Raw genomic sequence first — 57671 nt, 5'->3', positions numbered from 1 at the left:
GGTGACGACGGAAATTGAACGCGCCTGGGCGCAGGATGGCCAGTTTGCCATGATGTTCCTGGACCTGGATCATTTCAAAGACGTGAATGACAGCCTGGGCCATCGCTATGGCGATAACCTGCTGATCGAGCTGACCCGGAGGTTTAAGGCGCTGCAGCGTGAAGGCGATACGATTTGCCGTTTGGGCGGGGATGAATTCGTTTTTCTGCTGGCTGGTGCCGGGCACGATGTGGCCGAGGCCATGGTCAAGCGCTTGCTCAAGGCGATTGAGCAGCCACTGGTGATTGACCAGTATCAACTGACCGTCACGGCTTCAGTCGGAATTGCCATTTATCCGGATGATGGCCTGGATATGGAAAACCTGCAGCGCAATGCCGATGTGGCCATGTACCGGACCAAAAAGGAAAGCCGCAACGGTTACCGTTTTTTCAGTAACCAGATGCAACTTCAGTCCACCCGGCATTTGCAGTTGATGAATGCGATGCGGCAGGCGATTACCCTCGGGCAAATGGCCGTGTATTACCAGCCGCAAATGGACCTGACAACACAAAAAATCGTGGGAGTAGAGGCGCTCTTGCGCTGGAAGCACCCGCAACTCGGGTATATTTCTCCGGCAGAGTTTATCCCGCTGGCGGAATCCAGCGGCCTGATTATTACCATCGGCAGCTGGGTACTGGAGCAGGCGGTGCAACAGATCCAGCAATGGCAGGCAGCCGGTATCCAGGATATCCGTGTCTCGGTGAACCTGTCCAGTATACAGTTCCGTGACCCCGGCCTGCCTGCACTGGTGCAGGAAATCCTGCAGCGCTATGCAGTGTTGCCGCAATCGCTGGAGCTTGAGTTGACGGAAGGCGTGGCGCTGGAAAACCCGCAAGGGGCGGTAGCCATGATGGATGCACTGGCACAGTTGGGCGTGCGCCTATCCATTGATGATTTTGGTACCGGCTACTCTTCTTTAAGCTATCTCAAGCGGTTTAAAGTGTACAAACTCAAGGTGGACCAATCTTTTGTGCGTGATATTTCTACCGACGATGAAGATAAGGCGATTGTGATTGCAATTATCCACTTGGCACGTAGCCTGGGCCTGAAAACCATCGCCGAAGGCGTGGAAACGCCTGAGCAACAGGCTTTCCTGCTATCGCAGGGGTGCGATGAAATGCAGGGTTATTTATTGAGCAGGCCAATCAATAGCGAGCAGACGACTGCCTTTCTGCTGGCTCACCGGCCCGGCTCCCACTTGTAACTCCTTTATTCCCACCAGGAATTTTCCTCTTTTTTCCTGGTCATCATGTATGCATCAGCATTGACTGGTAATCCGCGTCGTCTTCTCGAGTATCGCACCTTCCAAATATTACTTGACTTTATAAATGATAATCATTATCATTTAATTAACGTGTAACCCCAAGGAGGTGAGTGATGAGGCGTCAAACTGTCGTAGGCAAAACCATGCTGGCAGGCAACACAGCTTGCAAAGTGCTCTATCATAAATCTTCAGACATGGTGGAAGTCGAAGTGGGCGGCACCACGCTCAAATTCGAGGCGGACAGCTTTATCGTGATGAATGAAATGTTGCGCAAGGCTGCCGCCAGAATCGTGATGCAGACCGAGATTGAAATGAGTATTTGAAAGGTAAGCCATGCATGCAATGAATCTCAATACCACGTACTACGATCCGTCGTTACCGGATGCGGAGTCCGTGATGGCTTCCTTGCTGTACATCGCAACGTTGTATATCAAGAAGCCGACTTATGACCTGGCCAAGCAGGCCTTGCGCCTGGCAGAAATATTAACGGCACCAGAGTATGCGGATTCGGAACTGATTTGCCGTGTTTCCCGCCGCATGTGCGTGCAGTGGACTTTGCTGGTGAATGAGCACGAACAAGGAAAGTGCCAGTCAACGATGTCAATCAGTGGATCAACCAATCATGAGTGAGCATGCCATGTGTAAAAAAATTTTGTTATCAGGCCAGGCCGGTTTCCGCGTGCATTATTGCGAAACGCATGGCACGGTGGAGTTGGAAATGGGTGCCATGAGTTTGCGCCTGGACGAAGATGCGCTGGAGATTATGAGCGATTCCTTGTCCGAGTCGGTCAGCAAACTGCATGCCTTGCAGGCCAGCAGGGGATCGTTTGATGCATTTATGCGCCAGTTGAAAAATGTCTGATTGAAGAATGGCTGAGACGTAATCACAAGCCTGTGCATGCCATCGCACAGGCTTTTTCTTTTGGGTGGTGAATTACTGAGCACGCAGGATTTGCGCAGAAAGTGCGATAGAATAAAGCACGTCCTGATTTACCGCAGTGAAACCACTCCTGACCTATGCTGCCTTCCGTCACTTTTCTTGATCTTGAAACCACCGGTACCTCCCCGTTAAAAGACCGCATTACCGAGATCGCACTGGTGCGTTTTGACCATGGCGTGGAAACGGCGCGCTGGCAAACACTGGTCAATCCAGGCATGCCTATTCCGGCGTTTATCCAATCGCTGACCGGCATTGATGATGCCATGGTGCAGCATGCGCCGTCGTTTGCCGACGTGGCAGGGCAGTTGCTGGCTTTCCTGGATGGTACGGTACTGGCCGCGCATAATGTCCGGTTTGACCATGGTTTCCTGAAAGCGGAACTCAAGCGCATGGGTATTACCTTGCAGCAAAAAGTATTGTGCACGGTCAAACTGTCGCGTTTGCTGTATCCGCAGCATTTCAGCCATGGCATTGATGCCATTGTCGCGCGGCATCATATCGAAGGTCTGGCGCGGCATCGCGCCATGGGCGATGTCGAGGCCGTGTTGATCATGCTGGCGGATGCCAGGCGGGAGCTGGGTGAAGCGGCCGTGCAGGCGGCAGCCGAAAAGCTGATGTCCGCGCCAGTCTTGCCTGGCCATGTCGATGCCAGTCTGGTCGGAGAGTTACCGGAAGCACCTGGTGTCTATTGGTTCTGTGGCGAGAATGATCAGCGGCTCTATATCGGTAAAGCCATCAATGTGCGTGCACGGGTGTTCTCTCATTTTGGCCGCGAAGCGTCTGCACAAGAGAAGCGCATGGCGCAGGAAATAAAGCGGTTTGAATGGATACCGGTGGCTGGCGAGTTGAGCGCGGTGCTGCTGGAGTCTCGCCTGTTAAAAACACACCAGCCTGTGTATCAGCGGCAAAAGAGATATGCACAGCCACTGTATAGCTGGCAAATTGACTCACAGGCGCAACCGAATGTGCACCTGCTCGATCTGGATGAAATAGATTCTGCCCGTACCGAGCACCTGTTTGGCATGTTCAAAAGCAAGCGGCAGGCCACTGAGGCGTTGCGTAAAATCGCAGAACTGAATCAATTGTGCCTGAAGGAATTAGGCCTGGAGCCCGGACGCCCAGGTGCTTGCCAGGCTTATCCGCTGAGGCGTTGTAAAGGCGTGTGTTGTGGCCAGGAAAGTACGGTTATGCATACATTGCGCCTGCAACAGGCCATGATGGCGCATAAACTCAGGCCCTGGCCGTATGCGGGCAAGATTGGCATTGAAGAATATAACCTGGATAATGATCTGCGCCAGATTCATGTGTTTGAGTACTGGACTTACCTTGGAACCGCAGACAGTGATGAAAGTATGCAGGTCTTGCTTGCACAGACTGCCACGCACAAGTTTGCGCTGGAAACATATAAGTTATTGCTGAAAATCCTGCCGCAAAAAAAGACCCGTGTACTGAATCTGGCTGAGGTGCGGTTTTAAGCGCTTGCCAGTCCAGCGGGCACGGGTCAAGGGGCAAAAAATCAGGGCGTATAAAATGTACTGTTGGTGGAAACCGTTTCACCTGACGGTTGTGCAGTGACTTCAATCATGATGCGCTGGCTGCCTTTCCTGTCCGGGTAAGGGGCAGACAGACTTAGCGGTAATAAGGCTTCTTCAGTAGCGCCGACCGTGAGTGACCGTTCACTTTCTACCTTGATGCCCGGCAAACCATAAGCCTGGATACTGTAATGTTGGGGTTGTTCGGTGGCATTGATCAGGTGTAACTGGTACAGGTTCTCTATACCTTCGCTGGCTTCCCTATACATGATATTGCGGTCACGCATAATGTCGACTTTAAAATCAGGTTTGTGCAGCATACTGTAGGCCAGCCAGCCGAATATCAGTGCAAACAGGCCGCTGTAAATCAAGACGCGTGGGCGCAATAGATGCTGTACCACACCATGTACACTGCCGCCGCCTGCGGCTGAAAAGCGGATCAGCCCGCGGGGATACTGCATTTTGTCCATCACCTCATCACAGGCATCAATACACAGGCCGCAACTGATGCACTCGTATTGCAGGCCATTGCGGATATCAATGCCCACCGGACATACCTGCACGCAGATACTGCAATCTATGCATGCGCCCAGTCCTTGCGCCTGGTAGTCCTGGTTTTTGCTGCGGCCACCACGTGGTTCGCCGCGTGCACTGTCATACGCCACAATCAGCGTGTGATTATCAAACATCGCACTCTGGAAGCGTGCGTAAGGGCACATATGTTTGCAGACCTGCTCACGCAGGAAGCCGGCATTGCCATACGTGGCCAGGCTGTAAAAGCCGAACCAGAACCACTCCCAGCCGCTGAGTTGAAGTCGCCATGTGGCTGGCATGAGTTCGCGTATGGGCGTGAAGTAGCCAACAAAAGTCAGGCCGGTGATCATGGCAAAACCCAGCCAGGCACTGTGCTTGCTGAGCTTGATAGCCGCCTTCCCCAGGTTCCATGGCTGGGTATCCAGTTTTTGTCTGGCCAGGCGGTCGCCTTCAATACGGCGCTCCATCCATAAGAAGATCTCGGTATACACGGATTGCGGGCAGGAGAATCCGCACCAGAGCCGGCCGGCCACGGCCGTAAATAAAAATAATCCCAGTGCACAAACAATCAGCAGTAGTGCCAGGTAAAACAGGTCCTGCGGGAAAATCACCATGCCGAACAGGTAAAAGCGCTGGGCGTTGATATCCATCAGGAAGGCTTGCCGCTCCCCATATTGCAGCCACGGCAGGCCATAAAAGACAATTTGCGTCAGCCAGATCATCAGCCAGCGCCAGTTTTTGAAATAGCCGCTGACCGAGCGCGGGTAGACTTTGGGTGTTTTCTGGTAGAGCGAAAGGGTCTGTTCCGTGGCAGGCGCAGCCACGATTGGAATCACGGGTTTGTTACGGGAAACTTGCATGCAAACACTCGACAGGATGAATCAGGACGAGCGCAGTGTAAGCTGATTATTTCGAGTGAAACAGATGCAGTTTGTAGTTAAAAAACCATATCAGTTTGATACCTGCTTCATCAGTGTGCCCAGTGCCTGAATTGCCTGCAGACTATGCGTATCCAGTGGATGGCCGTAATTCAGGCGGATAAAATTGGCGTATTGCTGTTGTGACGAGAACATATGGCCAGGTGCCAGGCTGATGTTGTGCGCGATTGCCTGCTGGAACAATTGCAGGCTATCAATATGTTGCGGCAGTTGCATCCAGAAGAAATAACCACCTTGAGGCAGGTTAAATCGCACCTGTTCGGGAAAGTGCTGGTAAATAGCCTGCGAAAACTGCAATTGCTGCAACATCAGCTGGTGCCTGAGCTGGCGCAGGTGTTTGTCATAACCGCCTTTGGCCAGGTAGCTGGCCAGGGCGTGCTGGGCCGGAATGGAGGTTGCCAGCGTGGTGGAGATTTTCAGGCGCGTGATCTGGCTGGTAAACCTGCCGGCGGAGACCCAGCCGACACGGTAACCCGGTGCCAGTGTCTTGGAAAACGAGCTGCAATGCATGACCCAGCCTTCGCTATCCCAGGTTTTTGCCGGTAATGGGCGCTGTTTGCCAAAATACAATTCGCGATAGACATCATCTTCAATCAACGGTAACTGGTAGCGTGTAATCAATGCGACCAATGCCTGTTTTTTGTCTTCCGGCATCAGGCTGCCGGTCGGATTCTGGAAGTTGGTCATCAGCCAGCAGGCCTTGGGCTGGTGCTGGATAATCGCCTGCTCAAGTGCCATCAAATCAATGCCATATTCCGGATGGCTGGGTACTTCAATCGCGCGCAATCCCATGCGCTCAATAGCTTGTAGCGCAGCATAAAAGCTCGGTGATTCGATAATGACGCTGTCGCCGGGCTGGGTCACTGCCGCCAGACTGAGGTTCAGTGCTTCCAGTGCACCGTTGGTCACGACGATGTCTGACGCGTCCGTGTGTGTGCCATCCAGCTGATAACGCAGAGCGATCTGGCGCCTGAGTGCATTGTCTCCCTGGCCGATATCGCTGACCGTATCAGAAGGGTGTATACGGCGTACTGCGCTTGCCATATGGTCCGCCAGTTTTGCCAAGGGAAAGTGCCGGGGGCTGGGGAAGGCCGAGCCGAAAGGGACATGTTGCGGATCTTTGATGCGATCCAGCAGGGTAAACACCAGGTCACTGACCTGTAACATGGTGGGCAGCCCGGCAGGTGGCATGCCGCCTGGCGCTAGTGAGCGTTCTGCGTGCAGATTGCCTGCCACGTAGTAGCCGGAGCGCGGGCGGGCGACCAGTAAGCCGCGTGCTTCCAGTAAATAATAGGCCTGGAAAACGGTGGACGCATTCACCTGTTTCAATGCCTGTACCTGGCGGATGGAGGGGAGTTTGTCACCACGCTTGAGCAGGCCTTGCCGGATAGCGGCGGCCATTTCTTCGGCAATGACTTCGTACTTTTTCACCTTGCTCCATCCATTAGGTTCAATCACTGATATGGTAAATTAAATCCAAACTGGATCTGTTTTGCAAGCGGCAGCTCATTTAGGATAGCGTTTTTCATTCTGAGGTTATTGTCTGTCATGACCCTCCTGGCAATTAGTGACATTGAACAGTTAAACAAAAAACAGTACCGGTTGCGGCTCAATGACGGGCAGGTGATGCAATTGTCCATCAGCGGGATGTTCAGCCTGCATGTCATGCAGGCTGAGCGGGAAATTGCCCAGGTCATTCTCCAGCCATTAAGCTCCCTGAATAATCCTGAAATTCAGCCGATTTACCGTGTGACGAACTACCAGGCGCCGACAGGGGATTTATCTTTGCTGGCGGAAGCGTTGCTGGATGCAATGCTGAGGATTTATGCCTGGTATACCAGGGGTAGTATCAGGCCTTTCCGGCTGCATTCAGCATCCGTCCCAGTAGCGGTTTGACCGTGGTAAAATGCCGACTGCCCACCGCGCAAAAACATGCGCAAATGTATTTGCATTGTTGGATAAATTGCGTATAATTGCGGGTTCTTTAAAAGGTGATGTTTAAGGCATTATTATGTACGCAGTGATTAAAACAGGTGGCAAACAGTACAAAGTAGCCGCTGGTGACAAAGTAAAAGTTGAGAAATTGACTGGCGACGTGGGTTCCACAGTAGTGATCGACAAAGTGTTGTTGATTGCTGACGGTGAATCAACCACGATTGGTGCACCTTTGGTAGCCGGTGCTAAAGTGAATGCCACTGTGGTATCACATGGCCGTGGCGACAAAGTGATGATCTTCAAAATGCGCCGTCGTAAGCACTATCGCAAGACTCAAGGTCATCGTCAGAGCTACACAGAAATTCAAATCGACACTATTTCAGCAAAATAAGCACGTTCTGCTTGAGTAGAGCAGATTGCTAGAATAAGGAATCAAACATGGCACACAAAAAAGCAGGCGGTAGTTCCCGTAACGGTCGCGACTCACAAGCCAAACGTCTGGGTGTAAAAGCCTTCGGCGAAACAGTGGTAAACGCTGGCAGCATCATCGTACGTCAACGTGGCACTAAGATGCACGCGGGTGAGAACGTTGGTATGGGCAAAGACCACACCTTGTATGCACTGGTGGAAGGCAAAGTGAAATTTGCTGTTAAAGGCGCATTGAAACGCCACACTGTGAGCATCGAAGCGATTTAATCGCACTTTTATGAAAAAAGCCCTGTCGCTTGACGGGGCTTTTTACTTTATAGTTCGCAATTACTCATACCTAAAGAAAAATTAGCGTACGAAGTTAGCCTGCTTGTTTTTTGCGCGCAGAGATGCAGACAGTACACATCAGTACGGCAAAGAGTAAGCACAAAAAACATGCAAAATTACGAGTAAAGCAATTTTTATTATGAAGTTTATTGACGAAGCTACTATCAAAGTCTATGCCGGTGACGGTGGTAACGGCGTGGCGACTTTCCGCCGAGAAAAATACGAACCCATGGGTGGCCCCAATGGCGGCGATGGCGGCCGCGGCGGATCTATCTTTGTGGTCGCTGACCGTAATATCAATACCTTGGTCGATTATCGTTATACCCGTATGTTTCGTGCCCAGCGTGGTGAAAACGGCAGTGGTTCCGATTGCTATGGCAAGGGTGGTGATGACATGATCCTGCGCGTACCGGTCGGGACGACGATCAGTGATAAAGCCACGGGGCAAATGATGGTGGATTTGAATGCCGATGGCCAGAAAGTACTGATGGCCAAGGGCGGTAATGGTGGCCTGGGTAATATCCATTTCAAAACCAGCACCAATCGTGCACCACGGCAATGTACCAAGGGTGATCCGGGTGAGGCATTTGAGTTATACCTGGAACTGAAAGTGCTGGCGGATGTCGGTTTGCTTGGCATGCCCAATGCCGGTAAGTCCACGTTTATCCGCTCGGTATCAGCCGCTAAACCCAAGGTAGCGGATTACCCTTTTACCACGCTGCACCCAAATCTGGGCGTGGTGCGCGTCGATAGCAACCGCAGCTTCGTGATTGCCGATGTGCCAGGCCTGATTGAGGGCGCGGCAGAAGGCGCTGGCCTGGGACATCAGTTCCTGCGCCATTTGCAACGTACCTCTTTACTGTTGCATCTGGTCGATATTGCACCGTTCGATGAGGGGGTGGATCCGGTGCAGGAAGCCACAGCAATCGTGAATGAACTGAAAAAATACGATCAGGAACTCTACGACAAACCACGCTGGCTGGTATTGAATAAAATCGATATGCTGGAAAACAGTGCGCAGGCAGTCGCTGAATTCGTTAAGGCTTATGGCTGGAACGGGCCGGTATTTGCGATTTCTGCCATTAGCGGCAACGGCTGTAAAGAACTGAGCTATGCCATCATGGACCATATTGACCAGGCACGTGCACAGCGCGAAGCCGAGGCTGAGCAGGCGCAGCCGACCCAGGCCTAGCCCTCGATAGAATAAACAACAAAATAATCACTTTTCGTTATGGGCGTTTCCCTTATACAAGACAGCAAAATCCTGATTGTGAAGGTCGGTTCCAGCCTGGTGACCAACAATGGGCAGGGCCTGGATAAGGGTGCAATTGCTGCCTGGGCGCAGCAAATCAGTGCGCTGGTGAAGCAGGGCAAGCAGGTAGTGCTGGTTTCCAGCGGTGCGGTGGCTGAAGGTATGCAGCGCCTGGGCTGGAAAAAACGGCCAGTGGAAATTAACGAGTTGCAGGCCGCTGCCGCTGTCGGGCAAATGGGCCTGGTGCAAATGTATGAGCAATGTTTTGCACAGCATGGCTTGCACACCGCGCAATTATTACTGACCCACGAAGACCTGGCTGACCGCAAGCGCTACCTGAATGCACGTACTACCCTGCGAACGCTGCTCGACCTGAATGTCATTCCCATCATTAATGAAAATGATACGGTTGTTACCGAAGAAATCCGCTTCGGTGATAACGATACATTAGGTGCGCTGGTCGCGAACCTGATTGAAGCGGATGCATTGATTATCCTCACCGACCAGCAAGGATTATATTCCGCTGATCCGCGCAAACATCCAGACGCTGTTTTTATCAATTTTGAAACTGCCGGCAATCCTGAACTGGAGACCATGGCGGGCGGTGCCGGTAGTGCGGTTGGTACCGGCGGCATGCTGACCAAGATCCTGGCGGCAAAGCGGGCTGCCAATAGTGGCGCGCATACCGTGATTGCGTCTGGCCGTGAGCCGGACGTGCTGAGCCGGTTAAGCCAGGGCGAGGCGATTGGTACGCATTTGCAGGCCGGGAAAATCAAAATCGTCGCCAAGAAACAATGGCTGGCTGATCACTTGCGCCTGGGCGGTAAACTGGTACTGGATGATGGAGCGGTCAATGTCCTGTGCAAGGAAGGCAAAAGCCTGCTGCCAATCGGTGTCGTTGAGGTCATCGGCCAGTTTGAACGCGGTGATGTGGTGGCCTGTGTAGATGCCCATGGCAAGGAATGGGCGCGGGGTATCGTCAATTACCATGCCAGTGAAGTACGCCGCATCATGCGTAAACCCAGTAGCGAAATTAAAAACATACTGGGTTACGCGGAAGAAAAAGAATTGATTCATAGGGACAATCTTGTGCTGCTTTAAGCGCGCAAGGATGCAATTTAACGAAAAAGGTTATGTGATATGAGTAAACCTCTGGTAGCCATTATTATGGGTTCTGACAGCGACTGGCCGGTCATGAAAAATGCCGCGCAAATGCTGGCGGATTTTGGCGTGGCGTATGAAGCGTCTGTCGTTTCTGCCCACCGTACGCCAGACCTGATGTTCCAGTTTGCCGAGTCTGCTGCCACACAGGGTTTCCAGGTGATTATTGCCGGTGCCGGTGGTGCCGCGCATTTGCCGGGCATGGTCGCTGCAAAAACAACATTGCCGGTGCTGGGTGTGCCTGTGCCATCCAAACACCTGCAAGGGCAGGATTCCTTATTGTCCATCGTGCAGATGCCTAAAGGCATCCCGGTCGCTACCTTTGCCATCGGCGATGCCGGTGCAGCCAATGCAGGGCTGTTTGCCGTGGCCATGCTGGCCAATCAGGATGCCGCGCTGGCAGAAAAACTGGCTGCTTTCCGCAAGCAACAGGCGGAAAAAGTACACGCAATGGAGTTGAGTGAAAAGCCATGAAGCCCTCTGTGATTCAACCTTCAGCGATGCTGGGTATGTTGGGTGGCGGCCAGCTGGGCCGCTTCTTTGTTATTGCGGCACACGAAATGGGCTATAAAGTCACCGTGCTCGATCCTGATAAAAACAGCCCGGCCGGCATGATTGCTGACGTGCATTTGTGTGCAGCGTATGACGATGTTGCCGCATTGAAAGCCATGGCAGAAACCTGCCAGGCGATTTCTACCGAATTTGAAAACGTACCGGCTCAAACGCTGGCAACCCTGGCACAATCAACCATTGTGCATCCAAGTGCAGAGGCGGTTGCAATTGCCCAGCACAGGGTGAAGGAAAAAACCTTCTTCAAGGAAGCAGGGTTGCCGGTGGGGCCATTTGTTGCCATCACCAGCGAGGCTGACTTGCCTGCGGATGGTGATATGTATCCGGCGGTACTGAAGGTGGCGCGCTTTGGTTACGATGGCAAAGGGCAGGCGCGAGTCGCAAACCAGGCTGAAGCAAAAGCGGCATTCCAGAACTTCAGGCAGGAAGTCTGCGTACTGGAAAAAATGTTGCCGCTTGATCTGGAAGTGTCTGTGGTGCTGGCGCGGGATGTGCACGGCAATATCGCCGCTTTCCCGACTGCTGAAAATAGCCATTTGAACGGTATTCTGGATGTTAGTATTGCGCCAGCGCGCTGCACTGAGGTGATTAAAGCCAATGCGCAGGAACTGGCCAAAAAACTGGCAACCAAACTGGATTATGTTGGCGTATTGGGTGTGGAGTTTTTTGTGGTTGGTAATCAGTTGCTGATTAATGAAATTGCGCCGCGCCCGCACAACTCCGGCCATTACACCATTGATGCCTGTGTCACTAACCAGTTTGAACAGCAGGTGCGCGTCATTACTGGCCAGGTTCTGGGTAGTCCGCGCCAACACAGCAAGGCGGTAATGGTCAATATCCTGGGCAATAGCTGGCTATATAGGGGCAAGCAGCAGGAACCGGCGTGGGATAAAGCCTATGCGCATGGCAACCTGAAAATGCATTTATACGGCAAGCATGAGCCACGCGAAGGCCGGAAAATGGGACACTTCACCGTGATTGGTGAGGATGCACAGGCTGTGCTGAATGTGGCCAAAGTCGCCCGCAGCGAATTGCATATCGGCGAGTAATGCGCCTCTGGTAAAAAGCCCGGTAATCGTCCGGGCTTTTTATTTTTCAGCGGATATTTAGCCGTGTTAATGGAAGCGCTGCAATTCTTTGGATAAATAAAAAGCCGGACATCCGTCCGGCTTTTCTGTATGCACCCCTGCTGAAATTATTCAGCGGCTTTTTTGGCGCGAGGTTTAGCGGCAGCTTTTTTAGCTGGCGCAGCTTCTGCTTTAGCCGCAGCTTTTTTCGGAGCTGCTTTAGGCGCAACTGCTTTTTTCACGGAAGCCAGAGTCACTGGCGCGTCGCCGGACAATGCCTTGATCGCAGCAGTCAAACGGCTCTTGTGACGGGCAGCTTTGTTTTTGTGGATGATTTTCTTGTCAGCGATACGGTCGATCACGCTCACGTTTTCCTGGTAGGAAGCCACGGCAGCAGCTTTGTCACCAGACTGGATAGCCTTGATTACTTTTTTAATTGCGGTACGCAAAGTGGAACGCAGTGCAGCGTTGTGCGCATTCACTTTTACGGATTGGCGCGCGCGTTTGCGTGCTTGTGCGGTATTTGCCATGTTCGTTTATCCTGTAACTTTCAAAAGGGGTGTAATACGAAACCGTGCATAATACTGTTTTTACTTTGTTTTTGCAAGGCAGGAAACGTAATTTGTTCATTGCGATGCAGGCCGCGTGGTAAAATCGCACCACCTTAACACGCTTGAATAAAAACGGTGCGCGCAGGGGTGTTGCAGGCGGCTGGCAATAACGACAAGACGCGTATTTTCCACTATTTATGAATTTGCTTAAAGCTTTGGCCACGGTCGGGGGCATGACGTTTATCTCGCGCCTGCTCGGTTTTGCCCGTGATACTTTAATCGCCCGTATTTTTGGTGCCGGCATGGCGACCGATGCCTTTTTTGTCGCGTTTAAAATCCCTAACCTGTTACGCCGTATTTCCGGCGAAGGTGCATTCAGTCAGGCATTTGTGCCCATCCTGTCCGAATACCGCAAACAGCGCACGCCGGAAGCCACCCGCGCCCTGATTAACCATGTTGCGAGCTTGCTGGGCCTGTTCCTGGTGGGGGTCACTATTTTAGGCATGCTGGCGGCACCTGTGATTGTGCGGCTGACATCTCCCGGTTTTGTCAGTGACCCGGCCAAGTTCGCCTTGACGGCCGATCTATTGCGCATCACTTTCCCGTATATCCTGTTTATTTCGCTGGTGTCCATGGCGGGTGGTGTCCTGAATGCATATAGCAAATTCCAGGTGCCGGCCTTTACGCCGGTCTGGCTGAACCTGAGTTTTATCATTGCCGCCCTGTTTGTCGCGCCGCATTTTAACAATTCGGTGTATGTGCTGGCCTGGGCCGTGTTTGCCGGAGGTGTGATACAGCTGTTATACCAGCTTCCTTATTTGCAGAAAATCGGCATGCTGCCGCGCTACGAACTGAACACACGGGACGAAGGCGTGCGCCGTATCCTCAAATTGATGGGGCCGGCCATTTTTGGCGTATCGGTCGCCCAGATTTCGATTGTGCTGAATAATGTATTTGCCTCGTTTATGCCTACCGGTAGTGTGTCGTGGCTGTATTACGCAGATAGATTAATGGAATTTCCCACCGGTGTACTTGGCGTAGCACTGGGGACTATCCTGCTACCAAGCTTATCCAAGGCGCATGTTGACAAATCTGCTGGCGAGTTTTCGCAATTGCTGGACTGGGGCCTGCGGCTGACGTTCATGCTGGCGATTCCGGCAGCGGTGGCGATGGCGGTATTATCCAAACCGCTGGTGGCCAGCCTGTTTTATTACGGCAAGTTTACGCCTATGGATGTGGTGCAAACCGAACGCGCATTGATTGCCTACAGTCTGAGCCTGCTGGGCCTGATTATGGTGAAGGTGCTGGCACCAGGGTTTTATGCGCGCCAGAACGTCAAAACGCCGGTAAAGATTGCTATTTTTACCCTGGTTGTGACCCAAATACTGAATGTACTGTTTCTTTATTTCACACCGTTGCGCCATGCCGGCCTGGCCTTGGCTGTCGGTTTGGGTGCCTGTCTGAATGCGATGTTGTTATGGGTGACCTTGCAGCGAACAGGGGCATTCATGCCTAACAAGGGGTGGCTACTGTTTCTCGGCAAACTGATATTGGCCGTGGGTATGATGGCTGTGGTGTTGCACCTGTTTGCCACCTGGTCAGGGGACTGGCTGGCGATGCCAACCTGGCACAGGCTGGCTCACCTGGCAGGTATCGTCGTATTGGGGATGGTGGTGTATTTTGCGATGTTGGGCCTGCTGGGTTTCCGTCCCAGGGATTTCACGAAACAAGTGGCTAAATAATGCAGATTTTTCGCCATATTCCGCACGTCTCTTCGCCGCAAGCGATTGCGATTGGTAACTTTGATGGCATGCATCTTGGCCATCAGGCCTTACTGCGCCAGTTGATTGCCTATGCACAGACTTACCGCATTGTGCCGGCCGTGATGACATTCGAACCGCATCCACGCGAATTTTTCACGCCACAAAATGCACCGGCACGTTTGGCCTCCATGCGCGAAAAACTGGAATATTTTGCCGAGTGTGGTGTACAGCATGTGTATGTGCAGCGCTTCAGCCATGCATTTGCCGCGCAAAGCCCGGCCGCATTTATGCAGGTGCTGCGCCAGCAACTCAATGCCAATGTGGTCATGGTGGGAGAGGACTTCTGTTTCGGTGCCAAACGTGCCGGGAGTGTGCAAACGCTGATCGAGCATGGATTTAATGTGATTCCGTTGCCGGAAGTGCAACTGAATGGCGAGCGGGTGTCCAGTACCCTGGTGCGCAACGCCCTGGCCGCCGGGGAGCTGGTCAAGGCGCACAGCTTGCTTGGGCGCGCGTATAGCATCAGTGGGAAGGTGGTGCATGGGGCGAAGCTCGGGCGGCAACTTGGCTTTCCTACGGCCAACGTGCATATGCGCCACGAACGGCCTGCACTGACTGGGGTTTATGCGGTAAAATTAAACAATTTGCCAGCTGTGGCCAATTTGGGTATACGACCCACCCTGGAAGGGATTCCCAAACTCAAACTTGAAGTGCATGTGTTTGATTTTAATGGCGATCTTTATGATCAGCATGTGCATGTGCAGTTTTTTCACAAGTTGCGCGACGAACAAAAGTTTGCCGGCCTCGATGCCTTGAAGGCGCAAATTGCGCTGGATGCCCTGCAGGCAAAGCAATATTTTACCGCCGGTGAATGCCGATAGCCTGGCTGATCACGTTGATGCTCTGTAAGAAAAGTTTATCTACGTGCATCGGCGTTTATCGGCAGTTAACCCCATGGATTTTTTAAATGACTGACCAAAGCAAAGATTCTAAATACAAACTGAATTTACCAGAGACCAGCTTCCCCATGCGCGGCGATCTGGCCAAGCGTGAGCCGGCCTGGTTGAAAAGCTGGCAAGAGCGCAAGGTATACGAGCGTATCCGCGCCAGGCGCAAAGGTGCCAAGAAATTCATTTTGCATGATGGCCCGCCGTACGCTAACGGCGATATCCATATCGGTCACGCCGTCAATAAAATCCTCAAGGACATCATCATCAAGTCCAAAACCATGGCCGGTTTTGATGCGCCATACGTGCCGGGCTGGGATTGCCATGGCCTGCCAATTGAGCTGGTGGTAGAAAAAAACCACGGCAAAAATATAGATCCGGCCAAATTCCGTGAACTGTGTCGCGCCTATGCTGCCGAGCAGGTTGAAAAACAGAAAAAAGACTTTATCCGATTGGGTGTGCTGGGCGATTGGGACCATCCTTACCTGACCATGGCCTTTAATACCGAGGCCGATATCATGCGTGCCTTGGGTGATATCTATAAAAACGGCTACCTGTACCAGGGCTCCAAACCTGTACATTGGTGCGTGGATTGTGGTTCTGCCCTGGCGGAAGCTGAGGTTGAGTATGAGGATGTAAACTCGCCAGCGATTGATGTCGGTTTTAAAGTGGTGGATAACGCTGCCTTGAGCCAGGCATTTGGTACGAGTGTAGATGGCGATGTGTATGCAGTGATCTGGACCACCACGCCGTGGACATTGCCGGCCAACCAGGCGGTCAGTGTCAATGCCGGACTGGAGTATGACTTGATCCAGACCAGCAAGGGTTTGCTGATTCTGGTGCGCGAACTGGCAGAAAAAACACTGGCGCGTTACGGTGAGGAAAATACTTCTGTATTGGCTACATGTAAAGGTGAAGCACTGCGGGGTTTGTTATTGCAGCATCCGTTCGATCACCGCCAGGTGCCGGTCATTACTGGTGACCACGTCACCACCGACGCCGGTACCGGCCTGGTGCATACTGCGGCTGCACATGGTAACGATGACTGGCTGGTGATGCGTGCCAATTTCCCTAACGAGAAACCGCGGGTACTGATTGGGGGCGATGGTCATTTTTTTAACAGTGAACTGGTTGAGTTCACCGAAATCCGTGGTTTAAGTCGTCAGGAAGCCAACAAAATCATTCTGGCCAAATTGCAGGAAAACGGCGTGCTGTTTGCCTCAGCCCGGTTGAACCACAGCTTCCCGCATTGCTGGCGCCATAAAACGCCACTCATGCAATTAGCGACGCATCAGTGGTTTATCGGGATGAATTCAGTGGGCACTGATGGCAAAGCCTTGCGTGAGCAGGCGAATAGCGCCGTGGATGCGACACAGTTTTTTCCCAGCTGGGGCCGTGCCCGCCTAGAGGCCATGATCAAGAATCGTCCAGACTGGTGCGTGTCACGTCAGCGTAACTGGGGCGTGCCCATGCCGTTCTTTGTGCACAGGGAAACCGGTGAGCCACATCCGGATACGCTGGAGTTGCTGGAAATTGTCTGTAAACAAGTAGAACAGCAAGGCATAGAAGCCTGGTTCAGCCTGGATGACGTCACTTTCCTTGCCCAGCATGCGCCAGCGAATGCTGCCAGCTATAAAAAAGTGACTGACACGCTGGATGTCTGGTTCGACTCTGGCGCCACCCATTATGCAGTGGTGCGCTCGATACAACACCCATCATTGGCTGCGGAGGCACAAGTGCGTACCGCGGCAGGCCAGCCCGTGGCCGACTTATACCTGGAAGGTTCTGACCAGCACCGTGGTTGGTTCCAGTCCAGCTTGTTGACCGGTTGCGCCATTGATGGGCACGCACCATACAACGCCTTGCTGACACATGGTTTCGTGGTGGATGGCGCGGGCCACAAGATGAGCAAGTCCAAGGGGAATGTGGTTGCGCCGCAAAAAGTCATGGACACTTATGGTGCCGATATTCTGCGCTTGTGGGTGGCTTCCACCGACTATTCCGGCGAGCTGACCATCAGTGACGAAATCCTGAAGCGTGTGGCCGATGGTTACCGCCGTATCCGTAACACCTTGCGCTTCCTGCTTTCCAACCTGGCTGATTTCGATGCGAATAAAGACTTGTTGCCGGTGGAGCAATGGCTGGAAATCGACCGTTATGCCTTGTACCTGACGCAGCAGTTACAAGCGGGCATCCTGGCCGATTACGATAAATACGAATTCCATCTGGCGGTACAGAAGTTTGTCGGTTTCTGCTCCGAAGACCTGGGTGGTTTCTACCTCGATATCCTGAAAGACCGCTTGTACACCAGTGGTGAAACCTCGCATGCACGCCGTGCTGCGCAAAGTGCGCTATACCACATCACGCACGCCATGATGCGGTTGATGGCACCGATCTTGAGTTTCACTGCGGATGAAATCTGGCAGACATTAGGCCTGGATGCTGAGGCTACCGTGTTTGAAGAGGAGTGGTACGGTTTACCTGCGCATGGCTTGAGCGAAACACAATTGCAGCATTGGCAGGTGATTATTGACTTGCGCGGCCAGGCCGCCAAGCAAATTGAAATCCTGCGTGGGGAAGGCAAGGTCGGTTCTTCCCTGCAAGCAGAACTCGAATTCCATGTGGCCGGGGAAGCATTCGATGCGCTGAACAGCCTGCAAGACGACCTGCGTTTTGTCATGATTACTTCCAGTACGACGACTTATAAAGTGGCCGATGCGGCGGCGCAAAAAATCCTGGTAAAACCAAGTGCGTACCAGAAATGCGACCGTTGCTGGCATTACCGCGCCGATGTGGGTAGTGATGCGTCGCACCCCACTATTTGCGGCCGGTGCGTCAGCAACCTGTTTGGTAAAGGTGAAGCACGCCAGTATGCGTAAACTGCGTTCCGCTTTTCCCTGGCTGATTTTAAGCGCGCTAGTCATCGCGCTTGATCTCTATACCAAGCATCTGGTGCAGCAGGCATTTGTGTATGGCGAGCATGTGCCGGTCACAGGTTTTTTTGACCTGGTGCGTTACCACAATACCGGCGCCGCGTTCAGTTTCCTGGCGAATGCCAGTGGCTGGCAACATGGGTTTTTCACGGCAGTGTCCACATTGGCATCCGTCGTGATGGTGTATTTGCTGGTCAAACATCCGCAGAAAAAACTGTTCTGCCTGGGGCTGGCCTTGGTGCTTGGTGGAGCGCTTGGTAATTTGTATGACCGCCTGACGCTGGGCTATGTCGTGGATTTTCTGCTGTTTTATTATCAGCAGTGGGCGTGGCCGGCATTCAATGTCGCCGACAGTGCGATTTGTGTCGGGGTGGGTTTGTTGATGCTGGATAGTTTTAAGCAGCCAAACGCATAGTTCGCGAGCATACCTGAAAGCGAGACCATGATGGATGGATTGCAATATACCTTTAGCGATACCATCAAACAGTGGGTAGGCAGCAAAAGTACCTGGCATTACATCCGTTTGCCAGCGGCCATGTCGGATGAAATCCACACACTGAGCCAATATCACCAGACCAGGCGCCGGGGCTGGGGCGCGGTGAAGGTGGAAGTCAGCGTGGGGAATCAACAGTGGCAAACCTCAATCTTCCCCGCGTTTGAAGGCAAGCGCTATGCGCTATTTTTGAAGGCCGAGGTGCGTAAACAGCTAGGTGTGGCTGTTGGCAGCGAGATAACGGTTACATTAAAAATTCTGTTGTAGGCGCTGACTCGGCGCTTTGTTTTTGTTCTATAGAGAGTAAAGCCCGGATGTCTTCTATCGGCATCGGCCTGCCCAGCAAAAAGCCCTGGATACAGTCGCAGCCGGTGTCACGTAAAAAATCCAGCTGGGCCTGGGTTTCTATGCCTTCGACCACCACCGAAATCCCCAGGATGCCGGCGGTTTTCACAATGGTGCTGACAATCTCGCTGTCGGCGGAGCTATCTGGCACATCGACCATAAACGCGCGGTCAATCTTGAGTTCGTCAATCGGTAAATGCTTGAGTTTAAACAGCGACGAATTACCGACACCAAAATCATCCAGTGACACGCGCACGCCTAATGTTTTAAGTTGCTTGAGGATTTCCAGCGCCTGTTCTTCATGCTCAAACACCGCACTTTCGGTGATTTCCAGCGTAATGCACCGGGGTGGAATCGCGTATTGTTTCAGGTGCTGTGCGATGCGCAGGGGCAGACTGTGGTCACGGAACTGGCGTGGGGAAATGTTGATGGACAGGCCTAGCGTCTGGTCATTCTGGTGCATCAGGGCGGCCAGGTGGCGGAAAGCATCGCTGATGACCCATTCACCAATAGGCAGGATCAGGCCGGACTGTTCGGCATAAGGAATAAATTCGGCTGGGGAAACAATGTCCCCTTTGTGATTACGCCAGCGGATCAGGGCCTCTATCTTGACCACGCGTGGTTGCGCCTGTTTGTCCAGGCTGAAGATCGGCTGGAACTGTAAAAAGAATTCCTGTTTTTTAATGGCCTTGCGCAGTTGCACGTCAAGCCGGAAGCGGCTCTGCGCCAGTTTGGTCTGTTCTTTGCAATAGAATACAAACAGCTGCTGGGTAGTCCGCTTGGCATGGGCAAGGGCAGTATTGGCATTGCGTGCCAGTTGATCGGCATTGCTGGCATCACGTGGGTAAAGGCTGATGCCGATGCAGGCGTCGAGAATCAGCTCATGGTTTTCGACCAGCACTGGTTTGTGCACGATTTTGCACAGGTTGTGTGCCAGTTGCACCAGCTCGGCATCGGTTTTATGCCGGGTGACAATCAGCGCAAACTTGTCGCCATGCACCCGCCCCAGTTCACCGCATTCATGGGTGATGTATTGCAGGCGCTGGGCGACTTCGAGCAGAAACAGGTCGCCGGTGTGGTGGCCAAAACTGTCGTTAATATTCTGGAAGTGCTTTAAGTCGATCATCAGCAGGGCCACCATGCCACTGTCGCTGGCTGCGTTGATAATGGCATGTTCAAGCAGGTTGAGGATGGCCAGCCGGTTGGGCAGGTGCGTGAGCGGATCACTGTGTGACAACTTGTGGTATTCGAGTTCCTTCTCGGCCAGGCGTTTCTCGGCACGTAACAGGCGCTCGCTTTCGCGTAGCAAAATACTTTGCCTGACCGCTGAGAAAATGAGGATGGAGGTCACCGAGGCAATGGCAATATGGTAGGCGTAATGATGGGGGCCGCTTTGCCACCAGATCAGCATCAGGGTGCTGATGCTGAAGACAAATGCAATGACCGGAATCCAGCTGCGCAGGCGCCGGCATTGGCGATGGAAGGCGGTTCTCTTGGTGATACGCACCTGCCAGCCGTATAGGCCACTACCGATGAGCAGGTCGGCAACAGAGAAGCCATAGTTGATCCAGAGGCTGCTTTGCGGGCTGTGGTTGAGCGCATTCAGGTTCCATTGCATCCAGCAGATGCCCAGCAAGGTCAGCCCGGCACTCAGCAATAGCCACGGCATCATCCAGGCTGGCCTTAAATACGGGATCAGCAGCAGGGAGACCAGGGCGGCACTGAGCATGCTGGCGGGGTAAGCCGTGAGCACGGCCAGTTGTAACAGGCTGACATCTGCCGATTTCGGTAAATAGGAAATCAGTACATAGCCTAGCACCGCAATGCTGAAGGACAACGCATCAATGGTAAACGCCCAGGCTTTTGAGCGTGAGAGCTGGCTACGCAAGGCGGTGATGAAGCCAATCATCAGGCAGGGGCCCAGCAGGGGATAGAAAATATCAGATTGCGCAGGGAAAGCGGTTTGGGATGTCAGGAGCTGGAATATCCACAGTACACCGCCGGTGAAATAGGCGAAAGCACCCGCGACAAACCAGCGTTTACAGGTACGATGGGCCGGATTGGCACGAAAATAACCGAGGATGGCCAGGATGAGGCAGGCACTGATGGTCGATATCCAGTGGATGTTATCCAACCATAGTGCTGTTTCAGGCGTCGCCTTGAGGGAGGCCAGCAGGCATATCAGTAAAACGGATACAGCAACAACAATGACTTTACGTGAAAGTGTCATGCGATCCCCCCCTGTTTTTGTCAATTTTAACAAGGGGTTAGAAAAAAAACTAGCCCCTGGGGACAATTAACCTTGCGAGATGCATGAATCCCACACAAATGGCGCCCGCCAGCACGCCAACCGCCGCGTGAATCAGTAGTGACCATTGTGAAAACTGCTCTGTCAGCGCGTGTAACGGATGAATGCCATGCGCGATGATGCCGCCCCCTACCAGGAACATGGCCGCCGTGCCCAGCACGCTCAGCAAACGCATGAGGTATGGCACGGTTTGCACCATGCCCCAACCAAATTTGCGTGTGGCTTGCGAAGGTAAGTGTGTGCCTTGCCGTTGCATCAGCCACAGCCCGATATCATCCATTTTGACAATCAGCGCGACTAATCCATATACGCCTATGGTCATGACCACGGCAATCAGCGACAGCACCAGGATGCGCTGTGTTAATGCTGCTTCGGCCACCACACCAAGGGCAATGACGATGATTTCGGCCGACAGGATAAAGTCGGTGCGCACGGCGCCCTTGATTTTTTCTTTCTCCAGTGCCACCAGGTCAGCCTGCGGTTGTTGCATGGCCGCATGAACCGCTTGTACATGTGCATCTGCCTGCGCGTTGCGGTGCAGCTTGTGCCAGATCTTTTCAAAGCCTTCAAAACACAGGAAAGCACCACCGAGCATCAGCAAGGGTGTAATCAGCCAGGGTAGAAAGGCGCTGATCAATAAAGCGACAGGCACTAAAATTAGCTTGTTGAACAATGAGCCGCGCGCCACGGCCCATACCACGGGCAGCTCCCTTTGCGCCGCAATGCCGGTGACCTGTTGCGCATTGAGGGCGAGGTCATCCCCGAGCACACCGGCGGTTTTCTTGGCGGCTAGCTGGCTCATGACTGACACATCGTCGAGCATGGTGGTGATGTCATCAAGGAGTGCCAGCAGGCTGGATGCGGCCATGGTTTGTCCTGTCTCAATGGAAGTAGTTGTTTATTCTAAAGGATTCCCGTTAGAATAGCGGCATGGTAACGCCCGGATTTCAAAAGTGGATGGCACGCATGGCCCTGATGGCAATCATGCTGGCTGCGCTTGTGCCCACATTGAGCCTGGCTTTTCCCATGCAAAGCGGCAAGGGCTTTGTGCAAGAAGTGTGTTCCTCCCAGGGCAGCAAGCTGCTGGTGCAGGTGATCACCACGCAAGGGAAGCTGTTGCCTACCTTGATTGATTACAAGCCTTCGCAAAAACCGGTGTCTTTAAGTCACCATCTCAATCATTGCCCATTCTGTCATATGGCGCTGGATGAAGTGGCACTGCCTTCGCATAGCCCTGCTTATGTTCTGTTCCAGCAAGCCCAGGCTGATAGCGCGTTAAGTGCCTACCTGGCACCTGTTGTTCCCAGTGTTTACCCTGCTGCGCATCCTTCGCGCGCACCACCCCTGACTTCCATCTCAATCTAGCCGCCGCCCGGTTCGGGTGGCTTTTGAGTAATGCCTGTGCGTCAGGCATGGATGGAGTCTCTCATGATTGTTATCAACCTTCAGGCAATGATCTTTGCCAAGCAGGTGGAGTGGAAGCGCCACATCACCATTAAAGAAATTGCTGATGCAACTGGTATCAGCCGCATGACCTTGCACCGCATGGTCAAAAAACCTTCCTATAACGCCTGCACCGGGCATCTTGACAAGCTTTGTGCTTATTTCAATTGTGGTATCGACGCCTTGATTAGCTGGCAGCCAGATAGTGCTGCCAGGCAATTGGCTGTCGCATAAACATCACTATCAACATTGAAATTACCCGCGGCGTCTTCCATACAAGTGCTGCGGGCAGGGAGCAAAAATGCAATCAAGAATTTATTTAGCGGTGATGTGTGCATGGCCATGCCTGGCGTTTGCAGATCACTTGGATATTGATGCGGTCACCGTTGAAGCACCGCAAACGGAGCACGCTGTGGCGGCTGAACAGAATACCGCACAAGCGGCAGGCGATAGTGCCAGTCTTGTCAGTGATATGTTCGGCCTGCAATTACGCCGGGGCGGCGGGGTGTCCAGCCTGCCGATGATGCAGGGGCTGGCAGATGACCGGATCCGTATCAAGGTGGATGGCATGGATTTGATTTCAAGCTGCGCCAACCATATGAACCCGGCACTTTCCTATATTGATCCTGCCAACATTGCCGATGTGAAAGTCTATCGCGGCTTGGCACCTGTCAGCGTGGGTGGCGACAGTATTGCCGGCAGCATCGTGGTCAATTCGGCCAGGCCTGTATTTGCGGTGGATGATAGCCTGTTGACGCAGGCCTCACTGAATACCTTTTACCGCAGCAATAATGATGCCTTCGGGGTCAATGCCAGTGCATTGGTCGCCAACCAGCAGGTTTATTTACGCTACACCGGCGCGACGGTCGATGCCAATAACGCGCACGCCGGAGGCGCTTTCAAGCCTGCGGGTGCGGCAGCAAGTGACAGGGGCTGGCTGGATGCCGATGAAATCGGCTCGACGGCTTATCGCTCAACCAACCATGCGCTGGCACTTGGTTTCCATCTGGATAACCATTTGCTCGAATTCAAGCTGGGCCTGCAAGACATCGACAAGCAGGGCTTCGTCAACCAGCGCATGGATATGACGGGTAACCAAAGCGAGCAATATCAGTTGCGGCACGAAGCCCGGTTTGACTGGGGCCAGTGGCAAACACGCTTGTACCACGAACATACCCGGCACAGCATGAATTTCGGGGCAGACAAGCAGTTTCTATATGGTGATGCGCCTGGTATGCCCATGAATACACGCGGCTACACCACAGGCTTAAATAGCCAGGTGGATTGGTTACTGAATGCACGGGATACACTACGCCTGGGGCTGGATGTTCAGCGGTATCGCCTGAATGATGACTGGCCAGCTTCCGGCAGTGGCATGATGATGGGGCCGGGGACTTTCCAGAATATCCACAATGGCGAGCGTGACCGCAACGACGTCTATGCCGAATGGGATGCTGCCTGGTCCCAGGCCTGGTGGACACAAATAGGCCTGAGGCTGAGTGAGGTGGAGACCAAAGCTGGTACGGTTCAGGGATATAACCCATCAACCACACCTTCCATGATGATGGGTTACGCAATGGCCTACGGCATTGCCGCGTCTGAATTCAATGCGAAAGACCGTAGCACCCGCGACACCAATGTTGATACGACCTGGCTGGCCAAGTACATCCCGGATGAAATGCAGCAATATGAATTCGGCTATGCGCTGAAGATGCGCTCCCCCAATTTATATGAGCGTTATACCTGGGCGGCAACCAACAGCATGGTCACCAATATGAATAACTGGGTCGGCGATGGCAATGGTTACGTCGGTAACGCCAGTCTTAAGCCTGAAAAAGCGCATACCTTCCAGTTGACTGCTGACTGGCATGACGCAGAACGCCATGACTGGCAGCTTAAATGGACACCGTTTTACCGCTACATCCAGGACTATATCGATGCGGCAAGCTGTGCCAGTGCCGGTTATGTGAATGCCGGCAATGATTGCCCGGCGCGTACCGATGGCTTCTCCAACCTGAGCCTGGGCAACCAGTCTGCCCGCATGTACGGCTTCGACCTGAATGCCAGGAAAACGCTGGTGGCTGACAGTGCATGGGGCAGTTTGGGAGCTCAGCTTGATATTAATTATGTACGCGGCAAAAACACCACCAGCCACGATGATCTTTACGGCGTGATGCCGCTCAATGCCAAACTGGCCCTGTTGCACAACTACGGTGGCTGGAAAAATCGTATCCAGGCGCGCATGGTGGATAACAAATCCCATATACAGGCGATCCGGCATGAGAATGAAACCCCGGGTTACATGCTGCTTGACCTTTATTCCAGCTATGAATGGAAAAAGGCACGGCTGGATGTCGGTCTGGAGAACGTTCTGGATAAATTCTATTTCGATCCCACCGGCGGTGCTTATTTAGGACAGGGCGCCACCATGGGTGCCACTGTGCTGCAAGGCTTGCAGGTGCCGGGATGGGGGCGGTCAGTCAACGTTGCACTGACGCTGTTCTATTAGGCCTATCAGGGTGAGTGTCACCACTAAAAAATAAATACTCAGGGACTTATTTTATGAAAAAGACATATTTATCTGCCTGGGCGGGACTGGTCTGTGCCACAACCATGCCTTTTGCCCATGCAGACCATAACCAGGTCGAGTTGGATGAGATTGAAGTTTCTGGCACGGTCGACAGCCGCATCATTGATTACCCGGCGACCGTGGAAAGTTTTAGTAAAAAGCAAATCCAGGAAAGTGTGAATGCCACGACGGCAGCGCAGGCAATGAAGTTCCTGCCCAGCCTGCAGATTCGTGAGCGGTTTATTGGCGACCGGAACGGCATTATTGCCGGCCGTACTGTCGGCACCTTATCCAGCGCACAAACCATGTTGTATGCAGATGGCATTTTGATCTCGAACTTGCTGGGCAATTCGTATGCTTTCCCGCCGCGCTGGGGCATGGTCAACCCGGACGAAATTGAACAGATCAGCATGATGTACGGGCCATTTTCTGCCATGTATGCCGGCAACTCCTTTGGCGGTGTGGTCAGTGTCAAAACCAGGATGCCAACCAGGCTGGAAGCGCATGCCAATGTACAGTTGTTCCAGCAGCATTTTGATTTATACGGCTCGCACCTGAATTTAAACGGTGAACATCTGTCGGCATTCCTGGGTGACAAGCGCAATGACCTGAGTATCCTGTTAAGCGCGGATTACCTGAAAAACGAAGGCCAGCCGATGGATTTTGTCGTGCGTGACCTCAGTGCGGGCAGTGGTGCTGCCGGCGGGGTAGCCGTGACTGGGGCTGCGGTGGACCGTAACGACAGGAACCTGCCACGCAATGTGTTCGGGGCGGTCAGCATGGAGCAGCCGGAGCAGACCAATGTCAAATTCAAGGCCGCTTATGACCTGACCGATGTTATCAAGGCTACCTATACCCTGGGGTTATGGCACCTGGATAACCGTACCGATGTGGAAAGCTACCTCAGGGATGCGAGTGGCAACAAGGTGTATAACAACCGGGTAAATTTCAATGGCTTGCGGTATGACTTAACCGGCTTTAGCCCAGGGACGGCGGATGCGATGCATATCATGCAGGCACTGGATCTGAAGTCCGACAGCAAGGGTTGGTTCGACTGGCAGTTTACTTTGTCCGATTATGACTACCAGCAGGATAAAAGCAGCCAGTCCAATCTTTCTGCGGCGGCGACGGTGAACGATGGCAATCCTTATCTCAACCGGCTGGGGCGTGTCACGGATATGGCCGGTACCGGCTGGACCGTGTTTGATGCACGTGCGACTTTTCGGCCTGGCGTCGGTGAAGGCGGCAGGCATGTGATGGATGTTGGCTATCATATTGATGAATATGACCTGAAAAGCAAAACCTTTAATACTGCCGACTGGGAGCAGGGAAACAGGGGCAGCCTGAATAACGGCTCGCGCGGAACGACACGTACCCAGGCGATTTATTTCCAGGATAAATGGCAGTTCCTGCCGCACTGGACACTGATATTGGGCGGACGCGGCGAGCACTGGCAGGCCATGGATGGACGTAATCAGGCGGTCAATGGCGGTGTGTTTTCTACTGCGGAATATGCCGGCCAGTCCGAAACCAGGTTTTCCCCCAAATTGTCACTGAGTTTCGAACCGGTGCCTGAATGGGGTTTCCGCGCGTCATTTGGCCAGGCATTCCGCTTCCCTACGGTCAGTGAGTTGTACCAGCAGGTGTCACAAAGCAATATCCTGGTGCAGAATAATCCCAACCTCAAACCGGAAGAAGTGCTGTCCGCCGAGTTTACGGCGGAAAGACGCTTCGCCAGCGGCCTGATCCGCGCCAGCCTGTTCAATGAACACAAATATGATGCGCTGATTTCACAAACAATCGCCAATGGCCGTGCGGTACCGTTTGGCACGGGAATCTGCAATGCCGGCAATGGCTGCAGTTTTATCCAGAACCTGGATCATATCCGCACGCGCGGACTGGAACTGGCGACAGAGTGGCAGGATGTATTTATCCACGGCCTGGATATCCTCGGCAGTGCAACGTTTACCGATGCCGAAATCCTGCGCAATCGCGCCGATCCTGCTACTGAGGGTAACAAGCCGCCGCGTATTCCACGTGAAATGTTCAAGCTGGTCACGACTTACCATCAGGGCAACCAGGTCACTTACAGTGTGAGTGCGCGTTACAGCGGACGGCAGTACAACCTGCTGGATAACAGTGACGTGAGGGACGATACCTATATCGCCGCCAGCAAGTTTCTGTTTATTGACGTAAAGGCGAATTATCGTTTCGACAAGCGCTGGACAGCCAGTATAGGCATCGATAATCTCAATAACGACCAGGCTTACACCAGGCACCCGTATGCACAGCGCACGGGCTATGTGCAACTCAAGTTTGATTACTGATGTGCAGTGGACCAGGATCGGATGACATGATGAAGTTACGCCATTGGCCTGCCCACCAGATTGTCTGGCGCTGGCATTTTTATGCCGGGCTGTTCTGTATCCCGTTTATTTTATTGTTATCTGTGACGGGCGGGGTTTACTTGTTCAAGCCACAGGTAGAGGCGGTACTGGACACGCCATATGAGCGGCTGGTACTGACCGGACCTGCCGCGCCTGCGCATCACCAGGTGCAGGCAGCGTTGCAAGCTGTACCAGGCGCCATATTGCATGCTTATGAATTGCCGGTTCATCCGCAATCGGCGGTGCGGGTATTAGTCAAACAGGGACAAGTGATCTCCCGTGTTTATGTGCATCCGCAGACGTTGCAAGTGCTTAATATTGCACGCGAGGATGCCAAAGTGATGCGCATTATGCACGAGCTGCACGGCAATTTATTACTGGGTGCGCGCGGCTCCTATCTGGTGGAACTGGCCGCTTCCTGGGCAATTGTGATGGTCATCACCGGCTTGTATTTGTGGTGGCCCAAGGCAGGGCAAGGCCTGGCTGGCGTGGTTTTTCCGCGTCTTGGCAGGAGCAGCAGGCTATTCTGGCGTGACCTGCATGCGGTCACTGGTTTCTGGGTAGCGATTTTTACCTTGTTCCTGCTGATTTCCGGGCTGCCATGGACCAAGTCATGGGGTGGCATGTTAAAGGAAATCCGCCAAACCCAGATAACGGGCGCCAAAATGGTAAAAGCACAGCCACAAGACTGGACAATCGGTGGGCTAGCCGCTGAGGAGCATGCTGCCCATACAGGACATATGCCAGCGTGGCACTCACCTGGCCCGGCACAAGACTACCGCCTGCTGGATCAACTGGTCGCGACGGTAGCTCCATTGCAATTGGCACCGCCGGTGCTGATCGCCCCTCCTTCAGAGAAATCTACGGATTGGACGGCACGCTCCGATGCACAAAACAGGCCTTTGCGGGTGAACATCCGCTTTGATGCGGCCGGCCATATTGCCAGCCGAAAGAACTTTGCCGACAGACCATGGCTGGATCGGGTGATTGGTGTCGGGGTTGCGATCCATGAAGGCCAATTGTTCGGGTGGCTGAACCAGGCATTAGGGGCGCTTACCGCCTTAGGCCTGGTATTGCTTTCTGTCAGTTCGGTGGTGCTGTGGTGGCAGCGGCTAAAGAATACTTCTTTATTGCACACATTGGGCGCGCCGCCCAGGCGGCAGCCTGCACCTTATGCATGGGCAATGATAGGCATGGTTCTCGTTTTGGGGCTGCTGTTACCGTTTTTTGGATTATCGTTGCTGCTGGTGCTGGGAATAGAGCGCGGGTTAATGCTCTATTTCCCCCGGCTGGCTGGTTACCTTGGTTTGGACCGTACATATAGAAAGGTGGAATCATGAAGTCTTACTTAAAAATTGGGTTAGTCATCATCAGCATGGCTGGTTTTACAGTGTCAGCGCATGCCGACTTGCAGGTACTTGATGCCTGGGTCAAGCCCACTATGCCAGGACAGCCTGTCGCAGGTGCCTACATGACCCTGGTTGCTGATAAAGAGACTGAAATTGTGGACTTATCCTCGCCTGTCGCTGGCAAGACCGAGGTGCATTCCATGTCCATGCAAGGCAATGTCATGAAAATGAAAAGACTGGCGCGTGTGAAGCTGAAGGCAGGGGAAAAGATGGAGTTAAAACCCGGTGGATTCCATATCATGCTGATGGAATTGAATCACCAGATCAAGGAAGGAGAGGTAGTACCTATCAGTCTGGTCACCCAGGACGGAAGCGGAAAGAAAACAACGGTATCAGTCAAAGCCATTGCAGCTTCACCTGAAAACACTGAAGCGCCTTCAGGGATGCACATGCATCATCATTGATGGCTAAAAGACTGGCCGTCACTTAAGCAAAAGACAACTCAATCATTATCCGGCAGCACCGACGCCCGTACGCACAGCGTACGGGTACGTTCAAGTTTGATGGTTGAGCACAGGCCCCATGCTTAAGCGTTGGCCGTGGCCACTTTATCGAGGAAGTAGCTGGTACGCTGTTTCTGGCGCATCATTCTTTGCAGGATATTCGGTAACTGCTCCGGTTTCAGGCATTGGATGATATTCATATCCAGTGCTTCCCTGAGGTCGATGATGTCGCCGTCCTCCTCTTCAGGCCCGTGTAATATCTGGATAAACGGGCGCAGGGGTTGCTGCGGATTGGTCGACAGCACGGTTGCCAGTTGCTGGTCAGACAAGCGCACCACACTGCCTGGCGGATAAATGCCCAGGCATTTGATAAAGCGGCGTAAAATGGTCTGGTCAAACAGGTGGCGTTGCTGGGCAAACATGATGCTCAACGCTTCATACGGCGTTTTGGCATCCACCGGATTGGGTGGATTGCACAGGTTATCGTACATATTGGCGATAATCAGGATATGCGATAACGGGTCGATCTTGTCGCAATGCAGGCCTTGCGGGTAGCCGCTGCCATCCGAGAACTCATGATGCTGGCCTATCAATGTCAGCATTTTTTTAGGCACCGGTACATCTTTCAGCATATTCATGCCCAGGATGACATGGGTCTGGTAGATGGCTGTTTCACGCGCCGTCAGTGGCTCTTTTTTCAGTAAGATCTTGTCGCTGATCTGGCGTTTGCCGATGTCATGCAAGATCGCCGCCATGCCTAGAATGACGGCATCCTCATCACTGATATTCAGGTTCTTGGCCAGCAACATGGACAGTACCAGGATATTCAGTTCGTGCTGGTAATACTGGTCGCCAATGCGATGGCCATTCATGGCATGAATGGCGATGTCACCTTCAGTCAGTGTGCTGGTGACCAAATCCTGCACCAGGTTGGAGGCCAGTCCAAAGGCCTGGTCCGGATGTTCTACCGAGAGTTTCTGCAGGTTTCTCACCTCGGCACTGGTTTGCAGGAATTTCTGTTCGCTTTCCGTAATGGCATGTTTGAGGGCGAGCTGTTTTTTCTGGGCCGGGCTTAATGCCGGGGTGTCATCAATGATTCCCAGTCTCGATGAAAAATCTTTTTTGAAAGGGAAATCCACCACATTGTAATTGCCACCGCCACGACTGCTTCTTAACGGTGTACTGGAACTACGCCGCGGGTCATAACGCAATTGCTGCAGCCCCAGGGACCTGATGGTCTCGATCTGGGATTCGTCCGTGATTTTAAAGTTGCTGACAGAGAAAGGATGGTCCATCCATCCGAGGTCAAGGTGGATGTACAGACCGATCTGGATCTGTTCAATATCAATGTAATAGGTATCAGAGGCGTGATTAGGCATGGCGTTTTATTTTTCTTTGATTATTTAACACTAGCAGTTGCAGGAAATCATCTGGACAGACCGGGTAGGCATACAGATAGCCCTGGGCGGTTTGGCATCCCAGCCGTTGTAAAAAGGCTTCCTGTTCTTCTGTTTCTACTCCTTCTGCAACGACAGTCAGGCCCAGCTGGATGGCCATCGCATAAATGGCGCTGGTAATGGCGGCATCATCCTTGTCATCTGGCAGGTCCTTGACAAAGCTGCGGTCAATCTTGATCTGGTCCAGTGGCAAGCGCTTCAAGTGCGACAGGGACGAATAACCGATGCCAAAATCATCAATGGCAATGCTAATGCCCAGTTTCTTCAGTTGATTAAAGGTATCGACGACGTGTTGCGTGTGCTGCATCAAGGTACTTTCGGTGATTTCCAGCTCGATGATGGACGGGTCGCAATCACTTTCCATCAGAATGCCGTAGATCGTATCGGCAAATTTGCTTTTCATGATTTGCACACCGGAAACGTTGATGGCAATTTTCTTGAACTCCGGATGCGCCTGGTGCCAGGCATGTGCCTGGTGTACGGCTTCCCGTAATGCCCATTCGCCTATGCTCAGGATCAGACCGGTTTCTTCTGCCAGCGGGATAAATTTGCCGGGTGGAATCAATCCCTGTATCGGGTGTTGCCAGCGAATCAGGGCTTCCGCCCCCACAATCATATTGGTACTCAGGTCCACCTGGGCCTGGTAGAACATTTTCAGCTGTTTTCTCGACAATGCCTGGCGTAGCTCGGTTTCCAGCTGGAAGTGCTCGACCGCATTGCGGCTCAATGCCGCATCGTAGAACGACAGGTGGTTTTTGCCATTGTTCTTGACCTGGTACATGGCGAGGTCGGCTGCCTTGATAAGGCCTTCAACATCGCTGGCATCTTGCGGGTACATGGCAATACCGATGCTGGCGCCAACAAAAATTTCATGATGGTCAATCATGAATTTGCGGCTGAGTGCTTCCAGGATATCCTGCGCCTTGTGTTCTACATCCGTTTTGCTATGCAGGTTTTCCAGCAATACAATAAACTCATCGCCTCCCAGGCGCCCGACGATATCTGACTCACGCAGCGATCCGCGGATGCGCTCGGTCACGCCCAGAAGCAATTGATCGCCGGTATAGTGGCCCAGGCTGTCGTTAATATTCTTGAACCGGTCAAGGTCAATAAACAGTACCGCTGCCTGCTGCTCGTGCCGGTTGGCGCGCTGGATGGCGTGCGTGAACAAGTGATTGATCAGGCGGCGGTTAGGCAACCCCGTGAGCGGGTCATGGTTGACCAGCGAGTTGAGTTGCCGCTGTGAGCGCTTCATCTCGGTGATATCGGCAAACACCCCGACATAATTGGTGATGGCGTTGGCGTGGTTACGTACGGCGGTAATGGTCATCCATTCGGTATAACTTTCGCCGCTCTTGCGCACGTTCTCGATCTCGCCCGACCATTTGCCATGGCGCTTGAGTGCGCCGAACAGGCCACGCGGACGCTGTCGGAAGATTTGCGGTTTGGTACCCAGCACCTCGGATTCATCAAAACCGGTAATCAGCGTGTAGCCTTGGTTGATGCCGACCAGTTCGCCTGCAGGATTCACGATCATGATGCCTTCGGTGGTACTGTCGAAGGCAATCTTGGCCAGTTTCAGATGCCTGCCGGTTTGTTCGCGATGAATGGCGACGCTCAGGGTGCGGCCAATCGCCATCAGGGAACCCAGTTCCTGTGAGCTGGTGCTCTCGGCATCAAAGCAGCGCTCAATGATGATGGAGCCCCACCATTCGCTGTCCATCATCAACGGCACAATCACCAGGTTGACAGTGTCATGGGATTTAAGCAGGAAGCGTTCTTCTTCCGGCAGCGCATGTGCGTCGCACATGACAGGCTGCCCTCTGGACAGCAAGGCATGCCAGCGCTTCAGCTCGGGAGAAAGAAATGAAATCTTTTCCCAGTGCTCACAGGTGGTATGGAAACCATTGATGGCCCAGTGGAACAGCGCCTGGGAGCGTATCTCGGTTTTCTGGCGCGAGGCCATCGTGTGGTGTTGCAATAGCACGGCGCGGCTGAAGCGGAAAGATAGGCAGCACTGTTGCAGTACGCTCTCTGCCACGGACTGCCAGCGTTCGGCCGAGTGCAGCATCCAGTCACAGGAAATAAGCGTATCCAGGACGGCACTGCGGCTCTGTAGCTGGCCTTCAATAAACTTCTGCTCACTGACATCCCGCGCCACCGTGATCAGGTGGCTGGGTTGCTCGCTCTGGTCGTAATAAGCGGTTTTATTCACTTCCAGCGTTTTATAGCCACCTTGTGGCAAGTGGACGAGCTCTTCGTTGTGGTAAGCCTGCCGGGATTGCCAGACACTTTTGTCTGACTTTTCATGATGTTCAAAACTGTTGCGGAACACGGGGTGCAAGGTGTCAGCAATCTGCTGATTGTTCAGGAACTGGTAATCAACGCTATCAATCTGGAAAGTATTAAGTAATCGCTGGTTGGCCATCATCCAGCGATTGTCATGATCCTTGATGCAGATGAGGTCGGGGCTCATCTCGATCAGTGAATGCACAATGGATTGCATGTGCCGTAATTGGTTGACCAGTGATGGCTCCGCTACCTCCAGGATCAGGCCAATGGCTTTCCGGCCACGGGGAGCATAGAGCAGCCGGCACTTAAAGTCATGATTCAATTCATTGAGCCGTGTTTTAAGGGTGAACTCGGTGACGCTTTCGCGTATGGCCTGCACCAGCGCCTGGCGCATATCTTTGGGAAGGCAGTCGGCCTGTTCACCGATCAGCTTGTGCGCCACGGCATTCGCCGCCACGCATTGTGCACGGCGGTTAATTGCCAGCATGGGCGTGGCTGGCATGGCAGCGGCCAAAGGCTGCAACCATGCTGTGCTATGATGATCAAAACTTTCCCGCATATCTCTTCGAGTGGTTACTTGGTGACGAGGTCCAGCCTGCTTTCCTGATTAATAGGGTTAACGGCGCTGATGCAGTGGAACTTTAGCAGTTTTGTGGTTTGTAAATAATTATTTTTTTAAATATATTTAAGTAAGGAAATTGGCAAGTGAAATGGTGGCTTGGTGGGTGGATGGTGCTGTGTTTAAGCTGCTTGGCGCCAGTAAGCGCGCATGAAGCACATACGGAATATGTGGCTTCCGAACTGGCGGTCAGTGTCACCAGCGATACGCAAGGCCGGGTCTGGCTGGCACGTGCCAGGAAAGGCCAGGTCTGGGTGTCATCCAGTGCAGATGCCGGCCAGCATTTTGGCAAGGAGGTCGCGGTAAATGCCACACCCATGAAAGTGGCGGCAGATGCCGAAGCGAGGCCGAAAATTGCGGTTGCTGCTAACGGTTATATCTATCTCAGCTGGACAGAATCCCTCAAGAAACCCTATGCCGGTTATATCTGGTTTGCACGTTCTGTCGATGACGGCAAGAGTTTTGAAACGCCTTATATCGTACATCAGGACCGGGCGGAAATTACCCACCGCTTTGACGCCTTGCAGGTGGCTGCTGATGGCAAGATTACGGTTGCATGGATAGACAAGCGTGACCTGCTTGCGGCCAAGGCGGCTGGAAAAACGTATGAAGGCGCTGCGATTTATTATGCGGTTTCCACCGACCAGGGGAAAAGTTTTGCACCGGAACAGAAACTGGCTGACAGCAGCTGTGAGTGTTGCCGCATCGCCATGACCAGTAAACCGGATGGGACGGTTGCCGTGTTGTGGCGGCATGTATTCGCGGGCAACGAGCGGGATCACGCCATGGCGGAAATCGGCCAGTCAGCCGCGCCAGCCATCGTGCGTGCCAGCTACGGGCACTGGAAAATTGATGGTTGTCCACACCATGGCGCTGCCCTGGCAGTGGGTGAGGGATTCGGCTATCACCTGGCGTATTTTGACGGTGCCGGTGATAAGCCTGGCCTGCGTGTGGCACGCATGGATGGAGAGGCCTGGGTGACGTCACCACCCAGAAAAATCGGGGACCCGAAAAAGAATGCAGGCCATCCTGCCTTGCTGAGCATAGGCGAAAAAGTGTGGCTGGCCTGGCGTGAACACAACACTGAAGGCATGGATATTGTGGCGATGACTTCGCTGGACGGTGGCAAGACCTGGAGTTTGCCCGTGACCTTGGCCCACACGGCGGCCAGGCTGGATTACCCGCAATGGCTGAATCTGCGCGGGCAAGTCGTGCTGGCGGTGAGCAGCGCTGACAAGGGGTTGCTGGTGATCCCCGCACCATTATAGCCATTTCGAATGGCGTGCCATGATGCTGGAAAGTGGCGCAAATTTGATCTGGGTCTATTGAAAACGTAAAAACCCGCCGCATTATAGGGGTATATCGCCGCAGCATGTGGCATGACTTAAATAATGAAGGGTTTGATATGCGTTTTGATAAACTCACTACCAAATTTCAACAGGCATTCGCCGATGCGCAAAGCATGGCCGTGGGTGCCGATCATCCTACGATAGAAGCACCGCATTTGCTGCTGGCGATGTTAAACCAGGAAGACAGCAGCGTGGCTGCGTTGCTTTCACGGGCTGGGGTGCAGGTAAATGCGCTAAAAACGAGCTTGCAACAAGCCGTAGATGCGCTGCCTAAAGTCGCTGAAAACAGTGGCGATGTGGCGGTTTCGCGTGACCTGAACAATCTGTTGAACATCACCGACAAGTTCGCGCAAAAGAATGGCGACAGCTATATCGCTAGCGAAATGTTTTTGCTGGCATTAGCGGACGATAAAGGTGAAACCGGCAAATTGCTGAAACAGCATGGCTTGAACAAAACCGTGCTGGAGCAGGCGATTAAAGCCGTGCGTGGCAATGACGCCGTCAATAGCCAGGAAGCGGAAGGCCAGCGCGAAGCCCTGAAAAAATATACCCTGGACTTGACCGAGCGCGCCCGCGCCGGCAAGCTGGATCCGGTCATCGGCCGGGACGATGAAATCCGCCGCGCTATCCAGGTGTTGCAACGCCGTACCAAGAACAACCCGGTGCTGATCGGTGAACCTGGCGTGGGTAAGACCGCGATTGTGGAAGGGCTGGCGCAGCGTATCGTCAACGGCGAGGTACCAGATTCCCTCAGAAACAAAAAAGTGCTGAGCCTGGATATGGCAGCCTTGCTGGCGGGTGCCAAATACCGTGGTGAATTCGAAGAGCGCCTGAAAGCAGTTTTAAAAGAGCTGGCGCAGGACGAAGGCCAGACCATCGTCTTTATTGATGAGATCCACACCATGGTCGGGGCTGGTAAGTCTGAAGGTGCCATGGATGCCGGCAATATGCTGAAACCGGCTTTGGCCCGGGGTGAATTACACTGTGTCGGTGCGACCACGCTGGATGAATACCGCAAATATATCGAGAAAGATGCGGCGCTGGAACGGCGTTTCCAGAAAGTACTGGTTGATGAACCCAGCGTAGAGGCAACGATTGCGATCCTGCGTGGTTTGCAGGAAAAGTATGAACTGCACCACGGGGTCGAGATTACTGACCCGGCCATTGTGGCGGCAGCAGAATTGTCCAACCGGTATATCACCGACCGCTTTTTGCCGGACAAGGCGATTGACCTGATTGATGAGGCAGCTTCCCGCATCAAGATGGAAATTGACTCCAAGCCAGAAGTCATGGATAAGCTGGATAGACGCCTGATTCAACTCAAGATTGAGCGCGAAGCCGTGCGTCGTGAAAAAGACGAAGCCAGCCAGAAACGCTTCACCCTGATTGAAGAAGAGATCGCCAGGCTGGAAAAAGAATATGCCGACCTGGAAGAAATCTGGAAGGCTGAGAAGGCCGCGGTGCATGGTTCTGCCGGCGTGAAAGAAGCGATTGAAAAGGTCAAACTGGATATGGAAGCGGCCAAGCGCAAAGGTGACTGGCAGCAGGTCTCCGAGTTGCAGTACGGCAAACTGCCGCAACTGGAAGCGCAACTCAGGCAGGTGTCCAGCACGGAAGCGAGCGGGGCAGTGAAACATAAAATGCTGCGTACCGAAGTGGGCGCCGATGAGATCGCCGAAGTGGTCAGCCGTGCGACCGGGATCCCTGTCAGCAAAATGATGACGGGTGAACGCGAGAAACTACTGGGCATGGAAAACAAATTGCACGAGCGCGTGGTCGGGCAGGATGAGGCGGTGCGCCTGGTCTCTGATGCGATCCGCCGTTCGCGTAGTGGCTTGAGTGACCCTAACCGGCCTTATGGCAGCTTCCTGTTCCTGGGGCCTACCGGTGTGGGTAAGACCGAGCTCTGCAAGGCGTTGGCCAGCTTCCTGTTCGACAGTGAAGAACATATGATACGCATCGACATGAGCGAGTTTATGGAGAAGCATTCCGTCTCCCGCCTGATTGGTGCGCCGCCGGGGTATGTCGGCTATGAAGAGGGGGGTACATTGACCGAGGCTGTGCGCCGCAAACCCTATTCAGTCGTGTTGCTGGATGAGGTGGAAAAAGCGCATCCGGACGTGTTCAATGTGTTGCTGCAGGTGCTGGATGATGGCCGTTTAACCGATGGGCAGGGGCGCACTGTAGACTTCAAGAATACGGTGATTATCATGACCTCCAACCTGGGCAGCCAGATGATACAAAGCATGTCCGGCCAGGATTACCAGGTGGTGAAACTGGCGGTGATGGGTGAAGTGAAAACACATTTCCGCCCGGAATTTATCAACCGGATCGACGAAGTGATTGTGTTCCATGCGCTGGGCGAGGCCCATGTCAAATCCATTGCGAATATCCAGCTGCAATTGCTGGCTAAACGGATAGCTGCAATGGAAATGCATCTGGACGTGAGTGATGCCGCCCTGGCAGAAATTGCCAATGCAGGCTTTGATCCGGTCTATGGTGCACGGCCGCTCAAGCGAGCCATCCAGAGTGAGATTGAGAATCCGCTGGCGAAGGAAATCCTGGCCGGGCATTTTGCGGCCAAGGATACGATACGCGTGGATTTTGACGCAGGCAAAATGCTGTTTAATAAAGCCTGATGAGTAATCCCTGAAACGAACCATCATTGTAACCAGGGGTCACACGGTGTGTGACCCCTTACTTTAAGTGGTGTTAGAATGGAACCATGATGAATCACAGCATACTTTTTTCATTGCTCATCGCGGCCAGCCTGGCCGGTTGTGCTTCGCAACCGGCCCAACCGGTACAGATTGACAGGATTTCCCCTGAGCAACTGGCAGCATTGGTTCCGCCTGCACAGGCCAAATTAAGCCTGGATGAAATTGTGGTCATGAGCAAACAGGGAAAATCCGATGCCGAGATTATTGAGGCGATCAAACAGTCAGACTCCCGTTATTCCCTGACGCCGTCCGATATGCTGGCCTGGTACCAGAAAGGGATTGCCAAAGGAGTACTGGACTATATGCAGCAGGCAAATGCACTGGCGGAACAGAATGCGATTGCCGATGAAATCAACAAGCGTGAAAAAGCCCGCGCAGAAGCCGAGCTCAGGCTCAAGCGCGAGCGGGATATTGCACGTATGCGCAGTATGGATCCGTGGTTTTACGGCCCCGGTTTCTATGGCGGCCCGTGGGGCTATCGTCCTTACTGGGGGGGTGGTTGGCGCTATTGGTAGCCTGGGGAGCATCTACAGGTTAATATAGTAGGGCTTCAGCTGTGAAAACCCGGTATGAAACAACTTCACGAAACACTTTCCATCAATGCACAGGGGCGGCGATTGTACGATATCACGCCGCAAGTATTGCAATGGGTGCAGCAATCCGGAATCCAGAGCGGTTTGCTCACGCTGTATATCCAGCATACTTCTGCCAGTCTGCTGATTAATGAAAACTATGACCGCGATGTGCTGGTGGATATGGAAGCGTTCTTTAACCGCCTGGTGCCTGATGGTGATGAGCTGTTCATCCACACGGTAGAAGGCCCGGATGATATGCCGGCACATGTGCGTACGGCATTGACGCAAACCAGCTTGTCCATCCCGGTATTACAGGGACGGGTTGCATTGGGGCAATGGCAGGGCATATTTCTGTTTGAACACCGTCATTTGCCTGCCCGCAGGCGTGTATTAATGCATGTCATGGGTGAGTAAGCTTAAGTTTTTCAATCAGCATTTTGCTATAACAATGTCACTAAGAGGAGAAGCATATGAAGTCAAAAACTTGTTTGATCGCCATCTTGTTAGCATTAGGATTGGCCGCTTGCGATAAGCAAGAGGCAGCTGCACCGGAAACTGCTGCGCCTGCCGCAGAGGCTGAAACACCGGCTGCTCCGGTAGCAGAACCGGCAAAATCCGGTGGTGGAGGCTATGATCCGGCGGATGACGAGCGTGTACCAGGCATCACGGTTTCCAAAGAGGAGATCGAGAAACAGTTGGCAGAGTCGCTGGCTGATACGCCTAAACCAACCGTCCCTGGCGAAGAGCCTAAAGCCGAGTAGTCGCGGTACAGTAAGAAAAAAGCGCAGCTAGCTGCGCTTTTTTTATCATATAACACAGAATCTCTGTGCTATTTCACCGTACTCCATTGCAGCGGATCAAACGGAATGCTGTTGCGTCGCAGTTCATAATACACCCCGTTTTCCGCATTGCCGCCACTGTTGCCTACCGCGGCAATCGTATCGCCGGCCTTGACCGCCTGGCCTGAAGATTTATACAGCGCCTCGTTGTTGCCATACAAACTCATGTAACCATTGCCGTGGTCAATCACGATCAAGTTGCCGAATCCCCGCATCCAGTCGGCAAATACTACCTGGCCACCGGCGACGGACTTGACTTCGCTCCCTTCAGACGCACGGATAAACAAGCCTTTCCAGCTGACGCCTGTTTCAGCCCGAGCACTGCCGAAACGGTTAATCACTTCACCGCGCACGGGTAGCCGCAAGCGGCCGCGTAACTGGGCAAAGTTTTCCTTGTTGGCATTATATTCAGGCAGCGTTTCATTTTTAGCGACTACGGTGCTGCCCTGTGAGCTGGTGTCATCCTCCTCCACTTTGGTTTGTGGCGCATGCTCGAACGTGCGGCCTGCGGATTTTTTCTTGCGGGCAAGCTCTGCTGCCTTCTTGGCTGCGGCTGCTTTTTCACGCTTGGCTTTGGCTATTGCCTCCTGTTCGCGTTTTTTTGCTTCCGCCACCAGGCGCTGGAACAGTTTGGACAAGGCTTCTTCATCTTTTTTCAGCCGCGCCAGTTGCTGCTCCTGTGTTTCAATCTGCCTGGAAAGCTGGGTCAGCGCTTCAGTCCGCTTGGATTTCTCATTTTCCAGTTGGTGGGTGGTGTCGCTGTACTGATTCGCCAGGCGATCGGTTTCATGCAGTTGTTCGGTGGTGGCGGTACGCACGCGCTCAATCGCATCGCGGTTGTCCTGCAGGGACTGGATTTGTTGCTGATGGGCGGCAGTCAGGTAACCCAGGTATTTCAGGTTTCGCGATGTGCTGGCCGGGTCTTGCTGTTGTAACAGCATTTGCAACGGGCTGTGGTTGCCATGGCGATACTGCTGGTTCAGTTGCTGGCTCAGGGACTGTTGCTGCTGGTTGACCTGCCTCTGCAACAAGGACATCTGTTTCTGCAAGTCTTGCAGTTTGCCGCGGTTATCCTGTTGGGCTGCCTGGATTTCGCGCAGCTTCTTGCGTGAGGCGCTGATGGCGGTTTCCGAGGCTTTCAGTGCTTCATTCGCATCCTGCTTGGCCAGTTGTGACGCCTTGAGCGCATTGGCCAGTTGCTGGATTTTCTCCTTGACCTGCGCCAGGTCGCTCTTGGCTGCTTCAGTGGTGCTATTGGCCGCAGCCGTGACCGGTGAAGGTAAGACTACCGCAAGCGTGACCAGTGCGCAGCTCAGGAAAACGGAGCACCATCGGTATGGCCTGGAGCGGAACAACAGGATCTCAGACATGCACCCACATCATCTGCTTAGTTGACTGCATCTAGCGTGACCAGGCTGTGACCGGTCATTTCCACCGGTTTGGGCAAGCCCATCAATGATAACAGGGTAGGCGCAATGTCAGACAAGGCGCCACCTGCCGTGATTTTTCCCGCGCGACCAATGTAAATAAATGGCACCAGGTTGGTCGTGTGCTGGGTATGTACCTGTGCACTGCCGTGATCAAACATGCTTTCAGCATTGCCGTGGTCAGCGGTAATAATAATTTCGGCACCGGTCTTTTGTGCGGCAGCCACTACCCTGCCTATGCAGGTATCCAGCGTTTCTACAGCTTTGATGGCGGCCTGGAGGTTGCCGGAATGGCCAACCATATCGCCGTTGGCGTAGTTACAGATAATGGCCTGATACTGGCCGGATTCAATGGCTGCCACCAGTTTGTCAGTGACTTCAGGCGCGCTCATTTCCGGCTGTAAATCATACGTCGCCACTTTTGGGGAAGGCACCAGGATACGGTCTTCGCCTTCAAAGACAGTTTCTTCGCCACCATTAAAGAAGAACGTGACGTGCGGGTATTTTTCGGTTTCAGCGATGCGCAATTGCCTGAGGCCGAGCCCGGCAATATATTCGCCGAAGGTATTGGGTACGGTGTAAGGAGCAAAGACCGGTTCGGCCAGGCCCTGATTTTTGTCGTACTGGGTCAAGGTCAGGTAATGCTTGAAGCGTGGCATACGACTGCGCTCAAAGCCGCTGAATTGCGGATTCAGTAGTGCATCGGTGAGCTGGCGCGCACGGTCACTGCGGAAGTTCATGAACACCAGCACATCATCATCTTCCATCCGCACCGGTGCAGCATCGGCACTACGGATGGCCGTGCATTGCACAAACTCATCACTTTCACCACGGGCGTAGGCTTGTTGCAGTGCGGTCAGGCTATCCGGGGCCACATGGTCAGCAATGCCATCGACCAGCAATTCATAAGCCACTGAAACGCGTTCCCAGCGTTTGTCCCGGTCCATGCCGTAGAAACGTCCGCCTATCGAAGCCACTTTACCTACGCCCAGTGTTTGCAGGTGGTTTTCCAGCGCTTCCAGGTAAGGCTGTGCGCTTTTGGGTGGCGTATCACGGCCATCCAGGAATGCATGCACATAGACTTTGCTCAGGCCTTGCTGTTTGGCCATGGTGAGGATGGCATGGATATGTGGCTGGTAACTATGCACGCCCCCATCAGATAGCAGGCCGAGAATATGCAGGGCTTTATCGCTGGCCTTCAATGCCTGCATGGCGTTAACCAGGGGTGGCAGCCGGAAAAACTCGCCACTGCTGATGCTGTTGTTGATGCGTTCAAAGTCTTGAAAAATAATGCGTCCCGCCCCAATATTCAGGTGGCCGACTTCTGAGTTGCCCATCTGGCCATCCGGCAGGCCAACATAATGTTCTGACGCGTTGATCAGGCTGTGCGGGTAGCGCGACTTGAGGCTATCCAGATTAGGTGTACTGGCTTGCAGTACGGCATTGTGTTCAGTGGTCTCGCTGTGACCGAATCCATCCAGAATCAGTAAAATGACAGGTTTGATTGACATGGCTAACAAAACTTTAAATGGGCGACGGAACGTCGGATTGATGAATACCGCTATTATAATCGCAACCGCAGGTGACGCCTACTCAAAGCCGGACGTCATCTTGGAAGGGATGCCGGTATACTGCCCGTTTGCCAATGTATAAGGATGGAAACACACGTGGAGTTTTTAAAACAAAACATATTACTGATCGGCCTGGCGGTCGGTTCCGGCCTGGCCTTGTTGTGGCCGATGTTGAACCGCTCAGCCGCTGGCAGCGCACTGATCTCGGTCACGGAAGCGGTGATGCTGATGAGCCGCAAGTCTGTGCTGGTGCTGGATGTGCGTGAACCGGACGAATTTGCGCAGGGCCATTTGCAGGGCGCACGTAACGTGCCATTGTCCCAACTGGCCGCGCGCAGCAAGGAGCTGGAAAAATTCCGCGACAAACCGGTACTGGTGGTATGCCAGCGCGGCAGCCGTGCGCGTACTGCCTGCCGCATGCTGAAAGACCAGCAGTTTACTTCCTTGCACCAGTTAAAAGGCGGGATGCAGGCCTGGCTGGATGCCAAGATGCCGACCGGCAAGTAAATCTCCTTCATCATTAACAACGGGAAAGTCGCTATGGCAAAAGTTGTCATGTATACCTCGGCAGTGTGCCCTTATTGCATGAATGCCGAACGCCTGTTACGCAACAAGGGCGTGACAGAGATTGAGAAGATCCGCGTGGACCTGCAACCTGAACTGCGCATGGAAATGATGGAGAAAACCGGTCGCCGTACCGTACCGCAGATTTATATCGGTGACCACCATGTGGGTGGTTTTGACGATTTGCATGCACTGGATATGCAGGGGGGACTGGACCCTTTGCTGGCGGCTTGAGGCAGCAGAAAAAACACATAGTCAGCGCAGGGATGTCCGGTTAAAATAGCGGCTTTGCGTATTGAAAGTTAAGGACGAGTCATGGCTCAGGAACCACAAAACCAAACAGAACAAAATACAGCGCCTATTTTCAGTATTGAAAAACTGTATATCCACGATGCATCTATCGAAGTACCGAATGCGCCTGCCATTTTCACTGAGCGCACCACGCCGCAAATCAGTGTTGAGCTGGGAAATGCGGCCGAGCAGATCCAGGACGGTATTTTCAATGTGTCCATCAAAGTCACGGTAACCGCCAAGATCGAAGACAAAACGGCTTTCCTGGTAGAAGTAAACCAGTCCGGTATTTTTGCCATCCGCAATGTGCCACAGGAAAACATGGAGCCTATCCTGGCCGTTGCCTGCCCGAACATCCTGTTCCCGTATGCGCGTGAAGCAGTTTCCGATATGGTCACGCGTGCCGGCTTTATGCCCGTGCTGTTGAACCCGATCAACTTCGAAGCGCTGTACCTGCAACAGCAACAACAGGCTGCACAAGCGGCTGGTGCGCCTAACTAATTTATTCAAAAAGTATGGCCTGGCATGTTCCAGCCATCTTTCCGGATAATTCCAGATGAGTAAAGTCGCCGTTTTAGGGGCAGGTGCCTGGGGCACTGCACTTGCCATGCATATCGCCTTGCAGCACGAGGTTGTGTTGTGGGCGCGTAACAGCGGGCACGTGTCCGGCATGCGCAAAGCGCGCGCCAACCCGTTATACCTGGGCGATTTTGCCTTCCCTGAAAAACTCACGGTAGAAGGTGACCTGGCCACTGCCATTGATGGTGCCGACCTGATTTTATCCGTGGTGCCGACTGCCGGTTTCCGGCCCATTCTGCAGCAGTTGAAAGCACTTGGCATCCATCAGCCATTAATCTGGGCCAGCAAAGGCCTGGAACCTAAAACGGCCAAGCTGCCATTTGAAGTGGCGCAGGAAGAGCTGGGGAGCGAATACCCTTGGGGCGTATTGAGCGGCCCCAGTTTTGCCGCTGAGCTGGTACGTGGATTGCCGACAGCGATTACGCTGGCCGCCAATCACCGCGAACTGGCACAGCAAGCCGCACAACTGATTCATGGCGGCTGTTTGCGCGTCTATGACAGCGTGGATATTGTGGGCGCGTCAGTCGGCGGCGCAGTCAAGAACGTGATGGCGATTGCTGCCGGCATCTCGGATGGCATGGGTTTCGGCAATAACGCGCGCGCCGCCATGATTACGCGTGGCCTGGCGGAAATTACCCGCTTTGGCATGGCATTGGGCGCGAAAGCGGAAACCTTTATGGGACTGGCGGGGGCGGGTGACCTGATACTGACCTGTACCGGCCAGTATTCGCGTAACCGTGAAGTCGGTTTGCAACTCGCATCAGGCAAGTCGCTTGACAGTATCCTGGCTGGCTTGGGTCATGTGGCCGAAGGGGTGAATACCGCGCGGGAAGTCATGCGCCGTGCCGAAATCATAGGGGTTGAAATGCCGATTACGTTTGAAGTCAACCAGTTGCTGACCAGCCAGAAAACCGCGCAGGATGCCGTGAATGCTTTACTGGGTCGTGACCAGCGCCAGGAATCCGCCTGATCTGCCGCTTGCCGCCAGCCCGTATCTCTCCTTCTGTCTGCTGCTGTGAAATGTGCGCCTTAATCTTTTTTTCTTCCTGTTTATAGCTTTCTCGTAGCCTGTTTTGCTGCCTCCAAAGTCGGTCTTCAGACTCGGGAGTATGTTTGTATGCCCATGCCCTATCTCAAAGGAACTCTTCCCTGCGCCGCTAGTCTGCAAGATAGCTAATGGGAGAGAAGAGTATGCGGTATCGTAAAAGTATCAAAGTGGCTATGGCGCTGATGCTGGTGGGGCTGGTGTTGATTGCGCTGTATGTCATGCGGGCTGAAGCGCTGGCATGGCATTTGTGGCACCAGTTGCAGGGTGCCGAGCATAACGGCCTGGATCTCGGCCGTTACCAGGTGGCGATTGAAGCCAAGCCCCTGGCCAGTTATGAAAACACTTCCGGGCTGACGTTTAATCATGAAACGGGTACTTTGTTCACCGTGCTCAATCATACGAGCGTGATTGTCGAACTGCAACGTGATGGGACACCCGTACGTGAGATAAAGGTCCATGGCACGGATGACCTTGAGGGCATCACGCATGTGGAGCAGGATTACTATGTCGTGGCTGATGAACATGAAAGCCGGTTGTGGTTGTTGCAGCTTAAACCAGGAACAAGTGAAGTCTCAGTCACGGATGCGAACCTGCTGAAGTTTGGCATGAATGAGCGCGGCAACAAGAATTTTGAAGGCGTTTCGTGGGATAGTGTCCATCATCGATTGATCGTCGTAAAAGAGCGCGATCCCAAATATGTGATGTCTGTCGCCGGGCTTTACCATCCTGCCGGGCACAAGCAAAACCAGATGGTGGTCGAACATTTAAGGCAGTATGACTTCGCATTGAATTGGGCATTGCGTGATTTGTCTTCAGTGACTTATCACGAACAGTCAGGTCATTTGTTTTTGCTGAGCGATGAATCCAGGCTGCTCAAGCAGTTCGATGAGGCCGGGCAGGCCATGGGATCATTGGCACTATGGAAAGGTTTTCATGGCCTGCATCACAATGTGCCACAAGCGGAAGGCGTGTCGATTGATCATGAAGGCAATATTTATATCGTCAGCGAACCCAACCTTTTTTATGTGTTCAAACCGCCACCAGCTGCCATCAAGGAAATTTGAGGCAATCACCGGCATCCTCGTGCAACATGAAAACACAACCCGCTTTGGCGGGTTGTGTTTTTTGGAGCCCTATGCAAGGACATTTGCAGGGCATTCCAGTATAAATTTAAGCGGTTGGGCCATAATCAAGCGCAAGAGTCTAGCTGGCGGGTAATGAATGGCAATCTGGCCGCTATGCTGTCTTTTTGAGATTGACCGCTTCTTCAAAGATCTTCTTTAATTTCTTTATCGCCATCGTGATTTCAATTTCATTTAATGCCGCGAATCCTACCCTGATTGCCTGGATACCTGACTCTCCGCCAGCGTATGAATGAGCCTCAAGCGTAATGCCGTGGTTCCCTGCAATATTGATTAATTCGTCCATCTGGATATATGTTTTGAATTTCAGCCAGAATGCCAGCCCACTTTCCGGCGATGAGAATGTCAGCCATTCGTCGAGCTCTTCTTGCAACAAGTTTTGAAAGGCCTCTCTTCTGTTCGCGTAGATTTTGGTGAGTTTGCGTATGTGCCGCTTGATCTCACCGGATTGCATTAACTCGGTAATCAGGGTTTCTTGGGTGATGTTGATGGTTGGTTCAATGAGGGAAAATGCTTCCGCACATTTTTTCATTAATGAGGGAGGGCCAATCAAGTAATTAATATTCAGCCCAGAGACTAAATCGCTATTTAAGCTGCCAATATAAATCACTTTGTGATTGGTATCACTGGTGGCCAGGGGGAAAGTCGGGAATTTTGAAAAGTGATACTGACCGTAATGATCGTCTTCAATGATCATGAAATCATACGTATTGGCGAGTTTTAATAATTTCTTTCGCCGGTGGGCAGAGAGCGTGACTGTGGTTGGATATTGATGCTGAGGCGTGACAAAAACAGCACTGATTGCCTGTGATTGACAAATTTCCTCTAATTCATCGACTTTGATACCCTCTTCATCTACGCCAATGTTGAATATGGATACATTGCATGCATTGAATGTATCACGCACATGGGGGCACGTTAACGATTCGATGGCTACCGACGCCAATGGTTTGGCCGTGATCTTGGCAGCAACAAAGAGGGCTGCCTGAAAGCTGCTTACCAGGCATGTATGTTCGTGGGAAACCCTAAAGCCTTTTTCCATATTCAGCATTTCTGCAATTTCTTTGCGAAGTTCCGGGCTTCCCATAGGGTCTGTTTTATTAATGCTATTTTGCCGCGTGCATGTGACTAACGCTCTTCTGTATGAGCGAGCCAGAAGCTCATAGGGGACTAACCTGACATCTGCAAAATTCTCGGTCAGGTTTAGTGATCGAGGATGATTGCGACTGGCTCGGAAAGCGCTGGATCTATCTACTTCCAATTTGGTGATTTTAGATGGCGTGGCATGTATCCCATATCTGCTGCCAGAGGGGCTATTTTCACCTACAAATGTACCTTTGCGGCTTTGTGTCACCAGCCAGCCTTGAGAGATTAGCTCGCCATAGGCGAGTACAACAGTTTTCCGATTGACTTTAAGGCTGGCCGCTAGCTCCCGGGTGCCTGGCATCGCTGTCAGTGGTTTCAGCCTACCGGATTCAATGGCCCCAATAATGGCGTTGACGATTTGCAGATGCAAAGTGGTATCCGGCTTATTGCCGTCAAGACTTATCTTGAAGTCCCATGTCCTGAGCATACGTGTATCAACCCAAGTGATTAGCCAGGGGCTGAAATAGTGAAGCCGTCGGACGGGCGCGAAAACAGTAAAACAGGCTCTGTTCGGCTATTAGGTAACGAAAATTTTCCGGTGATATGGATGCTAGCTTTGTAGCGAGAAGGTTGGATTTGACACTGTCGGCCATCATAGCTTTCCCTTGTGGTTGTTATGTTTACCCAGGGATTTTGACGAATACCTACACGCCCAAATATGGGTAAGTGTAGGCATCATTAGCGATGATAAGCGGTTTAAAAGTAGAGACTTTTAGGAGGAATGCCATCTCCGTTGAGTGAAATATAAATTCCTCGATGAACGATGTCAATCAATATTGCCTCTGGACCATCACACATGAAAAAACTGGATGGATTGGACCAGCATAGTCACTGGAAACTGGAGGTTTGGTTGGCTGAAACATTTGGTTACAGTTTGCTCACTTTTAGAAACAATTAGGCGCCTTGCATAATTGTTCTAACTGTTCAGGGGACGATAGATGCGCATATGCGCTTAGTATTTAACACGTGGAGATCAAAATGCAAATTAACAAAATTAAGTTATCACTTGGGCTAGCGATGACGCTATCCGCCACTTTGCCCATGGCTGCTTTTGCTGGGACTGCAGCTGATCATGAAGCTGCGATGAAAGATGCAAATAACTGGGCAGACCCGCGCGGTGGATATTTAAACCAGGGTTACAGCGCCCTGGCACAAGTGAATAAGGGCAACGTTAAAAACCTGAAAGCTGCCTGGACATTCGCAACTGGTGTAAACCGTGGTCACGAAGGTTCTCCACTGGTCATCGGTAATATGATGTATGTACATACCGCATTCCCAAACAACGTATACGCGCTGGACTTGAACGACAACCAGAAAATCGTATGGTCCTATTTCCCTAAACAAGACCCTTCGGTACAGGCTGTTTTGTGCTGTGACAACGTCTCACGCGGGCTCGGGTACGGCAATGGCAAGATCTTCCTGCAACAGAACGATGGTGTGCTGGTGGCTCTGGATGCAAAAACAGGAACTAAAGTCTGGGATGTTAAAAACACTGATCCAAAAGTTGGTGCAACTAACACCAATGCGCCACAAGTGCGTAAGGATAAGGTGTTGACCGGTTGTTCAGGGGCTGAATTCGGCGTACGTTGCTTTATCGCTGCATACAACATCGATGACGGTTCTTTGGCATGGAAAGCATGGTCAACAGGCCCTGACGCTGAAGTACTGATTGGTGCTGACTTCAACAAAGACAATCCTCAATACAATGCACTGTCTGTTTACCAGGACGTAAACGGCGGTAACAAAGAGGGTGGTTCTTTCAAGAAAATCCCTAACGACCAGCTGAAAACTGGCGAAAAAGAACTGGGTACACGTACTTGGTTGAAACCACAGGCTGTTAAAGACGGCTGGCAACATGGTGGTGGTTCCGTATGGGGCTGGTGGCCATATGATGCCCGTACCAACCTGGTTTACTACGGTACAGGTAACCCATCTGTGTGGAACCCGGACGTACGTCCAGGCGACAACAAATGGTCCATGACAGTATTTGCACGTGATCTGGATACAGGCATGGCCAAATGGGGCATGCAAATGACACCACATGATGAGTGGGACTACGACGGTATTAACGAGGTCATGCTGTTCGACAAGGGAAATAAAACCTATGCGTTCCATACGGATCGCAATGGCTTTATGTACACCTGGGATGCGCATACTGGCACCTTGATTGCTGCCCAAAAAGCACATCCATTTGTTAACTGGGCTAACAGTGTAGACCTGAAAACAGGGGTGCCCGATAAAACAGCCTCCGGCTCCACTCACCAGGACTACAATGCCAAGGGTGTCTGCCCGTCTGCTTTAGGCGTCAAGGATCAACAGCCAGCAGCCTACTCTCCAAAAACAGGCTTGATGTATGTGCCATTGAACCACGTATGTATGACATACGAGCCAGTTGAGTCCAAATACGTTGCTGGTCAACCATGGGTGGGTGCAACATTGACCATGTTCCCTGGTCCTGACGGCGTGATGGGTGGCTTCGGTGCTTACGACCCAATGACCAACAAAAAAGTCTGGTACAACAAAGAGAAGTTCTCTGCCTGGGGCGGTGCTCTGACTACAGCTTCTGACCTGGTGTTCTACGGTACTCTGGACCGCTGGTTCAAGGCTGTTGATGCACAAAACGGTAAAGAACTGTGGAAATTCCAGGTTGGTTCCGGTGTGATCGGTAACGCATTCACATATGGCCACAAAGGTAAGCAATACGTTGGCGTACTGTCCGGTATCGGCGGTTGGGCTGGTGTTGCGATGAACCTGGGTTTGACTACTGACACAGATGCACTGGGTGCTGCTGGTGGTTACAAGGAACTGACCAAGTACAACGCTGCTCCTGGCGGCGGCGCACTGAATGTGTTCACTTTATAACTTAAGGTGTTAAAAAATAGCTAACACTTAAGATTTACTACACAAATATTTCCAAAGGTATTTGTTGCTAGGGGACCTCTCACTTCCTGGTGAGAGGTTTTTTTTCACTATCTTTGGGTTCTATGATTTCGATTCATCAATTGGTAAAACTATGTGGAAATCTGTCATTGCAGTCAGTATTGGCGCTTCTTTGGGATCATTACTTCGGTGGCAACTTGGGCTTAAATTAAACAGTATTTTTCCTGCATTGCCGCTGGGGACATTGTCTGCAAATTTAATCGGTGCTTACGTGATTGGTTTTGCCCTGGCCTACTTTTCCCGAATGCCGCAATTATCTCCGGAAATGCGACTGTTGATTATCACTGGATTTTGTGGAGGATTGACGACCTTCTCCACTTTTTCCGCCGAAGTATTCAGCCAGCTACAAAATAACCAGATCCTCTGGGCGTTTAGGACGGCGTTAGTTCATATGCTGGGATCCCTGTTATTTACATTTGCCGGATTCGTTTCCCTGCAATTATCACGAAGCTAAGGAGCATTTATGAAAGGCTTTGAAATCACATTTTTCACTCGGCTGGACAAAAAACACGGTAGCCAGATGTTAAGTGAATGGTTAATGCGCGCAGCCAGGGATTTAAACATTGGTGGCGTCACAATTTTGGCTGCCAGTGAAGGCTTTGGGCGGGACAAGAAAATTCATGCGGCCCATTTCTTTGAACTTGGCGACCAGCCGCAAGAAATTGTGATGACAGCCAGTGAGGTGGAGACCGAGCGACTCTTCAGCCTATTAAAAGCGGAGCATATAAATATTGCCTATATAAAAGTGCCAGTAGAGTTTGGTGTATTGGGTGAAGATTAGCCCTCAATCATTGATAGCATGGTGTGCCATTATTTACCAGGCACTCACGCGAGGCTATGCTCGCGCGAGCAGAGGATATTCTTACTCGATATCCAGTAATTCAACTGCAAATACCAGTGTGGCATCCGGGCCGATGACAGGACCGCTGCCATTGGCACCATACGCCAGGTTAGATGGAATGGTCAGTTCAAACTTGCTGCCTACGTTCATCAACTGCAAACCTTCCACCCAGCCAGCAATCACGCCGGTTACCGGGAAAACGATAGGCTCACCGCGGTCATAAGAGCTGTCGAATACCGTGCCGTCAATCAGTGTGCCGTGATAGTGCACTTTGACGCGGTCTTTAGTGGTAGGTTTGGCGCCATTGCCAGCGACCAGTTGCTTGTATTGCAAACCGCTGGCGGTGGTGGTAACCCCGTCTTTTTTTGCATTGTCTGCCAGATAAGCCGCCCCTGCCGCCTGGTTTTTGGCCGATTGCTCAGCATGCGCCGCATGTTGTCTCTCCTGGCTTTCCTGTTGTACTTGCTCTACTGTGCTTCTTTTTTCAGCATCGGATAAACGGGAGGGATTACCCGTCATTACATCGCTGACTGCCAGTGCGACTGCGTCTGCATCCAGCGCCAGGCCGTCATTTTTAAGCTGGTTTGCCATGTTTTCGCCCACGATATAGCTTAAGCGCTGGGTCAGGGAATCTAATTGAGTTGCCATTGTGTTTTCTTTCGTGATTTAAATATGCATCGCTTTTCAGCGGGAGGAGTACTGCAATGTTTCCGTCATTATGATGGAGAGTGATTGATAAAACAAAACCCGCCAGAGCGGGTTTTGTTTTTGTGAGTGCATATTAAGGCATTTCAGCAAGCCTTAAGATGTAATCAAACCCAAGGCTACATCATACCGCCCATGCCACCCATCCCGCCCATATCCGGCGCTGCTGGTGCATCTTCTTTAGGCAGTTCAGCCACCATGCAGTCTGTCGTCAGCATCAAGCCAGCGATAGAAGCTGCATTGGTCAGGGCAGAGCGGGTGACTTTGGTTGGATCCAATACACCCATTTCAACCATGTCGCCGTAAGTTTCGTTAGCAGCGTTGTAACCATAGTTGCCTTTACCAGCTGCCACGTTGCTTACAACCACTGATGGCTCAGCACCAGCGTTAGAAACGATCTGGCGCAGTGGCTCTTCAACGGCACGCAGAACGATTTTGATGCCAGCATCCTGGTCAGCGTTTTCGCCTTTTACTTTGGCAATGCCGTCACGGGCGCGGATCAGTGCAACACCGCCACCAGCCACGATACCTTCTTCAACCGCAGCGCGCGTTGCGTGCAATGCATCTTCCACGCGTGCTTTCTTCTCTTTCATTTCTACTTCAGTCGCCGCGCCAACCTTGATCACAGCCACACCACCCGCCAGTTTGGCCACGCGCTCTTGCAGTTTTTCGCGGTCATAGTCGCTGGAAGCTTCTTCGATTTGGGTTTTGATCTGGCTGATACGCGCTTTGATCGCTTCTTCGTTGCCAGCGCCGTCGATGATGATGGTATTTTCTTTACCTACCTCGATGCGTTTGGCTTGGCCCAGGTCGGTCAGCTGTACACCTTCCAGTTTCAGGCCAACTTCTTCGGAAATCACGGTACCACCGGTCAGGATAGCGATGTCTTCCAGCATGGCTTTACGGCGGTCACCGAAACCAGGTGCCTTAACAGCAGTGGTTTTCAGGATGCCACGGATGTTGTTCACCACCAGCGTTGCCAGCGCTTCGCCATCTACGTCTTCAGCGATGATCAGCAATGGACGCCCAGCTTTAGCTACTTGCTCCAGGGTTGGCAGCAGGTCACGGATGTTGGAGATTTTCTTGTCGTGCAACAATACGAAAGGATTGTCCAGCAACGCGATCTGGCGCTCTGGGCTGTTGATGAAGTATGGGGACAGGTAACCGCGGTCAAACTGCATACCTTCTACCACGTCCAGCTCGTTGCTCAGGCCGGAGCCGTCTTCAACGGTAATCACACCCTCCTTACCCACTTTGTCCATCGCATCGGCAATGATCTGGCCAACAGAAGTATCGGAGTTGGCAGAGATAGAACCTACCTGTGCGATTTCCTTGCTGGTGGTACATGGCTTGGATTGTACTTTCAATTCGGCAATCGCCGCTTCAACCGCTTTGTCGATCCCGCGCTTCAGGTCCATCGGGTTCATGCCGGCGGCGACAGATTTCATACCTTCGCGGATGATGGCTTGTGCCAACACAGTCGCAGTGGTGGTACCGTCACCAGCAATATCGTTGGTTTTAGAAGCCACTTCTTTCACCATCTGCGCGCCCATGTTTTCGAATTTGTCTTTCAACTCGATTTCCTTGGCCACAGACACACCGTCTTTGGTGATGGTAGGCGCGCCGAAAGAACGCTCCAGAACCACGTTACGGCCTTTAGGGCCCAAAGTCACACGCACAGCGTTAGCCAATACGTTAACGCCATTTACCATTTTCTGGCGAACGTCATCACCAAATCTTACGTCTTTTGCTGCCATTTAAATTCTCCTAAATTTCAAATTTTTGGGGATTATGTGGAGGGCCGATTACTCAACAATCGCCATGATGTCTTCTTCACGCATGACCAGCAACTCTTCGCCGTTCACTTTTACAGCCTGGCCCGCATATTTGCCGAACAACACTTTGTCGCCAACTTTTACATCTAAAGGGATGGCCTTGCCGTTGTCGTCTTTTTTACCGTTGCCTACGGCTTGCACAATGCCTTGATCAGGTTTTTCGGTAGCGCTGTCTGGAATGACAATGCCAGAAGCGGTAGTGCGCTCTTCAGCGGCGCGTTTAACGATAACTCGATCGTGCAATGGACGAATACTCATGAAAGTCTCCTTGTATTCCTGAAATTGATGGGAAAAAATAAAATAATAACGGCGCACATTTTAGCACTCGTGCACCTTGATTGCTAACTTGGGACACTAATCCTTATTTTCAAGAGGGAAATGCAAAAAAATGTTGTCGTCCAGTTTGGCGTTACGGTCAGGGTAATAGCATAATGGGGGGATGGAAATTACACCTCGACTCTCTGTACTGGATCTTTCCCCGATTGTTGAAGGAAGTGACGCGGCCCAATCCTTTAAAAATACACTAGACCTCGCCCAGCATACAGAAAAGTGGGGCTATCATCGATACTGGTTGGCGGAGCACCATGGCATGCCGGGTATTGCCAGCGCGGCAACCTCTATCCTGATCAGTCATGTCGCTGCCGGCACCAGCACCATTCGCGTCGGTGCCGGCGGCATCATGTTACCCAATCATTCGCCTTTGGTCATTGCTGAGCAGTTCGGCACTCTGGAGTCCTTGTATCCCAAACGGATTGATCTGGGCCTTGGCCGCGCGCCCGGTTCTGATCAAGTGACTGCGAGAGCCCTGCGTCGCAATCTTGATTCTGATGCCGATGCATTTCCTCAGGATGTGCTGGAGTTGCTGGATTATTTCTCCGCTGAACCTAAAGGGCCTGTCAAGGCTAATCCTGGTGCCGGGCTGGACGTGCCGGTATGGATATTGGGGTCGAGTTTATTCGGTGCGCAGCTGGCAGCGGCTTTAGGCTTGCCTTTTGCATTTGCCTCGCATTTTGCACCTGCCTATATGATGCAGGCATTAGAGATGTACCGGGCCACATTTAAACCTTCCAGGCATTTGGATAAACCCTATGTCATGCTTGGATTCAATGTGTTTGCAGCAGCATCGGATGAAGAGGCCATGTATTTAGCCTCTTCTGCGCAGCAGGCATTTATTAATTTAAGAAGTGGAAGACCTTCTAGATTGCCTCCCCCGGTCTACAATTTATGGGACCAGTTAGGCGGTGCGGAACGGGCAATTATTAACCAGGTGTTATCCTGTTCTGCGATTGGCAGTGAGCAAAAGGTATTGAGTGAAATATTGGCTTTTATCGACAAAACGAGGGCAGATGAGTTGATGATCACCTCTAATATTTTCAATCATGAAGCACGCCTAAAATCATACGAAATAACTGCCAGGGTTTTTGGCATGGCATCCTGATTTTGCCTGAAGTGGCAGGCCTCAATCTTCAATGGCTGATTGAGGCCACGGTGAATTTAAAGTTTCACCTGCTGCACCGCATCCAGTGCCCGGGCGGAATAGACCAGGGCTGCACCGGCATTCATGGCGACGGCAACGCCGAGCGCCTCTGCAATTTCTGCTTCCGTGGCACCTTCTTTGATGGCCGCTTTTGCGTGCACGGTAATGCAGCCATCACAGCGCGTGGTGACTGCGACGGCCAAAGAAATCAATTGGCGTGTTTTCGCATCCAGCTGGTTTGTTTTCGAGCCGGCAGCGCTGGCCATCATATAGCCACCGACCGTATCCGGTGTGAGTTTGGCCAGGTCTCCAACACAACCCAGCAGTTCATCACGGTATTTGTTCCAATCTAGCATATTCACTTTCTCCTCTAATATAAAAAGGGGGTTACTGCGCAACCCGATGAATGACCTTAATGGAATGTGCGGGGAGGATATGTGACCAAAATCCCCTTGCGGCAGTGGCGTATTTGCAATGTATGGCGCGATTAAATGCGCCGTTCCCATCGCCTGTTCCGGCGCTAACTGTATCCTAAAAATTCCCGGCTTCTGTATCTGGTTTCCTTGCGCTTACCTGCTTACTATGGCCATCCTTGTCGTTTTCTATTGATACGCGGGCAAGATTTGCCCTTGCAAACAGTTTATGTCGCAACCCAAAGCCTCCATCAAGCCATACCACCACCCAGCCGCCGGTTGGGGGGCATTAAAGCAAGTTGCCGCACAGCTCGCGTTACAGAAGATTCCGGTCAAGGGCGTGATGACGCTGCTGGCGCAGAACCAGCCGGATGGCTTTGATTGCCCTGGTTGTGCCTGGCCGGACAAGGAACATACCTCCACCTTCGAGTTCTGTGAAAACGGTGTGAAGGCCGTGGCGGCAGAAGCGACCGCCAAGCGTGTGCCGCCAGCATTTTTCGCCAATCACACGGTGACCGAACTGATGGGCTGGGACGATTTTGCGCTGGAAAATGAAGGTCGCCTGACCCATCCGATGCGCTATAACCCGGCCACGGATAAATATGAAGAAATTTCCTGGGACGGGGCATTCGAACTGGTTGCCGCCCACCTGAATGCACTGGCTGACCCGAATGAGGCGATTTTTTATACCTCTGGCCGTGCCAGCAATGAAGCGGCGTTCCTGTATCAATTGTTCGTGCGTGAGTTCGGCACCAATAATTTCCCCGATTGTTCCAACCTCTGCCATGAATCTACCAGTATGGCGTTGCCACCAACCGTCGGTATCGGTAAAGGCTCGGTGACCCTGCATGATTTTGAGCATACCGACACCATCCTGATTTTTGGCCAGAACCCGGCCACCAACCACCCGCGCATGCTGGGTGAATTGCGCGAAGCCGCCAAACGCGGCGCCCGTATCGTGGCGATTAACCCGTTGAAAGAGCGCGGCCTTGAGCGTTTTGCCGACCCGCAAAGCCCGTTCGATATGCTGTCTTTCAAGGGCAGTAGAATCAGCGATATGTTTGTGCAACCCAAGTTGGGTGGCGACCTGGCACTGATCAAGGGCATGATCAAATTCGTCATCCAGTGGGATGACGAGGCGATCAAACAGGGCAGCGAACGTGTAGTAGACCAGGAGTTTATCCGGCAGCATACCAACAATTTCGAGGCGATTGCCGAAGATGCGCGCCAGGAAAACTGGGATGTCATTGTGGAAGAGTCCGGTGTGCCGCTGGCACAGATTGCGGAAGTCGCACGTATCTACGCCACAGGTGACTGTGTGATTGCTACCTGGGGCATGGGCATTACCCAGCACAAGCATGGCGTTGCCACGATTAAAACGATGGTGAACCTGATGCTGCTGCGCGGCAATATTGGCAAGGAAGGTGCGGGCTTGTGCCCGGTGCGCGGTCATAGCAATGTGCAGGGCAACCGTACCGTGGGCATTTATGAAAAGATGCCATTAGAGTTTCTCGAAAGCCTGGAGCGCGTATTTGGCATCCAGGTGCCCAAAACGCCGGGCTACGATGCTGTCGGCGCCATCCAGGCCATGATAGACGGCAAGGGCAAAGTATTCTTTGGCCTGGGCGGTAATTTTTCGATTGCCACCCCTGATACCGACCGCACCTGGGAAGGTATGCGCAATTGCGACCTGACCGCGCATGTCACCACCAAACTTAACCGCAGCCACCTGGTACATGGCAAAGAGGCGCTGATCCTGCCATGCCTGGGCCGAACCGAAATCGATACGCAGGAAAGCGGCCCGCAAGGGGTGACCGTGGAAGACTCCATGAGCATGGTGCATATCTCTTACGGCATGAACAAGCCGGCTTCGCCGCATCTGCTGTCCGAACCTGCCATCGTGGCACGCCTGGCGCATGCCACGCTCAAGCAGAGCAAAACACCCTGGCTGGCATTTATCAAGGATTACAGCAAGATTCGCGATGCCATTGAGCAGACCATGCCAGTGGCATTTAAAGACTACAACGAGCGTATCAAGCAGCCGGGCGGTTTCCGCATGCCGGTGCCTTCCAGTGAGCGCATCTGGAATACGCCCTCTGGCAAAGCTGAGTTCACACTACAGCCTATTCCCCGCAACTCTCCTATCCACCAGGCACGCGAGCAATATGGCGACCAGTTGTTCGTCCTGATGACCACGCGTTCGCATGACCAGTACAACACTACCATTTACGGCATGGATGACCGTTACCGTGGCGTGTTTGG

The 57671-nt window shown here is 52.6% G+C and carries 52 protein-coding genes and 1 riboswitch (2 of these 53 only partly in view); of the genes, 38 read left to right on the top strand and 14 right to left on the bottom strand.

Annotation, left to right across the window (positions count from 1 at the left end):
• The 5 genes from BLP53_RS12340 to BLP53_RS12320 all read left to right on the top strand — a co-directional run.
• On the top strand, window positions 1-1243 hold the 3' portion of the coding sequence (locus BLP53_RS12340; RefSeq protein ID WP_245652842.1) for a bifunctional diguanylate cyclase/phosphodiesterase. 1025 nt of this gene lie to the left of the window's left edge; the window shows 1243 of its 2268 coding nt (coding positions 1026-2268); its start codon lies beyond the left edge, outside the window; it ends in the stop codon at window positions 1241-1243.
• A gap of 173 nt (window positions 1244-1416) precedes the next feature.
• The gene (locus BLP53_RS12335; protein ID WP_091472517.1) at window positions 1417-1626 is read left to right on the top strand and encodes a hypothetical protein; all 210 of its coding nucleotides are present in this window, start codon (window positions 1417-1419) and stop codon (window positions 1624-1626) included.
• 10 nt (window positions 1627-1636) lie between these two features.
• Window positions 1637-1933, top strand: coding sequence for a hypothetical protein (locus BLP53_RS12330; RefSeq protein ID WP_176755296.1), 297 nt, complete (start codon window positions 1637-1639; stop codon window positions 1931-1933).
• A gap of 7 nt (window positions 1934-1940) precedes the next feature.
• Complete coding sequence (locus tag BLP53_RS12325) at window positions 1941-2165, top strand: hypothetical protein (protein ID WP_245652840.1); 225 nt, start codon at window positions 1941-1943, stop codon at window positions 2163-2165.
• A 155-nt stretch (window positions 2166-2320) separates the two neighbouring features.
• Window positions 2321-3718 carry an exonuclease domain-containing protein gene (locus BLP53_RS12320; protein ID WP_091472509.1) on the top strand — a complete coding sequence of 466 codons (1398 nt, stop codon included), beginning with the start codon at window positions 2321-2323 and terminating at the stop codon, window positions 3716-3718.
• A 41-nt stretch (window positions 3719-3759) separates the two neighbouring features.
• On the opposite strand, the gene ccoG is transcribed toward BLP53_RS12320, so the two are convergent.
• Both ccoG and BLP53_RS12310 read right to left on the bottom strand, forming a co-directional pair.
• A complete protein-coding gene (ccoG, locus tag BLP53_RS12315) occupies window positions 3760-5169 on the bottom strand; it encodes a cytochrome c oxidase accessory protein CcoG (RefSeq protein WP_091472505.1) in 1410 nt (469 codons plus the stop codon).
• A gap of 90 nt (window positions 5170-5259) precedes the next feature.
• Window positions 5260-6678, bottom strand: a complete 1419-nt coding sequence (locus BLP53_RS12310) for an aminotransferase-like domain-containing protein (protein WP_091472502.1) — start codon at window positions 6676-6678, stop codon at window positions 5260-5262.
• Window positions 6679-6795: 117 nt separating this feature from the next.
• Between BLP53_RS12310 and BLP53_RS12305 the strand changes: the two genes are divergently transcribed.
• The 7 genes from BLP53_RS12305 (at window position 6796) to BLP53_RS12275 (ending at window position 11970) form a co-directional block, all read left to right on the top strand.
• The gene (locus tag BLP53_RS12305) at window positions 6796-7143 is read left to right on the top strand and encodes a hypothetical protein (RefSeq protein WP_091472499.1); all 348 of its coding nucleotides are present in this window, start codon (window positions 6796-6798) and stop codon (window positions 7141-7143) included.
• 115 nt (window positions 7144-7258) lie between these two features.
• Window positions 7259-7573: a 50S ribosomal protein L21 gene (gene rplU / locus BLP53_RS12300; RefSeq protein ID WP_091472497.1), complete on the top strand. Its 315-nt coding sequence runs from the start codon at window positions 7259-7261 to the stop codon at window positions 7571-7573.
• A 47-nt stretch (window positions 7574-7620) separates the two neighbouring features.
• Entirely contained in the window at window positions 7621-7878 is a 258-nt protein-coding gene (rpmA, locus tag BLP53_RS12295; RefSeq protein ID WP_091472493.1) for a 50S ribosomal protein L27, read from the top strand.
• Between the two features lie 199 nt (window positions 7879-8077).
• The gene (gene cgtA / locus BLP53_RS12290; RefSeq protein ID WP_091472488.1) at window positions 8078-9130 is read left to right on the top strand and encodes an Obg family GTPase CgtA; all 1053 of its coding nucleotides are present in this window, start codon (window positions 8078-8080) and stop codon (window positions 9128-9130) included.
• 39 nt (window positions 9131-9169) lie between these two features.
• Entirely contained in the window at window positions 9170-10291 is a 1122-nt protein-coding gene (proB, locus tag BLP53_RS12285; protein WP_091472485.1) for a glutamate 5-kinase, read from the top strand.
• A gap of 39 nt (window positions 10292-10330) precedes the next feature.
• Entirely contained in the window at window positions 10331-10825 is a 495-nt protein-coding gene (gene purE / locus BLP53_RS12280) for a 5-(carboxyamino)imidazole ribonucleotide mutase (RefSeq protein ID WP_091472481.1), read from the top strand.
• On the top strand, window positions 10822-11970 hold the full coding sequence (locus BLP53_RS12275; RefSeq protein WP_091472478.1) for a 5-(carboxyamino)imidazole ribonucleotide synthase: 1149 nt from the start codon (window positions 10822-10824) through the stop codon (window positions 11968-11970). The genes purE and BLP53_RS12275 overlap by 4 nt, the downstream gene beginning before the upstream one ends.
• 146 nt (window positions 11971-12116) lie before the next feature.
• On the opposite strand, the gene rpsT is transcribed toward BLP53_RS12275, so the two are convergent.
• Window positions 12117-12518 carry a 30S ribosomal protein S20 gene (rpsT, locus tag BLP53_RS12270; RefSeq protein ID WP_091472475.1) on the bottom strand — a complete coding sequence of 134 codons (402 nt, stop codon included), beginning with the start codon at window positions 12516-12518 and terminating at the stop codon, window positions 12117-12119.
• Window positions 12519-12736: 218 nt separating this feature from the next.
• Between rpsT and murJ the strand changes: the two genes are divergently transcribed.
• The 5 genes from murJ to BLP53_RS12245 all read left to right on the top strand — a co-directional run bounded on the left by murJ (window position 12737) and on the right by BLP53_RS12245 (window position 18942).
• On the top strand, window positions 12737-14281 hold the full coding sequence (gene murJ, locus BLP53_RS12265; RefSeq protein WP_091472472.1) for a murein biosynthesis integral membrane protein MurJ: 1545 nt from the start codon (window positions 12737-12739) through the stop codon (window positions 14279-14281).
• Window positions 14281-15183 carry a bifunctional riboflavin kinase/FAD synthetase gene (locus tag BLP53_RS12260; RefSeq protein WP_091472471.1) on the top strand — a complete coding sequence of 301 codons (903 nt, stop codon included), beginning with the start codon at window positions 14281-14283 and terminating at the stop codon, window positions 15181-15183. Before murJ ends, BLP53_RS12260 begins: the two co-directional genes overlap by 1 nt.
• A gap of 86 nt (window positions 15184-15269) precedes the next feature.
• Window positions 15270-18128, top strand: a complete 2859-nt coding sequence (gene ileS, locus BLP53_RS12255; protein ID WP_091472470.1) for an isoleucine--tRNA ligase — start codon at window positions 15270-15272, stop codon at window positions 18126-18128.
• The gene (lspA, locus tag BLP53_RS12250) at window positions 18121-18597 is read left to right on the top strand and encodes a signal peptidase II (protein ID WP_091472469.1); all 477 of its coding nucleotides are present in this window, start codon (window positions 18121-18123) and stop codon (window positions 18595-18597) included. The genes ileS and lspA overlap by 8 nt, the downstream gene beginning before the upstream one ends.
• Before the next feature lie 27 nt (window positions 18598-18624).
• The gene (locus BLP53_RS12245; protein WP_091472468.1) at window positions 18625-18942 is read left to right on the top strand and encodes a DUF1905 domain-containing protein; all 318 of its coding nucleotides are present in this window, start codon (window positions 18625-18627) and stop codon (window positions 18940-18942) included.
• On the opposite strand, the gene BLP53_RS12240 is transcribed toward BLP53_RS12245, so the two are convergent.
• Both BLP53_RS12240 and BLP53_RS12235 read right to left on the bottom strand, forming a co-directional pair.
• Complete coding sequence (locus BLP53_RS12240) at window positions 18920-21250, bottom strand: putative bifunctional diguanylate cyclase/phosphodiesterase (protein ID WP_091472467.1); 2331 nt, start codon at window positions 21248-21250, stop codon at window positions 18920-18922. The two genes, BLP53_RS12245 and BLP53_RS12240, sit on opposite strands and share 23 nt — an antisense overlap.
• Window positions 21251-21299: 49 nt before the next feature.
• A complete protein-coding gene (locus tag BLP53_RS12235; RefSeq protein WP_091472466.1) occupies window positions 21300-22196 on the bottom strand; it encodes a DUF808 domain-containing protein in 897 nt (298 codons plus the stop codon).
• A gap of 98 nt (window positions 22197-22294) precedes the next feature.
• Here BLP53_RS12235 and BLP53_RS12230 point away from each other — a divergent pair, with 98 nt between their 5' ends.
• From BLP53_RS12230 to BLP53_RS12205, 6 genes are all read left to right on the top strand, one after another.
• On the top strand, window positions 22295-22693 hold the full coding sequence (locus tag BLP53_RS12230; RefSeq protein ID WP_245652839.1) for a DUF2946 family protein: 399 nt from the start codon (window positions 22295-22297) through the stop codon (window positions 22691-22693).
• A 63-nt stretch (window positions 22694-22756) separates the two neighbouring features.
• The gene (locus BLP53_RS12225) at window positions 22757-23005 is read left to right on the top strand and encodes a helix-turn-helix domain-containing protein (RefSeq protein WP_091472464.1); all 249 of its coding nucleotides are present in this window, start codon (window positions 22757-22759) and stop codon (window positions 23003-23005) included.
• Window positions 23006-23072: 67 nt separating this feature from the next.
• Entirely contained in the window at window positions 23073-25280 is a 2208-nt protein-coding gene (locus tag BLP53_RS12220; RefSeq protein WP_091472463.1) for a TonB-dependent receptor plug domain-containing protein, read from the top strand.
• A gap of 53 nt (window positions 25281-25333) precedes the next feature.
• Window positions 25334-27667, top strand: coding sequence for a TonB-dependent receptor (locus tag BLP53_RS12215; RefSeq protein ID WP_091472462.1), 2334 nt, complete (start codon window positions 25334-25336; stop codon window positions 27665-27667).
• Window positions 27668-27693: 26 nt separating this feature from the next.
• Complete coding sequence (locus BLP53_RS12210; RefSeq protein ID WP_245652838.1) at window positions 27694-29067, top strand: PepSY-associated TM helix domain-containing protein; 1374 nt, start codon at window positions 27694-27696, stop codon at window positions 29065-29067.
• On the top strand, window positions 29064-29540 hold the full coding sequence (locus BLP53_RS12205) for a copper chaperone PCu(A)C (RefSeq protein WP_091472461.1): 477 nt from the start codon (window positions 29064-29066) through the stop codon (window positions 29538-29540). The genes BLP53_RS12210 and BLP53_RS12205 overlap by 4 nt, the downstream gene beginning before the upstream one ends.
• Before the next feature lie 122 nt (window positions 29541-29662).
• Here the strand turns inward: BLP53_RS12205 and BLP53_RS12200 are convergent, their stop codons facing one another.
• Together BLP53_RS12200 and BLP53_RS12195 are read right to left on the bottom strand one after the other, a co-directional pair.
• Window positions 29663-30958: a cyclic di-GMP phosphodiesterase gene (locus BLP53_RS12200; protein WP_091472460.1), complete on the bottom strand. Its 1296-nt coding sequence runs from the start codon at window positions 30956-30958 to the stop codon at window positions 29663-29665.
• Complete coding sequence (locus tag BLP53_RS12195) at window positions 30951-33887, bottom strand: sensor domain-containing protein (RefSeq protein ID WP_091472459.1); 2937 nt, start codon at window positions 33885-33887, stop codon at window positions 30951-30953. The genes BLP53_RS12200 and BLP53_RS12195 overlap by 8 nt, the downstream gene beginning before the upstream one ends.
• Window positions 33888-34057: 170 nt before the next feature.
• On the opposite strand from BLP53_RS12195, the gene BLP53_RS12190 reads away from it, so the two are divergent.
• The 5 genes from BLP53_RS12190 to BLP53_RS12170 all read left to right on the top strand — a co-directional run bounded on the left by BLP53_RS12190 (window position 34058) and on the right by BLP53_RS12170 (window position 39352).
• On the top strand, window positions 34058-35215 hold the full coding sequence (locus BLP53_RS12190; RefSeq protein ID WP_091472458.1) for a sialidase family protein: 1158 nt from the start codon (window positions 34058-34060) through the stop codon (window positions 35213-35215).
• A gap of 137 nt (window positions 35216-35352) precedes the next feature.
• Window positions 35353-37935 carry an ATP-dependent chaperone ClpB gene (clpB, locus tag BLP53_RS12185; RefSeq protein WP_091472457.1) on the top strand — a complete coding sequence of 861 codons (2583 nt, stop codon included), beginning with the start codon at window positions 35353-35355 and terminating at the stop codon, window positions 37933-37935.
• Window positions 37936-38021: 86 nt separating this feature from the next.
• On the top strand, window positions 38022-38531 hold the full coding sequence (locus tag BLP53_RS12180) for a hypothetical protein (RefSeq protein ID WP_091472456.1): 510 nt from the start codon (window positions 38022-38024) through the stop codon (window positions 38529-38531).
• Window positions 38532-38585: 54 nt separating this feature from the next.
• Window positions 38586-39005: a secondary thiamine-phosphate synthase enzyme YjbQ gene (locus BLP53_RS12175; RefSeq protein ID WP_091472455.1), complete on the top strand. Its 420-nt coding sequence runs from the start codon at window positions 38586-38588 to the stop codon at window positions 39003-39005.
• A 56-nt stretch (window positions 39006-39061) separates the two neighbouring features.
• Window positions 39062-39352 (top strand): hypothetical protein, encoded by a 291-nt coding sequence (locus BLP53_RS12170; protein ID WP_091472454.1) that lies wholly within the window; start codon window positions 39062-39064, stop codon window positions 39350-39352.
• Between the two features lie 68 nt (window positions 39353-39420).
• On the opposite strand, the gene BLP53_RS12165 is transcribed toward BLP53_RS12170, so the two are convergent.
• Window positions 39421-40800 (bottom strand): murein hydrolase activator EnvC family protein, encoded by a 1380-nt coding sequence (locus BLP53_RS12165; protein ID WP_091472453.1) that lies wholly within the window; start codon window positions 40798-40800, stop codon window positions 39421-39423.
• Window positions 40801-40817: 17 nt separating this feature from the next.
• The gene (gene gpmI / locus BLP53_RS12160; RefSeq protein ID WP_091472452.1) at window positions 40818-42368 is read right to left on the bottom strand and encodes a 2,3-bisphosphoglycerate-independent phosphoglycerate mutase; all 1551 of its coding nucleotides are present in this window, start codon (window positions 42366-42368) and stop codon (window positions 40818-40820) included.
• A 144-nt stretch (window positions 42369-42512) separates the two neighbouring features.
• On the opposite strand from gpmI, the gene BLP53_RS12155 reads away from it, so the two are divergent.
• The 5 genes from BLP53_RS12155 to BLP53_RS12135 all read left to right on the top strand — a co-directional run bounded on the left by BLP53_RS12155 (window position 42513) and on the right by BLP53_RS12135 (window position 45974).
• Window positions 42513-42935, top strand: a complete 423-nt coding sequence (locus tag BLP53_RS12155; protein WP_425412907.1) for a rhodanese-like domain-containing protein — start codon at window positions 42513-42515, stop codon at window positions 42933-42935.
• Window positions 42936-42968: 33 nt separating this feature from the next.
• Window positions 42969-43226, top strand: coding sequence for a glutaredoxin 3 (gene grxC, locus BLP53_RS12150; RefSeq protein WP_091472451.1), 258 nt, complete (start codon window positions 42969-42971; stop codon window positions 43224-43226).
• Window positions 43227-43307: 81 nt separating this feature from the next.
• On the top strand, window positions 43308-43784 hold the full coding sequence (gene secB, locus BLP53_RS12145) for a protein-export chaperone SecB (RefSeq protein ID WP_091472450.1): 477 nt from the start codon (window positions 43308-43310) through the stop codon (window positions 43782-43784).
• A 55-nt stretch (window positions 43785-43839) separates the two neighbouring features.
• Window positions 43840-44832: an NAD(P)H-dependent glycerol-3-phosphate dehydrogenase gene (locus tag BLP53_RS12140; protein WP_091472449.1), complete on the top strand. Its 993-nt coding sequence runs from the start codon at window positions 43840-43842 to the stop codon at window positions 44830-44832.
• A 221-nt stretch (window positions 44833-45053) separates the two neighbouring features.
• A complete protein-coding gene (locus BLP53_RS12135) occupies window positions 45054-45974 on the top strand; it encodes an SdiA-regulated domain-containing protein (protein ID WP_245652837.1) in 921 nt (306 codons plus the stop codon).
• A gap of 172 nt (window positions 45975-46146) precedes the next feature.
• On the opposite strand, the gene BLP53_RS12130 is transcribed toward BLP53_RS12135, so the two are convergent.
• Entirely contained in the window at window positions 46147-47625 is a 1479-nt protein-coding gene (locus BLP53_RS12130; protein ID WP_091472448.1) for an aminotransferase-like domain-containing protein, read from the bottom strand.
• Between the two features lie 235 nt (window positions 47626-47860).
• A riboswitch (Fluoride riboswitch) is annotated at window positions 47861-47939 on the bottom strand.
• Window positions 47940-48176: 237 nt separating this feature from the next.
• Here BLP53_RS12130 and BLP53_RS12125 point away from each other — a divergent pair.
• The 3 genes from BLP53_RS12125 (at window position 48177) to BLP53_RS12115 (ending at window position 50919) form a co-directional block, all read left to right on the top strand.
• Entirely contained in the window at window positions 48177-50060 is a 1884-nt protein-coding gene (locus tag BLP53_RS12125; RefSeq protein ID WP_091472447.1) for a PQQ-dependent dehydrogenase, methanol/ethanol family, read from the top strand.
• Between the two features lie 151 nt (window positions 50061-50211).
• Entirely contained in the window at window positions 50212-50592 is a 381-nt protein-coding gene (gene crcB / locus BLP53_RS12120; protein WP_091472446.1) for a fluoride efflux transporter CrcB, read from the top strand.
• 9 nt (window positions 50593-50601) lie between these two features.
• Complete coding sequence (locus tag BLP53_RS12115; RefSeq protein WP_091472445.1) at window positions 50602-50919, top strand: DUF190 domain-containing protein; 318 nt, start codon at window positions 50602-50604, stop codon at window positions 50917-50919.
• An 81-nt stretch (window positions 50920-51000) separates the two neighbouring features.
• Here the strand turns inward: BLP53_RS12115 and bamJ are convergent, their stop codons facing one another.
• The 3 genes from bamJ to BLP53_RS12100 all read right to left on the bottom strand — a co-directional run bounded on the left by bamJ (window position 51001) and on the right by BLP53_RS12100 (window position 53777).
• Window positions 51001-51627 carry a BamJ family beta-barrel-assembly machinery protein gene (gene bamJ, locus BLP53_RS12110; protein ID WP_091472444.1) on the bottom strand — a complete coding sequence of 209 codons (627 nt, stop codon included), beginning with the start codon at window positions 51625-51627 and terminating at the stop codon, window positions 51001-51003.
• Window positions 51628-51803: 176 nt separating this feature from the next.
• The gene (groL, locus tag BLP53_RS12105; RefSeq protein WP_091472443.1) at window positions 51804-53441 is read right to left on the bottom strand and encodes a chaperonin GroEL; all 1638 of its coding nucleotides are present in this window, start codon (window positions 53439-53441) and stop codon (window positions 51804-51806) included.
• A 48-nt stretch (window positions 53442-53489) separates the two neighbouring features.
• Entirely contained in the window at window positions 53490-53777 is a 288-nt protein-coding gene (locus BLP53_RS12100) for a co-chaperone GroES (RefSeq protein WP_091472442.1), read from the bottom strand.
• 181 nt (window positions 53778-53958) lie between these two features.
• Between BLP53_RS12100 and BLP53_RS12095 the strand changes: the two genes are divergently transcribed.
• Window positions 53959-54957, top strand: coding sequence for an LLM class flavin-dependent oxidoreductase (locus tag BLP53_RS12095; RefSeq protein ID WP_091472441.1), 999 nt, complete (start codon window positions 53959-53961; stop codon window positions 54955-54957).
• A gap of 56 nt (window positions 54958-55013) precedes the next feature.
• On the opposite strand, the gene BLP53_RS12090 is transcribed toward BLP53_RS12095, so the two are convergent.
• Window positions 55014-55352, bottom strand: coding sequence for a carboxymuconolactone decarboxylase family protein (locus BLP53_RS12090; protein WP_091472969.1), 339 nt, complete (start codon window positions 55350-55352; stop codon window positions 55014-55016).
• Between the two features lie 286 nt (window positions 55353-55638).
• Here BLP53_RS12090 and BLP53_RS12085 point away from each other — a divergent pair, with 286 nt between their 5' ends.
• On the top strand, window positions 55639-57671 hold the 5' portion of the coding sequence (locus BLP53_RS12085; protein WP_091472440.1) for an FdhF/YdeP family oxidoreductase. Its footprint extends 292 nt past the window's final position; the window shows 2033 of its 2325 coding nt (coding positions 1-2033); its start codon is at window positions 55639-55641; the stop codon falls past the right edge of the window.

Origin of the sequence: Methylophilus rhizosphaerae (assembly GCF_900100975.1) — a bacterium.
Lineage (GTDB): Bacteria > Pseudomonadota > Gammaproteobacteria > Burkholderiales > Methylophilaceae > Methylophilus > Methylophilus rhizosphaerae.
The sequence above is the reverse complement of the archived record's forward strand: the minus strand, read 5'-3'. Positions and strand labels throughout refer to the sequence as shown.

What these genes read in the sequence shown, in the direction of transcription:
- BLP53_RS12335 (WP_091472517.1), top strand. Translation starts at nt 1,417, where the DNA reads ATGAGGCGTCAAACTGTCGTAGGCAAAACCATGCTGGCAGGCAACACA.
- BLP53_RS12330 (WP_176755296.1), top strand. Translation starts at nt 1,637, where the DNA reads ATGCATGCAATGAATCTCAATACCACGTACTACGATCCGTCGTTACCG.
- BLP53_RS12325 (WP_245652840.1), top strand. Translation starts at nt 1,941, where the DNA reads ATGTGTAAAAAAATTTTGTTATCAGGCCAGGCCGGTTTCCGCGTGCAT.
- BLP53_RS12320 (WP_091472509.1), top strand. Translation starts at nt 2,321, where the DNA reads ATGCTGCCTTCCGTCACTTTTCTTGATCTTGAAACCACCGGTACCTCC.
- ccoG (WP_091472505.1), bottom strand. Translation starts at nt 5,169, where the DNA reads ATGCAAGTTTCCCGTAACAAACCCGTGATTCCAATCGTGGCTGCGCCT.
- BLP53_RS12305 (WP_091472499.1), top strand. Translation starts at nt 6,796, where the DNA reads ATGACCCTCCTGGCAATTAGTGACATTGAACAGTTAAACAAAAAACAG.
- rplU (WP_091472497.1), top strand. Translation starts at nt 7,259, where the DNA reads ATGTACGCAGTGATTAAAACAGGTGGCAAACAGTACAAAGTAGCCGCT.
- rpmA (WP_091472493.1), top strand. Translation starts at nt 7,621, where the DNA reads ATGGCACACAAAAAAGCAGGCGGTAGTTCCCGTAACGGTCGCGACTCA.
- cgtA (WP_091472488.1), top strand. Translation starts at nt 8,078, where the DNA reads ATGAAGTTTATTGACGAAGCTACTATCAAAGTCTATGCCGGTGACGGT.
- proB (WP_091472485.1), top strand. Translation starts at nt 9,170, where the DNA reads ATGGGCGTTTCCCTTATACAAGACAGCAAAATCCTGATTGTGAAGGTC.
- purE (WP_091472481.1), top strand. Translation starts at nt 10,331, where the DNA reads ATGAGTAAACCTCTGGTAGCCATTATTATGGGTTCTGACAGCGACTGG.
- BLP53_RS12275 (WP_091472478.1), top strand. Translation starts at nt 10,822, where the DNA reads ATGAAGCCCTCTGTGATTCAACCTTCAGCGATGCTGGGTATGTTGGGT.
- rpsT (WP_091472475.1), bottom strand. Translation starts at nt 12,518, where the DNA reads ATGGCAAATACCGCACAAGCACGCAAACGCGCGCGCCAATCCGTAAAA.
- murJ (WP_091472472.1), top strand. Translation starts at nt 12,737, where the DNA reads ATGAATTTGCTTAAAGCTTTGGCCACGGTCGGGGGCATGACGTTTATC.
- BLP53_RS12260 (WP_091472471.1), top strand. Translation starts at nt 14,281, where the DNA reads ATGCAGATTTTTCGCCATATTCCGCACGTCTCTTCGCCGCAAGCGATT.
- ileS (WP_091472470.1), top strand. Translation starts at nt 15,270, where the DNA reads ATGACTGACCAAAGCAAAGATTCTAAATACAAACTGAATTTACCAGAG.
- lspA (WP_091472469.1), top strand. Translation starts at nt 18,121, where the DNA reads ATGCGTAAACTGCGTTCCGCTTTTCCCTGGCTGATTTTAAGCGCGCTA.
- BLP53_RS12245 (WP_091472468.1), top strand. Translation starts at nt 18,625, where the DNA reads ATGATGGATGGATTGCAATATACCTTTAGCGATACCATCAAACAGTGG.
- BLP53_RS12240 (WP_091472467.1), bottom strand. Translation starts at nt 21,250, where the DNA reads ATGACACTTTCACGTAAAGTCATTGTTGTTGCTGTATCCGTTTTACTG.
- BLP53_RS12235 (WP_091472466.1), bottom strand. Translation starts at nt 22,196, where the DNA reads ATGGCCGCATCCAGCCTGCTGGCACTCCTTGATGACATCACCACCATG.
- BLP53_RS12230 (WP_245652839.1), top strand. Translation starts at nt 22,295, where the DNA reads ATGGCCCTGATGGCAATCATGCTGGCTGCGCTTGTGCCCACATTGAGC.
- BLP53_RS12225 (WP_091472464.1), top strand. Translation starts at nt 22,757, where the DNA reads ATGATTGTTATCAACCTTCAGGCAATGATCTTTGCCAAGCAGGTGGAG.
- BLP53_RS12220 (WP_091472463.1), top strand. Translation starts at nt 23,073, where the DNA reads ATGCAATCAAGAATTTATTTAGCGGTGATGTGTGCATGGCCATGCCTG.
- BLP53_RS12215 (WP_091472462.1), top strand. Translation starts at nt 25,334, where the DNA reads ATGAAAAAGACATATTTATCTGCCTGGGCGGGACTGGTCTGTGCCACA.
- BLP53_RS12210 (WP_245652838.1), top strand. Translation starts at nt 27,694, where the DNA reads ATGATGAAGTTACGCCATTGGCCTGCCCACCAGATTGTCTGGCGCTGG.
- BLP53_RS12205 (WP_091472461.1), top strand. Translation starts at nt 29,064, where the DNA reads ATGAAGTCTTACTTAAAAATTGGGTTAGTCATCATCAGCATGGCTGGT.
- BLP53_RS12200 (WP_091472460.1), bottom strand. Translation starts at nt 30,958, where the DNA reads ATGCCTAATCACGCCTCTGATACCTATTACATTGATATTGAACAGATC.
- BLP53_RS12195 (WP_091472459.1), bottom strand. Translation starts at nt 33,887, where the DNA reads ATGCGGGAAAGTTTTGATCATCATAGCACAGCATGGTTGCAGCCTTTG.
- BLP53_RS12190 (WP_091472458.1), top strand. Translation starts at nt 34,058, where the DNA reads ATGGTGCTGTGTTTAAGCTGCTTGGCGCCAGTAAGCGCGCATGAAGCA.
- clpB (WP_091472457.1), top strand. Translation starts at nt 35,353, where the DNA reads ATGCGTTTTGATAAACTCACTACCAAATTTCAACAGGCATTCGCCGAT.
- BLP53_RS12180 (WP_091472456.1), top strand. Translation starts at nt 38,022, where the DNA reads ATGATGAATCACAGCATACTTTTTTCATTGCTCATCGCGGCCAGCCTG.
- BLP53_RS12175 (WP_091472455.1), top strand. Translation starts at nt 38,586, where the DNA reads ATGAAACAACTTCACGAAACACTTTCCATCAATGCACAGGGGCGGCGA.
- BLP53_RS12170 (WP_091472454.1), top strand. Translation starts at nt 39,062, where the DNA reads ATGAAGTCAAAAACTTGTTTGATCGCCATCTTGTTAGCATTAGGATTG.
- BLP53_RS12165 (WP_091472453.1), bottom strand. Translation starts at nt 40,800, where the DNA reads ATGTCTGAGATCCTGTTGTTCCGCTCCAGGCCATACCGATGGTGCTCC.
- gpmI (WP_091472452.1), bottom strand. Translation starts at nt 42,368, where the DNA reads ATGTCAATCAAACCTGTCATTTTACTGATTCTGGATGGATTCGGTCAC.
- BLP53_RS12155 (WP_425412907.1), top strand. Translation starts at nt 42,513, where the DNA reads ATGGAAACACACGTGGAGTTTTTAAAACAAAACATATTACTGATCGGC.
- grxC (WP_091472451.1), top strand. Translation starts at nt 42,969, where the DNA reads ATGGCAAAAGTTGTCATGTATACCTCGGCAGTGTGCCCTTATTGCATG.
- secB (WP_091472450.1), top strand. Translation starts at nt 43,308, where the DNA reads ATGGCTCAGGAACCACAAAACCAAACAGAACAAAATACAGCGCCTATT.
- BLP53_RS12140 (WP_091472449.1), top strand. Translation starts at nt 43,840, where the DNA reads ATGAGTAAAGTCGCCGTTTTAGGGGCAGGTGCCTGGGGCACTGCACTT.
- BLP53_RS12135 (WP_245652837.1), top strand. Translation starts at nt 45,054, where the DNA reads ATGCGGTATCGTAAAAGTATCAAAGTGGCTATGGCGCTGATGCTGGTG.
- BLP53_RS12130 (WP_091472448.1), bottom strand. Translation starts at nt 47,625, where the DNA reads ATGCTCAGGACATGGGACTTCAAGATAAGTCTTGACGGCAATAAGCCG.
- BLP53_RS12125 (WP_091472447.1), top strand. Translation starts at nt 48,177, where the DNA reads ATGCAAATTAACAAAATTAAGTTATCACTTGGGCTAGCGATGACGCTA.
- crcB (WP_091472446.1), top strand. Translation starts at nt 50,212, where the DNA reads ATGTGGAAATCTGTCATTGCAGTCAGTATTGGCGCTTCTTTGGGATCA.
- BLP53_RS12115 (WP_091472445.1), top strand. Translation starts at nt 50,602, where the DNA reads ATGAAAGGCTTTGAAATCACATTTTTCACTCGGCTGGACAAAAAACAC.
- bamJ (WP_091472444.1), bottom strand. Translation starts at nt 51,627, where the DNA reads ATGGCAACTCAATTAGATTCCCTGACCCAGCGCTTAAGCTATATCGTG.
- groL (WP_091472443.1), bottom strand. Translation starts at nt 53,441, where the DNA reads ATGGCAGCAAAAGACGTAAGATTTGGTGATGACGTTCGCCAGAAAATG.
- BLP53_RS12100 (WP_091472442.1), bottom strand. Translation starts at nt 53,777, where the DNA reads ATGAGTATTCGTCCATTGCACGATCGAGTTATCGTTAAACGCGCCGCT.
- BLP53_RS12095 (WP_091472441.1), top strand. Translation starts at nt 53,959, where the DNA reads ATGGAAATTACACCTCGACTCTCTGTACTGGATCTTTCCCCGATTGTT.
- BLP53_RS12090 (WP_091472969.1), bottom strand. Translation starts at nt 55,352, where the DNA reads ATGCTAGATTGGAACAAATACCGTGATGAACTGCTGGGTTGTGTTGGA.